This is a genomic window from Chryseobacterium sp. GQ58, from assembly GCF_059758895.1.
The window spans coordinates 57,672-115,342 of the sequence record NZ_JCAXEH010000006.1 but is presented as its reverse complement, the minus strand read 5'-3'; the positions used below and the strand labels follow the sequence as shown (position 1 = coordinate 115,342).

Below are 57,671 nucleotides of genomic sequence, written 5' to 3'. Positions count from 1 at the left end.
AAACAGAATCAATTTGCCGTGCAACCACCTTTGGATATTCTTGAAAATGTTTATACAATAAGAATTCATTTAGATGAAACCGATGAAAATAACGGAGCTTTGAAAGTAATTCCAAAATCTCATGCAAAAGGAATTTACAGACCTGAAACTATCGATGGGAATGTTGAAAAGGAAGTAATTTGTAATGTTGAAAAAGGCGGAATTATGATCATGAAGCCTTTACTTTTGCACGGCTCAAATAGAACTACAAATGGTAAAAAAAGAAGAGTGATTCACATAGAATTTTCTGATACAAAATTGCCGGAAGAATTGAGTTGGTCAGAAAGAATGAGTTAAACGCTCCAGATTGTCATTCTGAACGAAACAAAGTGCAGTGAAGAATCTCCATTGCTGTTGGAGATCCTTCGACTCCGCGCAGGATGATATCACTAATATTAAATGTTTCATTAAAGCAGATTAATTTTCCAGTGTCATGCTGAGCGGAGCCGAAGCATCTCAAAACAATAAAACAAAAACCTCTTCCAGTCGAAAGAGGTTTATTTATTTAAAAAAAGTCAAACTTATTTCACAGAAATCTCATCCACAAAAATATAAGCATCGCCGCCAGTACCTTGATGCCAATCCGGAAGCTTACCAAAATGATAAGCTTTTACTTTTAAATAACGAGCTTCGGTAGGCAGAATTTCTGTCGAGAAATCTTTCACCTGAACGGTGGTATCTTTTGGATCAATATTATTTTCTAAAGTTTTCATTAAAATGTATGTTTTACCATCCATTGAAGCATAATATTCCACTTTTTTAGGCATCAAAATCCACGCTCTGCTGTCCTGAAGATAGGTTGATGAAATATAATTGATCTGTTGAGGTGATTTAAAATCAATAATTGCTTCAAAGGTTTGCCCTTGATAGCCTTGCCATTCGCCTTTTCGCCAGTTGGTATCGCCGTTGATTCCGTCAATTACTGCAAATTTACTTCCGGCTGTATATTGCGGATTTACATTAGAATTAATGGCAATATCCCAATGATTTGGTCTTCTGTTGAATGTCGCCGTGGTAATTCCACTTTTTTCACCATTCCTTTCTGCATAAGTCGAAACCTGTGTGGTTTTACTGATTATAAAAGGTTCTTTATAAGCTTTAAATGTTTTTCTTACGTTTTTATCATCTTCATCCATTGTCATGTAATACACTTTGTCTTTTTCGTTTAAAGGCATGATTTCTACCTTTGTTGTAAAATCAAAAAGACGATCTGCAGCAATTACCGGAGAAGCGGTTTGTTCGGAATATTTAAAATCTTTTGCAGTTTTTACATTTTCAAAACCAAGCGTTCTTAATTCGGATTTAGGAGTGTTTTTAGTAATGATTTTTGTCGTTCCGTCTTCAAGATGCAGTTTAATTTCATCAAAATAAGGCGTTACGGTTTCCCATTCAGGTTTTCCGGGAGTTACGGAATAAATTCCCATCGAGCTCAAAATAAACCATGCGCTCATTTGTCCGCAATCTTCGTTACCGATCAGTCCGTCTGGAGAATTTTTATAAAAATTGTCAAGAATAAATTTAATTTTTTCTTCCGTTTTTTGAGGTTTATCAACAAAATTATACAAATAAGCAATGTGATGACTTGGCTCGTTTCCTTGTGCATATTGACCGATCAATCCTGTAATATCCACCTGTTCTCTTCCTGTTGTAGAATCCGGAGCGGAGAAAATGGCATCAATAAACTGTTCAAATTTTTCTTTTCCGCCATGCGCTTGAATTAATCCCGGAATATCTTGCGGAACAAAGTATGAATAATGCCACGAGTTTCCTTCCGTGTAATTATTATTCACTTCTCTCGGGTCGAAAGGTTCATACCAGTTTCCATTCTTTCTTGCCTGCATAAAGCCGTTTTTAGGATTATAAAGATTTTTCCAGTTTTGCGAACGTTTCATGAAATATTGATAATCATCTTTTTTACCTAAAATTTTAGCCATTTGAGCAATACACCAGTCATCATAAGCGTATTCCAATGTTTTTGAAACACTTTCGTGCTCATCATCAATGCTGATGTAATTGTTTTGTTTGTAAGCATTTAATCCAAAAATATCAAGCATTGCAGAGTTTTTAGAAGCTTCAAAAGCTTTTTCATAATCAAAACCTGTAATTCCTTTAGCCATCGCATCAGCAATTACAGAAACCGAATGATAACCGATCATACATTCAGTTTCATTAGAAGCAAATTCCCAAACCGGAAGCTTTCCGCCTTGTTCATATTGTTTAATGAAAGTATTGATAAAATCTGCCGTTCTTTTTTTGTCAATTAAAGCCATCAAAGGATGTGCTCCTCTGAAAGTGTCCCAAAGCGAGAAAACCGTGTAATAATCAAAATCTTTGGCCATGTAAAATTTATTGTCGCGACCTCTGTATTTTCCGTCAACATCCATATTGATATTGGGCTGCGTGAAAACATGATACATTGCGGTATAAAAAACCGTCAACTTATCTTTGTCGTCGGACTTTACTTCAATTTTTGAAAGCTCTTTGTTCCAGTCGGTTTCGGCTTGTTTTTTTATGGTTTCAAAATCATTTGAATTTCCTTCGGCCAGCATGTTTTTGGCTGCACCTTTATAACCGGTTGGTGAAATGGCAACTTTTACAAGAATTTTTTCACCTTTTTTAACCTGAGTTGAAAAGGCTAAAGCTAGTTTATTTCCATTGAATGAAATTTTCTTTTTGCCTTCACTAATGCCTTCAATTTTTTCACCATTTAAATATTCTTTCGAAAGTTTCATTGGTTTTGAAAATTCAATTCTTGCATAAATATATTGATTGGTTGCCCAAGCTTCACTTCTTCGGAAAACTTCGATCGTTTTGCTGTCGATGATTCTTACTTCACCTTCAAGCAATTTATCTCTGTGATTTAAATCTAAAATAATATTTGCGTTTCCGGCTGTGTTGAATTGATATTCGTGATAACCGACTCTTTTTGTCGTTGTTAATTTTACATCAATATTATTTTTATCTAATTTTACGGAATAAAAGCCTGCAGTCGCTTTCTCGTTTTTATGAGAGAATTTTGAAGAATAATCTTTATTATCCAAGCTAGGATTTCCCATGGTTGGCATCAGCATAATATCTCCGTAATCCGAAACCCCCGTTCCGTTCAGATGCGTGTGAGAAAACCCGTAAATTACAGAATCTGAATAATGGTAGCCGCTGCATCCGTCCCAACTTCCGTCAATTCTTGTGTCCGGAGACAATTGTACCATCCCAAACGGAACGATTGCTCCCGGAAAAGTGTGACCGTGGCCTCCTGTTCCGATGAAAGGATTTACATATTGCGAATAATTTTGTGAAAATAAATTATGAGCTATGATTCCTAAAAGAACAAAAATTATTTTTTTCATGTTTAAAAATTACAATTCGCCTAAAATACTATAAAATTTGGTATCACAAAAGAATTTATCTATCAGAGAGTTTATTGATTCTAAATAGCTAAAAATTCCGTAAATTTGTAGACAATTTATATTTTTATGTTGACTAAAGAAAAGGTACAAAGTTTCCTTAAAGAAATAGAAGTAGATGACTTGGTGAATAACTTTCAGGTGATGGGTCATGATGTATATATCGATATGACCGCTCATTCGCCTGCAATGCACGAAAAAAAGAAGCTTGAAGCAGCAATGAAGCAGGCTTTTGCAAGCGAATTTGGAGAAGAAATCAATTTAAAACTTAAAATAGTTTCACCTGAGCCAAGCGAAATTCAGCAAAGCCAGATCAAAGGAAAACAAATCCCGGGAATCCAAAATATTATTGCCATCGCATCCGGAAAAGGAGGTGTTGGTAAGTCTACCGTTGCTGCCAATCTTGCGGTAACTTTAGCGAAAATGGGCTTTAAAGTTGGTATATTGGATGCCGATATTTACGGACCGTCTGTTCCGACAATGTTTGATACGGAAGGTCAAAAGCCGATTTCTGTAGATGTTAACGGAAAAAGCTTAATGAAACCTATCGAAAATTACGGCGTGAAAATGCTTTCAATAGGATATTTTTCAGGAGCAAACCAAGCCGTTGTCTGGAGAGGCCCGATGGCTTCAAAAGCATTGAATCAGATGATCCGAGATGCACATTGGGGAGAATTGGACTTTTTATTGATCGACCTTCCTCCGGGAACGGGTGATATTCATTTATCGATCATTCAGGAAGTTCCTGTGACTGGTGCAGTAATTGTAAGCACACCTCAACACGTCGCTTTGGCAGATGTAAGAAAAGGTATCGCGATGTTCCAAATGGAAAGTATTAATATTCCGGTACTTGGATTGATAGAAAATATGGCGTATTTTACACCTGAAGAATTGCCTGAAAATAAATATTATATTTTTGGAAATCAGGGAGCGCAATATTTGGCTGAAGATCTTGGAATCCCAGTTTTAGGAGAAATTCCTTTAATTCAAAGTATAAGAGAAGCGGGAGATGTGGGAAGACCTGCGGCGTTACAGAAAGATTCTAAAATTGCAGGAATTTATACGGAAACTGCCAGAAAAATGGTGGAAAGCCTGGTTGAAAGAAACAAATTTCTTCCTCCGACCGAAGCAGTGAAAATCACTACAATGGCCGGTTGCTCACCAAAAAATAAATAAATTTTTATTTCAAATACATTTTTGAAAACCAAACCCAAATATGGAGACAAATATTAAACACGAAGAAACTGTAACTAAAGTAATGGAAGCTTTGGAAAGCATTCGCCCGTTTCTTAATAAAGACGGCGGAGATATCGAGCTTATTGATGTGAAAGAAAGTACAGTTTTTGTAAAACTTTTAGGGAACTGCTCCGACTGCTCTCTGAATTTTTCGACCCTGAAATTAGGCGTAGAAAATACCATCAAGCAACACGCTCCTGAAATTGAAAAGGTAGTAAGTGTAGAGTAAAAAAGAAAAAGATATTTTTTTCAAGGCAGGCTTTTTGAGTCTGTCTTTTTTGTTGTTTTATACGATAAATTATGAAAGTTTTAACTATATTTGTGAAAACACTCACTTATGTTTGAATTTTTAGAAAATTTACCGCCGTTTCATCAGGGTTTCTGGTATATTGCATTAGCTGCAAGTTTGGTCTTTTTAATTCAGACAGTTTTAACGTTTATAGGCGGAGATTCGGATGGTTTGGATATGGATTCTGATGGCGACATGCACGCAGATTCTCCTTTTCAGCTTTTTTCTTTGCGGAATATGATCAACTTTCTTTTAGGTTTTGGATGGAGCGGTGTTGCTTTTTACAATTCTATTGGAAGTAAAGCTTTATTGATTATTATTTCAATTTTGATAGGTTTAGGTTTTGTTATTTTATTCTTTATCCTGATTGCTCAAATCATGAAACTGACGGAAGACAATACTTTTAAAATTAATGATTTAATAGGAAAAACCGGTGAAGTTTATATTCCGATTCCTGCAAACCTGGAAGGGAAGGGCAAAATTTTAATTTCGGTAAACGGAACCAATCACGAGCTTCACGCCATGACAGAATCTGAGGAAAGCCTTCCTTCAGGTTACGCTGTGAGGGTTATTTATATCAGTGATAAAACACTTATCGTTTCAAAAATCTAATTTATTATAAATCTTTATACATTATTTATGGCAATACCAGGAAGTCTTATTCTAATCGTTGTAATTGTATTTGTCTTATTCATCACATTTCTGGCGCTTATTTCGCGTTACAAAAGATGTCCTTCAGATAAAATCTTAGTCATTTACGGTAAAACGGGCGGAAGCTCGGCAAAATGTATTCACGGTGGTGGTGCTTTTGTATGGCCTGTCATTCAGGATTATGCGTATTTAGATTTAAAGCCTATTTCTATTGAGGCCAATCTCACCAATGCTTTATCCAGACAGAATATCCGTGTAGATGTGCCTTGTCGTTTTACGATTGCGATTTCTACAGAGCCCGATACGATGGGGAATGCTGCAGAACGTTTGTTGGGGCTTACACAGGAGCAGATTCAGGAGCTTTCTAAAGACATCTTGTTCGGACAGCTTCGTTTGGTAATCGCAACCATGACCATTGAGGAAATCAATACAGACAGAGACAAATTCTTAGATAATATTTCTAAAAACGTTGATACCGAACTAAAGAAAATTGGTTTAAAGCTCATCAACGTAAACGTTACCGACATCAGAGACGAATCCGGTTATATTGAAGCTTTAGGAAAAGAAGCTGCTGCGAAAGCAATCAATGAGGCAATCATCAGCGTTGCCGAACAAACTAAAATTGGGGAGACCGGTAAAGCGATTGCCGACAGAGAAAAAGATACTCAGATTGCAGAAACGCAGAGAGATCGTGACGTAAAAATAGCGATTACCCAAAAAGACAGAGAAGTAAGTATTGCAGCAGCCGGAAAAGACGAAGCAATCGGAAAAGCTGAAGCCGCAAAAGAAGCCAGAATTGCCACTTCATTAGCCAACTCTATCGCTGTAAAAGGAGAAAACGAAGCCAAAATCACGATCGCCAATTCAGATGCAGAAAGAAGAGAAAAAGAAGCCGAAGCATTAAGAATTGCAACTGCCGCTGAAAAAGTACAGTCTGCAAGATCTTTGGAAGAATCTTACGTTGCCGAGCAAAAAGCAGAAACTGCAAGAGCGGAAAGAGAACGTTCTACGCAGCTTGCAAATATTGTAGTTCCTGCAGAAATTGCCAAACAAAAAGCAATCATCGATGCACAGGCTGAAGCTGAAAAAATCAGGTTGCAGGCAAAAGGTGAAGCAGACGCTATTTTCGCCAAAATGGATGCCGAAGCAAAAGGTTTATATGAAATCTTGACGAAACAGGCTCAGGGTTACGACCAAATCGTGAAGGCTGCTGGTGGAGACACAAATAGCGCGTTCCAGTTATTGTTGATCGAAAAGCTTCCGGAATTGGTTAGAACGCAGGTTGAAGCCGTTAAAAATATTAAAATTGATAAAATTACCGTTTGGGACGGAGGGAATAATCAGGACGGAAGTACTTCTACCGCCAATTTCGTTTCAGGGATGATGAAGTCTGTGCCGCCTTTGAATGACTTGTTTAATATGGCAGGATTGAATCTGCCCGATTATCTAAAAGGTAAGCCTGAAGACGTGCAGAAAAAGCTTGTAAAAATCATTGAAAAAAAGGAAAATGAAAAACCTGATGACAACGAATTTCCCGAGAATATTCCGGTGTCTTAATTTTCTTGATTGATATCATTAAATTCCGCCGAAAGCAAAGCTTTCGGCGGAATTTTTCTTTTTAGCCTAAACAATTTTATGGTTCTAAAAACGAATCAATTGTACAACGATGCAATTTGTTCCGTTACTATTTGAAAATATACATTTAGTATTACAAATTTTTCGGTTGGTAAGCTAATCATTTACGTTCGCAAACGAATTATTACGGTTCTGAACCGAATCATTACGGTTTTTTATCGCATCGTTTCGGTTATTTAGGCGGTCGTTTCGGTTGTGCACCGGAAAATATACGTTCCGAACCACAAATTTTCGGTCTGGAACCGAATCGTTTGCGTCTGGAACGGAATCATTTAGGTAAACAACCGGAAATTTTATATAAAGAACCGAATCGGAAGGGTAAATAACCGAAACGTTTATATTCGAAACCGAATATGATGGTTAAATAACCACATCGGCTGATAAAGACGATATCTTCATACATTGAGATCATTTCTTGTAAATTTTCATGTTTTTAGTTTTTCCTTCTTAAATGAAATGCCTTTGTTTGTCTTAATAAATGCATGTTAATGATACAGAACCTTGCGAACTTTGCGATTAATAACAATGCAATACAAGAATTATTTGACAGACAGGTTCATAATGTACAAAAGGTAATTTACTTTAAACCTTTAGAAGACTGTTCTCACCACGAAATTTGTTTCCACAAAAAAAGCCCCGGAAAATCCGAGGCTACATTAAAATCAAAATATCATAAATTTACTTTACAATCACTCTTTTTACAAGACCTTCAGAGGTTTTAACTAAATAAACTCCTGTTGACAATTTTGAAGTATCGATTGTCAAGGCATTTTTCTCTTTTCCAAGTAATTTCCCAGACATATCATACAATTCATATCCTTGCGCTCTGTTGAAATACAAAGTGTTTCCTTGCTTCACAGGGTTCGGAAAGATGTTGAATGTTGCTTTTTCAGTTTTTACTTCTCCTGTGGACAAAGTCGGTGAGGCTGCAACTTCATACATTGACAATGTTCCGCTGATTTCGTTGGCCACGATTACATATCCTTTTCCTGTTGTTGTATTTTGCGGCTCGATATAAGTGATGCCTTCCGGTCCATTGTCACCACCAAATGCAGAAGTCATTCTAGAATGTTTGTAATCTGTAAAAGTAACGTTGTTCGGATCAGTGATGTTATAAACCATTACGCCTCCTGTTCTTTCTAAAGTGATGAAAGCAAAAGTCTGCCCGTTGATCGTACCCAACGTTACACCTTCCGGCTCCGGACCTTTTGCACGGCTGCGACTTTTGGCTCCGTTTTCTTCGTTATCTGCATTAAAGATCAATGGATGATTGGCTGCGATATATCTTTCAAACTTATCTCCGCTGTCATAAACGATTTGCTTTGTATCTGCATTAAAGATCGAGAAAGAGCGTGCTCCCAAAGCATGAATTTCTTCAAACTCAGCATCACCGTCTGTATTTCCGTTCACATTCGTCACTCTGAATCTTCCTAAGTTGTGCGAAGCTTTTAAAACAGAAGCATTTGGATAAACACTAGGATCCAAAGCATAGCCATTTGCTCCCACGGTCGTTCTTTCACTAAAACCGTTAAGATCTTTTTCGTCACCTTCATTCGCCGTTACAATATAATTTGTAGATCCCACTTTGTAAGACTGCATTGCATCCGGAAGGTAATACGCTTTCACAGGCCAGTTGGCGATTAAAACCTCTCCGTTGTTGTCGGAAGCATCAAAACCGTTCCCTGGTAAGCTCATATCTTTCTTGCCCAATCCCCAAATACTGGTGATGGCTTTTGTTGCTAAATTAACCTCAATAACTGCATTGTTTTCCTGGCATGAAACCCATGCTTTCTGGCTGTCTGCGCTTATTGCAATATATTCTGGTTCAAGATCCTGAGCCAAAGTACTTGTCGATTTCACTTTTCTTACGCCCGATGCTGCTAATGTAGCTTCCTGTCCGTTGAATTGTGTGAATGAAAGTGTTGTGACATTAGATTGTGCCAATCCCGAAATTCCTCCTGAAATATCTATAATGCTGATCGAGCCTTCAGGGTCTACCGTATAATCGTCATTCGGCTCACCTTCATTCGCCGTCATTACTTTAGTTCCGTCCGGACTGAATGTGATCATATCCGGTAAAACTCCTACAGAAACCTGCTTCAGGAAGTTTCCGTTGATGTCGAAGAAAACCACAGAACCATTTTGTTGTGCATTGGTCGAGTTTGGCGAAGAAACAGCAATGATCCCGTTTTTTACGGCGATGCTTGTGATTCCTCCGTAAGGCGTCATATTGACTGTGCTGATGACAGTTGGCGTATTTGGATTGCTGAAATTGATAATATCAAAAACATCCGTTAAAGAACTTATTGTGAAAAGTCTCTGACTCGTCGGATCATGAACAACAATTTCTGTAGAGCTGTTGTTGGTGCCTGAAGGATCAAAGCTACCGATGTAATTTAATTGAATCTGATTGGATGGCACCGGAGCCGGTTTGTCATTATCAACAATATAAATCGTAGAAGAATTGTCACCTGATATTGTTGCACCAACCGGATTTTCTAAGCTTAAGACAAAGTATTCTGCCTGCTGCTCTTCCAAAGTATCGTCAATAATCGGAATATTCACCGTATAGCTTGTTGTAGATGGCGTAATGTTGATCGTCTGATTCGTTAAAGTAAAATCGCTGCTGTTTGCCGTGCTGAAAGGTGCTGCTTTTACCACAAGATTTACCGTAGCGTTTGCAGGATTATTCACATTGATTTTAAATGCTAAGCTTCCTGTATTTTCATTTACTTTTATGAAATTTTTATCTAAAGAGATGCTGGTTCCTGCAGTAGTAAATGTTGAAGAAGTAGCCGTTGCCAATGCATTATCGCTTGTGTCTTCAATCATATTTGGCTTTAAAGCTAAATAATAGGCCTGGTTCGGAATCAATCCTCCGGTTGGGATTACCGTGATCTGATTATTGCTGAAAGTAGCCGCAAATGGAACCAAAGCTCCTGTTGAATTCCCAAGACGAAGTTCTACAAGGTTTTGAGCATTTGCGTTGGTTATTGCTGTATTGTCAATCAATCTTACATTCTCATTGAACGAAATTGTAGGATTTACAGTTGTGGAAGCGTTGTTTACATTATTCGCAGGCAAATAGGTGATTGCCGGCGGAGTAGTATCTACACCTCCGATTGAAGTGGCATCAACGGTAAAGTTGTCGAAACGGTTGTTCCCGACATTTCCGCCGGATCCTGTAGAAAATTCAACTTTTAATTTGAAATTCGGATTATCGGATACTCCTGCAACCGCCGAAAAGTCGAAAGTAATCAATTGCGGATTGGCCTCCTGCGGAGCAACGGTTTGATATTGTGTGAAAGTAGTTCCGTCCAAAGAGTACGACCAAGTCTGCGTTCCCGCTCCTGATCCGGATCTTCTTGTTGTGAATTTTACCATTACATTGTTGTAACCTGTCGTTGGCAAAGAAAACTGCAATGCTCCGCCGATAGGATTGTTGAATCTTAAATGCGTCCCTGAAGGATCACCATTTCTGGTATTTAAGTTTTCAACATTAAAATTCTGATTTACTCCTCCTACCGGATCTATTACGCTGGTTCCGCCGGCAATTGCGGCAAGAGAACCGTTCAGTAATGTTGATGACGGAGTTGTGATAGACGCAATGCTGGCATTATTATTAAAATTCCAGTAATGAACCAGTGACTGCGAATAAACAGAACTCTGAAACAAAACTGCGATAGGCAACAAACCTCTGAAAAGGTATTTGTTCTTCATTTTTACTTAGTTTTAGATTATGCAAAAATGAAGATTAATCTTCCTGGCAGCTTTAATTAAACTTTAACAAATTTTTAATAATCCGTATTGTCTTTTACGATTTCATAGCCCGGATTGCAACGACATCCTTTTTTGTGATGGAAATTGTGGCGGGAAATAGCTCCAAATAAAAGCCGGCTAAAGATGCAGCCGGCTTGTGATTATGATTCTTTATGCTCCAAATTGCTGTAAATATTATGGATCAAACCATCAGCAACGGAGATTTTCGGAACAAATATTTTATTAATATTCGCCCAAGTCATCACGAAATTATAGATTTTCAGGGCATGCACCAAAACATCGGCACGGTCTTCTCGGAAGCCGTATTTTGTCATTGTTTCCTCGACGCTGAGATTATCAAACTCTTTGTAAGCTTTTTTAAGATAAGCCGACGACATAGGCTGTCCGTCTTTGGTTTTGCTCATCGAAAATATTTTGTTGATATTTCCGCCGGAACCAATGGCTACAACAGGCTTTTTGCTGATAATATTTGTCTTTATTTCTTCTTTCATCTCTTTCCAGTTATCTTCTGTTACGAGATTGTTGAGCAGGCGTATTGTCCCGATATTGAAAGATTTTTCGTAAACCATCTTGTCATTTTCATAGAAAGTAAGCTCGGTGGAGCCACCGCCAACATCTACATACAGGTAAGCGAAATCTTTGTCCAGGCCTTCTGCGACATGGTTTTCGAAGACTAAAGAAGCTTCTTCGTCACCGGAAATAATTTCAATATCAATATCTGAAGTTTTTTTCACTTCTTCAATGATGTGTTTTCCATTCGCAGCGTCACGCATGGCGCTTGTGGCGCAAGCTTTGTAATGCTCAACCTTATAAATCTTCATCAGATCGCTGAATATCTTCATCGCGTCCAGCACCATTTTTTCTCTTTCTTCGCCGATTTTTCCTAAAGTGAAAACATCCATTCCCAATCGTAAAGGGATTCTCAGAAGATTAAGTTTAATAAATTCAGGTTGATTGTTTTTTATTTTTACTTCGTTTATTAAAAGTCTGGCCGCATTACTTCCTATATCTATCGCTGCAATGATCATTTTTTAGATACTATTTTATTTCAGTTATTTTATTGAAAATATTTGTTTTTAAAAGTGGAATTTACAAAAATAAATTGTTTTTCTTACTTTTTAAATATTGATGGGTTCGCTATTTTTTTGAAGTTTTGGCTTTCAGATATTTATAGGTTTCTATTTGCGAGCGACAGTCCTTTTCTTCATTTCTGATGTATTCGTTGCTCAGCTTTTTATCTAAAATTCTGGACTTTACATTGTCTCTAAGCTGAATATCAAGAATATCTTTCAGTTCTTTTTTCAAATTTTTGTCGGTGATCTTGGCGGCGGCCTCAATCCGGTAATCCAAATTTCGCGTCATCCAGTCTGCGGAAGAAATATACAGATCTTCTGCGCCTTTATTGTAAAAATACATGACTCTTGCGTGCTCCAGATATTCGTCGACAATGCTTATTGCTTTTATTTTTTGTTTAAATTCTTTTTGGTTGATTGCGCAATAGATTCCTCTTACGATCATTCTTACGACAACTCCGGCTTTTGCTGCTTCATACATTTTTGTGATCAGATCGCGGTCGCTTACAGAATTTGCTTTAATGATCATTTCAGCTTTTCGCCCTGCTTTTGCCTCTTCAATTTCCTTATCAATATGATGCATTATTTTTTCACGCATGAATTGCGGACAAACCAAAAGATTTTTGCAGGTTTTTAAAACAGGTAAATAATCTTCCTTATGCTTTTTTATGACACTGAAAACTTTATTAATGTCTGCCATGATACCGCGGTCGGATGTCATTATCAAATGATCGCCGTAGATTTTGGCTGTTTTTTCGTTGAAATTTCCTGTGCTTACAAAGCCATATTGTACGGTTTTGTTGTGAACCCTTTTTTTAATGACGCAAAGCTTGGCGTGAACTTTCTTATCCGGGATTCCGACTAAAACGGTAATTCCTTCAGGCTCAAGCATTTCTTTCCACTTCAAGTTGGATTCTTCATCGAATCTTGCCTGAAGCTCAAGCATTACGGTCACATCTTTTCCATTTCTGGCAGCATAAATCAAGGCATTAATAATCTTTGAATTGCTTGCCAAACGATATGCAGTGATCTGAATCGACTTCACATCAGGATCCATTGCAGCCTCACGCAGAAGGTCAATCACGGGTGTATAAGTATGATACGGAAAGCTTAATAAAACATCGTTTTTCAGGATGACATCGGTCACTCTTTCACCATTTTCAAAAGCTGGATGTGTGAAAGAAGTTCTTTCGGCAGGTTTTGCATAAGATTCAAACACGTCCGGGAAATCCATAAAATGTTTAAAATTATGAATTTTTCCTCCCGGAATAATACTGTCTTTTTTGCTTAAATTTAATTTTCGGATAAGAAGCTCAAGCAAAGCTTTGTCCATATCTTTATCAAAAACAAAACGTGTAGGTTTTCCTTTTCGTCTGTTTTTCAGTCCTTTTTCTATTTTTTCGGCAAAATTGGTTCTGATGTCATTGTCAATATCCATTTCTGCATCTTTCGTTACTTTAAAGGCATTGGCAGAAAACTCATCATATCCGAAATAAGAGAAAATATGCGGAAGGTTGAACGTAATGACGTCTTCCAGAAGCATGACATTTTTTTCTTCAGGATCTTCTGTCGGCAACAGAACAAATCGGCCCACAAAACGGGAAGGGATTTCAATAATGGCATAATTGCTATGGTATTGCCAGTCTTTTTTTCGCATCGCAACACCAAGATACAAGCTTTTATCGCGCAGATAAGGCATTGGTGTGTTTTCGTGAAGAAGAATAGGAATGACATTTGATTCTACAATTTCATCAAAATATTCTCGCACAAATTCTTTTTGCTTTGCAGTCAGATTTTTTGAAGTTTTAATCGAAACTTTCTGCTCTGCCATTTCAACCTGAATTTTTTTCCAGGTTTTGTCAAAGTCTAGCTGCTGCTTGATCACGATGTCATTTATTCTCTGCAGAATTTTCGAAGGCGGCTGGTAAAAAGATTCGGCAATTACTTTTTCTTTAAAATCCATGGCACGTTTTAGTCCTGCAACGCGCACCCTGAAAAACTCATCAAGATTATTTGAAAAAATCCCTAAAAACCTGATTCTAAGATGCAGCGGTACATTTTCATCCATTGCTTCCTGTAAAACTCTTTCATTGAAAGCCAACCATGTAATATCTCTGGGATTAAAATGTAATGACATATTTGTGTATAAAATTTCTCAAAAATACTAATTCATTAGATTGTAAGGAACATTTCTAAATTAAACTTTAATTAATTTTTTCTAGAATTGATGCTTTAAAGCACGTTTATTATAATGATATAAAAGTATGTGACAATTTGTCGCAATTTTTTCAATGGTACAAATATTGAGAAATTGAGTTTATAAAATCAAATTTAAAAATTAGAAAAAATATAAAATATTATGAGTAAAATAATCGGAATAGATTTAGGTACAACCAACTCTTGTGTTGCTGTAATGGAGGGTAAAGACCCTGTTGTAATTCCTAATGCTGAAGGAAAAAGAACGACTCCTTCTATTGTAGCGTTTACAGAAGATGGCGAAAGAAAAGTAGGAGATCCTGCAAAAAGACAGGCTGTAACGAATCCAAAGAAAACCGTATACTCTATCAAAAGATTTATTGGTACACATTTTAAAGAAGATGCAAAAGAGATTTCGAGAGTTCCTTATGAAGTAGTGGCGGGACCAAATGATACCGTAAAAGTAAAAATCGACGACAGAGAATATACTCCACAAGAGATTTCAGCAATGACGCTTCAGAAAATGAAGAAAACAGCTGAAGATTATCTTGGCCAGGAAGTGACGAGAGCGGTAATTACCGTTCCTGCGTACTTCAACGATGCACAAAGACAAGCTACAAAAGAAGCAGGTGAAATTGCCGGTCTTATCGTAGAAAGAATTATCAACGAACCAACTGCAGCAGCTTTAGCTTACGGTTTGGATAAGAGCCATAAAGACCAAAAAATCGCTGTATATGACCTTGGTGGTGGTACTTTCGATATTTCTATCCTGGATTTGGGAGACGGTGTATTTGAAGTATTGTCTACAAACGGAGATACGCATTTGGGAGGTGATGACTTTGATGATGTAATTATCAACTGGATGGCGGATGAATTTAAAGCTGAAGAAGGTGTAGAATTAAAATCTGATGCAATCGCATTACAAAGATTGAAAGAAGCTGCTGAAAAAGCAAAAATCGAATTATCTTCTTCTCCACAAACTGAAATCAACCTTCCATATATTACAGCTACAGCTACAGGTCCTAAACACTTAGTGAAAACTTTGACGAAAGCTAAATTCGAGCAATTGGCTGCAGACTTAGTGAAAAGATCAATGGATCCTGTTGCAAAAGCATTAAAAGATGCAGGTTTGTCAACTTCTGATATCGACGAAGTAATCTTGGTAGGTGGATCTACAAGAATCCCAATCATTCAGGAAGAAGTAGAAAAATTCTTTGGTAAGAAGCCATCTAAAGGAGTAAATCCGGATGAGGTTGTAGCAATTGGTGCAGCTATTCAGGGAGGTGTATTGACAGGTGATGTAAAGGATGTTTTACTTCTTGACGTTACGCCACTTTCTTTAGGTATCGAAACAATGGGTTCTGTATTTACTAAATTAATCGAAGCAAATACAACGATTCCAACTAAAAAATCTGAAGTTTTCTCAACAGCTTCTGACAACCAACCGGCTGTAAGCATCAGAGTTGGACAAGGAGAAAGACCAATGTTTAATGATAACAAAGAAATCGGTAGATTTGACCTTACGGATATTCCACCGGCGCCAAGAGGAGTTCCTCAAATTGAAGTAACTTTTGACATTGACGCAAACGGTATCTTAAATGTTTCTGCTAAAGATAAAGGAACAGGAAAAGAGCAGACGATCAAAATTCAGGCTTCTTCAGGACTTTCTGACGAAGAAATCGAAAGAATGAAAAAAGAAGCTCAGGAAAACTCTGCAGCGGATGCAAAAAGAAAAGAAGAAGTTGAAATCTTCAACAAAGCTGACGGATTGATCTTCCAGACTGAAAAGCAATTGAAAGAGTTCGGTGATAAATTATCTGCTGACAAAAAAGCAGCAATCGAATCTGCTCATGCAGAATTGAAAACAGCTTTCGAAGCGAAAAACGGAGACGATGTAAAAGCTAAAACGGAAGCTTTGGATGCAGCTTGGATGGCAGCTTCAGAAGAATTGTATGCAGCAGGTCAACAGGCTCAAGGTGCAGATGCAGGAGCTCAAAATCAAGGAAATGCAGGTGGTGCAGAAGATGTACAGGATGCAGATTTCGAAGAAGTGAAATAAGCAGTCACTGACTGATTGTATATGAAATCCCCGAGCGTAAGCTCGGGGATTTTTTTGTTAAAAGCTTAAGCGTTTTAAAGTTTCTCATGACTCCAAATCTTTTAGTTAAAAAATATTAGAAAAAAGTTTATCGATTGTATTTCTTCCTAAAAAGATATTACAGGTAACTACAGGATAGCAGAATTTTTCTATAAGTATACTTTTATATAAATAAAAATATGAGAAATATCATATCATTGATAATTTCTTAGAAAGAATAAGAGTATTTTTTTTAAATCACCAAATCATCTAATGAAGAAATCTATAATAACGCTTGGTATTTTACTGAGCACTACAGGTTTGGTCTTCGCTCAAGAGGAACAAGCAACCGGGACGGTCAAGGATCAGGATACTATCAAACCAAATCCTAATAATAAAACCAAAGATATTGAGGAAGTTGTTATCATTGCTTACGGTACACAAACCAGAGGCGAAGTCACCGGTGCGGTCGGAAGAGTAGATGCCGAAAGCTTTAAGAACAGACCTATTGCGCGAGCAGATCAGGCTTTGACCGGTCAGATTGCCGGAGTTAAAACACGTGCTACTTCAGGAAAACCAGGAGAACCATTGGAAGTGAGAGTACGTGGTACGGCCTCAATATCTGCAAACAATTCTCCTGTTTATGTTGTGGACGGAATGGTAGTTGATGACATGGGAAATATTTCACCTGACGATATTCAATCAATTGAAGTATTGAAAGATGCCGCATCAACTGCAATGTATGGTTCCAGAGGTTCTAACGGTGTGGTAATCGTAACAACAAAAAAAGGTACATCAGGGAAGCCTTCATTTAGTTTCTCACAATATTATGGTGTTCAGACAATTGAAAAAAAGTTGGATATCATGAATAGTGCAGAATGGATAGATTATGCTACTGAAGCAATAAATAAAAATTGGGTTGCTTTGGCTCCCGGTAATTCGGCATCAGATAGTTATGCAGTTAGAGCAAATTATTTCAATTTAGCAAATACCACCGATTATAATCTTGCCAATATCAATTATATGGTTGATCCAAGATGGGGAACCAATCAGGTTGCAAATATCGATTGGCAAGATGCATTTTATCGTCCGGCAGCCATTCAAAGTTATCAGTTGTCGGTACGAGGCGGAAATAAGAATGTAAAGTACATGATTTCGGGAGCGTACTTTGATCAGGAAGGTTTGGCAATCAATACAGGGTTCAACAGATTCAATCTGAGTGCAGTTATTGATGTTAATATTTCAGATAAATGGAAAGCCGGAATTGCTTTGCGACCAAGCTTATCTCAAAGTTACGGAGACACCGTTGACGGAAAAGACAATCAGGCTCACAAAATGCTTTCAATGGTTCCTGTCGCAGAATTGAACGCCGGTCTCTACACCAATTTCTGGAAAAATACGAGATACAGATGGGCGGGATCTACCCAAAGTCCGATCGGCGTTATGGAAAATACCGTAAATGATACCAATGAATTTCGATTATTATCCAGTATGTATATGTCTTACGATATTTTGCCGGAATTAAATTTAAAAATTTCCGGAGGAGCAACCAATAATTTTAATCTTAACAACGGTTATATACCAACTTTTGATTTAATAACAAATATCCCCGGACAGGTAAGTATTGCCAATCGCAGAACGGTAAACTATAATAGATATCTAGGCGAACTTTTATTCAGCTATAAAAAATCTTTTGGAGAACATGATATCAACGCCATTGCCGGTTACAGCGCAGAGAATTACAGATCAACATCTCAATATAACCGAAACAAAGGTTTTCCCAATGATGATTTAAGAACATTTAATTTTACACAATCTGCATCTGTGCTCAATTCAGAATTTACGGCTACAGAATGGATGTTGCTTTCTACTTTTGGTCGTGTCAATTATGATTATAAAGAAAAATATATGTTATCGGCAAGTATTCGTCGGGACGGTTCTTCAAGATTTGGATGGAATAATCTTTGGGGAACATTTGCAGCATTCGGAGCAGGCTGGAAAGTAGATGAAGAGGAGTTCTTAAAAGATCAAAATTGGTTGAGTAACCTTAAATTCAGATACAGCTGGGGAGAAAACGGGAACAATTCAATTGGTGATTACAGAGCATTTGGAACCCTTTCGGGAGGAAATTATTCATTTGGAGGAAATTTATCGAATGGTTTAATTCCAAATACGATTCCCAATCCTGATCTGACTTGGGAAAAAACACAATCGTCTGATTTTGGTTTTGAATTAGGGTTATTTAACAGAATTGATTTTACGGCAGATTATTACATCAAAAAAACCAAAGATTTACTTCTACAACAGCCGATACCGTACGTAACCGGATATAATGTAATGTGGAAAAATGTTGGTTCAGTTCAGAACAGAGGTCTGGAGCTAGATTTAGGTACAAAAAACTTAGTAGGAGAATTCAAATGGAATACATCAGCTAATATTGCATTCAATAATAACAAAGTTTTACAATTAGGTACAGATAATGCGCCAATCTACACAGGTTTCAGCAGTAGTACCAATATTATAAAAGTAGGCGAAGAACTCAATTCATTTTATCTTTATGAAGCTATAGGCGTACTTTCCACGGCAGACATCAACAATGCATCAATTGCAAAAACTAATGGAGCAATTGCAGGAGATGTTAAATATAAAGATGTCAACGGCGATGGTGTTATCAACGAAAACGACCGTCATATCATCGGCGGGCCAACTCCTGATTATTATTGGGGTTTGACCAATACATTTTCATATAAGAATTTTGATCTTTCTGTATTCTTTCAAGGTCAGAAAGGAGGTTACAGCTATGCTTTGTTAGGTCGTGCAATCGATCGCACAGGAATGGGAACCACAAACAATGTAATGGGAAATTGGGTAAATCGTTGGCGTTCAGATGAGAATCCTGGTGATGGCAAAACTCCGAGATTAGATGGTACCACCGGAAGTTTATTAGATACAAGATGGTTGTATGATGCGACTTATATTCAGCTGAAAAACGTGACATTGGGTTATAATTTCGACCAGGATTTGGCAAGTAAATTAAAAATTTCTAATCTGAGAGTTTACGTCAGTCTAGAAAATGTTTGGAGAAAAGACAAATATTATGGCGGTTACAACCCCGAATCCGTACAATCAGACGGTACTGATTATGGCGCATATCCCAACGCAAAGATTTATATGATGGGCTTAAACTTTAATTTCTAAATTTTATTAAAATGAAAACAACTTACAAAAAAAATATATTTAAACTAAATATTAAAACTTTCAGAAATACGTTCCTTGTCGGAACATTACTGTTTGGAATGATCAGCTGCGAAGACGATTTGATGCTGGAACCTGAAAATAATATTACCCAAAATTCTTTTTACACGACTGAATTGCAAATTCAGCAAGCGGTGTCGGGAGTTTATTCCGGAATGGTGAATGCCTCGTCCAGAGGAGGTTTTGATGTTAATTTTTATCTATTGGCATCTGAGGTTCGATCCAACAATTTTAATGCAATTTCGCAAAACGGAAATAGAGATTATTATGCGATCAATCGTTTTCAGGACACTTCTTCAACAGATGAAATGGAGGTTCTTTGGGAAGATGCCTATCAAATGATTTCTTATGCTAATAATATCTTAACAAGAATTGATGCTGTACCATTTTCAGATCCTGCAATTAAAGAACAATACCGTTCAGAAACCCGATTTTTAAGAGCTTATGCTTATTTCGAGTTGATGCGTAATTTCGGAAAAGTACCTTTAATAGACCATCCGGTAAGTCCCGAAGAAGCGGCAACTATACCAAGAACAGACTTGGCGACCCTTTACAACTTCATCACTTTGGAGATCGAAGCATCAGTGGCGGGTTTAAAAAATGTATATGATGCAAAAAATAAAGGCAGGATCACAAAATCTGCGGCTCATGCGATGTTGGGCAGAATTTATCTTACAGGTTCTGGTTATCCGCTTAATAATAGCTCTTACTTAGCAAAAGCAAAAGATCATTTGTTTGCTGTCATTCAGGGAGAAGGTCAGTTTGTTACATTTGCGCCTAATTATGCAGATTTGTTTAAAAGTGCTAATGATAACAAATACCATATTTTCGAAATCCAGCATATAAGCGGTGGTTTGTCGCAAGGTTCTTACTTGCCAAGTTATGTTTCGCCGGTTTTTGGAGTCAATGATCCTTTATACAACCCGCAAAGCAGTTTGTATAGTGCTGCTGAATTAGGTGTTTCCCAATCGTTGATTAATTCATATGAAGCCGGAGATTTAAGACGTGCTTTAACTGTTAAAACCCAATTCATATCTCAAAACGGACAACCGGATAATGCAAATTATTTCATCAAATTTCGTGAACCGGGAATGGTTTTGACCAACCGTTACGACTGGCCGATCAACTTTCCGGTTATTCGATATGCAGATGTTCTTTTAATGTATGCCGAAGTTTTAAATACTCAAGGCAGTACGAGCACTGCTGTTCCTTATTTAAACAGAATCCGTCAGAGAGCAGGTTTGGCGCCGCTTTCTACTTCTATTTCGGCCGCAGACTTTACTACTGCGCTTCGAAAAGAAAGAAGAGTAGAGTTTGCCGGCGAAGGTGTTTATTGGCATGATTTAGTACGTTGGAATACGGGAGTTGCTGTCATCAATCAGGCTGCTGCAGATCTTAACTACAATTTTACGATTACGACGAATGATTATCTGTATCAAATTCCTTTATCGCAAATTCAGGTTGCGGGATATGAGCAGAATCCTTAAGGCTTTTAAAACATTTAAATATGAAATCCCCGAGCGTAAGCGAGGGGATTTTTTGTTATCAATTTAAACATTGTAATGTTTTTCAAAATTAATATTAAAAAGCTTGGCCCGAACTGAAAGTTCGGGCCAAGCTATATAAAAAATTTAATCCTTTTTAAACATAATTTCATCCAGTCGTGTCTGGCTGAGATAAATTTGCTGAAAATCGATCGGCATATATTGATAAACAAGGTTCCACAAATGATCGTCTGTATGCTTTCTGAAGCTTCCGAATGATCTTATGAAAATGTTTTCAATCATATTCTTCACGGTAAAATTTCCGTTTTTGTACAGCCAATCCATCATTTTGATGTTTCGGTTGACAAGATTGATCTTAGATTCCTGCAGCAGAACCTTTAAGTGGTTTACTGTTGATTGGATGATTCCTGCAAAATTGTTTTGTGCTGATAATTGTGCAATTTCATTCTGAATAGAAGGATAGAATATTTTTAAGTGTTCAGTAGCTACGTTTTCATTAATAGCTTTTGCCTCTTCATTTATCATAATTAATATATTTCAAAACAGGTTTTAGGCAACGAAAAATGTACCAAAGCAAGGTTTCAACATCGAATAATTACAATATTAATGATACCTGTTTGATTTTCAGGTGATTTAATTTTTTCGCTTGTGACAACGCTTTTTATTGTCTTCGTTTTCAGTGTTTAATATCTTGACGAATGCAATGTTACCTTCTTATCTTCAATATTTATGTGAAAAAGATTGGAATAATCGTCTTCAGAAATTGTTTCAAATGGTTTTGTAGCTCCAAAAGCTTCCAATATTTCGAGAACTGTATTGGAATGTCCTGCAATAATGACATTTTTCCCGGAATATTGCTTGAGAATTTCTTCCGCAAGTTTTTTATTATCGGAAGGATTATAATTTGTGATTTCGATTGTATTAAATTTTGCTATCGGCTGTAAAGTCTGCTGCGTCCTGTTGTAAGGCGTGGAATATGCCGCCGAAATTTTGACTTTTTTTAATTCTTCAGACAACTTTTCTGCTCTTTGTTTACCGATGTCACTAAGATTCGGATTTGGGTTGGTTTTATTGGAAATGTCTTTTTCAGCATGTCTTACAATATAAATATTGGTTTGCTGCGAATGTAAAAGACTGCAGGAAAAAAACAGCAGAAACGCGAATAATAAATTTTTCATTGAAGATTTGAATTTTATTTAAAACTAAAATACTAATTATTCAAACATCAAATAGATTTATTTGTTTCTTGTTGCCTTTGAAGTTTAAAACTATATTTGTGCCTTCAAAAAAAGAGCAAAAAATGTTTTCAAAAATTGTAGTACACAGAGTAGGAAATAAAATCAACGGAGAATCTTTAATACTTTCTCAGGAAGAACTTGAATTGGATGAAGGAACTGTAGAAATGCTTGAAAATTATTTTTTAGGTTCTTTTAAAACTGAAGAAACGTATCAGTTTTACAGCGATTCTTATTTGGTAAACAATCCTGTTTTCAGCTCGGTTTCTGAGATTTTTGATGATAAAGCCAAGTTTCTTTGGGAATCTGAAAATATCGCCAAACATCTTTTTGAAGCCGCCGAAAACCCAAGAGTTCAGGGCGGAGAATTGTTTGTTGTTTATTTTGAAGACGACAGAGAAGGTGACGAAAAAGTAGATAAAATTGGAATCTTTAAAACCGAAAAAAGAGATTCATTCTTAAAAATATTTCCAAAAAACGAAACTTTTGAGATCGAAAAAGATCAGGGAATCAGCCTTTCAAAAATTGATAAAGCCGCTTTGATCTACAACAATCATAAAGAAAACGGATATGTACTTTCTGCAGTCGACAACAACAAAAACGGAGACATGTATTATTGGTTTGAAGATTTTCTGAAGATTAAGCAACGTGACGACGAATATTTTCATACGCAGGAAGCTTTAATGGTTTACAAAGATTATATCACAAAGCAGCTTCCGCAGGAGTTTGAAGTTTCAAAAGCAGATCAGGCAGATTTTTTGAATCAGTCGATTAATTTTTTCAAGGAAAAAGAAGAATTTAAGTTAGATGATTTTACGGCTGAGGTTTTAAAAGACGAGCATGTGATTGAAAGTTTTAATAATTACAAAACCGATTACGAGCAGGAAATGCAGATCAATATTGCAGAAGAATTTCCGATCAGCGCAGCGGCTGTCAAGAAAACACAGCGTCATTTTAAAAGCATTATCAAGCTTGATAAAAACTTCCATATTTACATACATGGTGACCGAAAAATGCTTGAACAAGGACAAGACGAAAAAGGAAAATATTATATGTTGTATTTTGATAAAGAAGTCTAAAATAATGTAATATTCATAATGAACAGTTTATTATTGCATTTTATCCCAAAAATACTGTCATTCTTTGAATTTAATGTTTTATCTGTAATTGTGTTAACTAGTTATTAAAGAAAGCACAAATTTTATTAATAATTGTTATTAAATCTCTATAACCTACCACAAAGTGAATTATCATATGAAAAATGATTAACTTTGCTCACTTTAATAGTTATTATGAATTTTGTAGAATGTCATGAAGAGCCCATTCATATCCCGGGTTATATACAAAGTTTTGGTTATCTGATTGGCATCGATGCAGAATCTCATTCCATTACTTTTTTCAGTGAAAATATTACAGATATATTTGATATTGAAGCTTATGATGTTTTGTTTGGTAAGAAAATTACAGATTTTCCGGAGCTTTTTCAAAGTATTATCAGTTCCGATATTTTTGAATCTGTCGAGCATTTGACGCGCAGGGAAAATGAAACTTATTTTGATAAAATTTCTATTGGTGACAGAAAGTTTCACTTTTCCATATTCAAAAACAACAATCGTATTTTTCTGGAGTTTGAAGAAGTTTTAGAAAATCCTCATAAAAGAATAACCAATAAATACGATAATTTTTATATTATAGATAACGAGCAGGAAATCTGGAATCAGCTTCTTACAACACTTTGCAGTATTATAAGATACGATCGTATCATGGTTTATAAATTCATGAGCGACGGTTCCGGTAAAGTAATTGCAGAAAAAACCAACGAAAATCTGGAAAGTTATCTTGGTCTTCATTATCCGGAATCTGATATTCCCAGACAAGCCCGCGAACTGTACAGGAAAAAAAGAAAAAGACTTTTCAGCAATGTACATGCGGAGCCGGTAAGATTAATCAGCAGATCCAAAGAAGATATCGACCTTACTTTTGTGGCTTCGCGTGCGATGTCGCCTATTCATGGGCAATATATTAAAAATTCGGGTGCCTCGTCCAGCTTCAGCATATCCATCATTATTGATGATGCGCTTTGGGGTTTGGTGACGTGCCAGCACTCCGAACCCAAGCATATTGATCTGGAAGATCGTGTGCAATCGGGGATTTTTACCGTTTTGGCTGCCAATGCATATTCTTCTTTTAAGTCTAAAAAAGAGCTGAAATACCGCGTTGATCTAAGCGTGAAAGCTTCACAATTAAAATCTGAATTCTTAAAGCATAATACATTATTTGAATCTCTTGTAGAAAACAAATCTGAAATCAGGAATCTCCCTGAAGCAGACGGTTTGGCGGTTGTTTCAGAAAATTATATTGTGACAGACGGTATTACTCCGGATCATGGGATTATACAAAAAATCGCAAGCTGGGCAAAAAACAATACGGATGAAAATATATTCATAAGCCGAAGTTTTCTTAAAGATCACGGAGCAGAATTAGGGCTTAATGAAAAAAGTGCCGGCGTCATTATTTATTTTGTGGAAAGAGGGAAGAATGAAGTTTTGATCTGGTTCCGAAAAGAATTTGACGAACACATCAACTGGGCAGGAAATCCTGAAAAGAAAATTGGTGTATTTTCGCAGAACGGCGAAGAAAAAAAGATAGTTTCTCCCAGAACTTCTTTTGAAGTGTTTAAGGAAGAAATAAAAGGAATTTCAAAAAAATGGAACTCAAGAAGTGAGATTGCAGTACAAGCGATCCGCGATGTGATCCTGGAAACATCTCATAAGCAATATATTACAATCAAAAAGCTGAATGAGCAGCTGAAGAAAGTAAACGAAGAGCTCGACAGTTTTTCTTACACTATTTCGCATGATTTGGGAACTCCGCTTACCGTCATGAAACTGAATGCGCAGATGCTGATGAAGGGACTTGCCGAAACTTCAGAAAAAAATAAATATAAGATTAATTCCATCATTGAAGAAATTGACGGAATGGCAGAAATGATGCACGATGTTTTACAGCTGAGCCGCGCAAAACACAGCGAAATTCAGCTCGAAAATATCGAAACGCATCACACGATCCGAAAAATTACAGAAAATGCCAAATTAACTTTTGAATGCCCTAATTGTGAGGTCGGTATTAAAGAATGTCCTGCTGTTTTGGCGGATAAAACAATGCTGCACCAGGTTTTTCTTAACGTCATTAATAATGCTATAAAATATTCGTCAAATCAGGAGCATCCGAAAGTCGAAATAGAAGGCTCGGAAGAAGGTGATGCTATTGTTTACAGGATTACAGACAACGGAATCGGAATTCCTGAAGAAGAAAAGCACAGAATGTTTAAGATTTTTAACAGAATGGATAATGCCAGACAATTCAAAGGAAACGGGATCGGTCTTTCTATTGTTTACAGGATTATGAACAGGATCGGCGGAAGTGTAGATTATGAAAGCAGTAAAGAGGGAACTTGTTTTATTTTGACCTTTCAAAAACCTTAAATTTGTAAAAAATTAAGTATAAAAATGGTATCTGAATATTTAAAAAAAAACACAGCCGAATTTCATGATGCAGCTGAAAAGCTATTCAATTCTGATAAAATTTTCAACAAAACCTTCACTTTAGAAGATTATAAAAAGATTATCAATACCAATTATCTGATGTTGCTGCATTCGGAAGACAAAATTTTCAGCAGCCTTTCAGAGAATTTTTCAGATAAGCTTCAATTAGACCAAAGAGTAAAGTTTCCTTTGATTGAAAAAGATCTGGAAAGCCTGGCTTTAGAAAACCAAACTGCCACACATAATATTGAATTTGCCAACGAATTTGAAGCTTTGGGAGCAATGTATGTGATTGAAGGTTCTACTTTGGGTGGTAATGTGATCGCAAAACAGCTTTCAAAAACGGAAGGTTTTGATGATGTCTCATTCAACTTTTTTGGCTGTTACGGGGAAAGCACAGGCTCAATGTGGAAAAGCTTTAAAGAAGTTCTCGATACGGAAGTAAAAGAAGACCATTACGACGAAGTATTATCAGGCGCTAAAAAGCTGTATACGTTTTTACTCAATGTCAATTAATTTCTTTAAAAACTAAATATTTCTTTTTTAAATAATAAATTCCTGAAAGATTGCCTAATTTTTCAGGAATTCTTAAATTTGGGAGTTAATAATTTTAAATTTAAATAAAAAATAAATAATTAAAAAGTAACATTATGAAAGTAACTGTAGTAGGTGCAGGCGCTGTAGGAGCAAGCTGTGCAGAATACATCGCAATGAAAAACTTCTGTTCGGAAGTAGTTTTAGTAGATATTAAAGAAGGTTTTGCAGAAGGTAAAGCGATGGATCTGATGCAGACTGCATCCCTAAACGGATTTGATACAAAAATTACCGGAACAACAGGAGATTACAGCAAAACTGCAGGCTCTCATGTAGCAGTAATTACTTCAGGAATTCCAAGAAAACCGGGAATGACAAGAGAAGAATTGATCGGTATCAATGCAGGAATCGTAAAAGAAGTTACTGAAAACTTAGTAAAGCATTCTCCGGAAGTAATCATCATCGTGGTTTCCAACCCAATGGATACAATGGCTTATCTGGTACACAAAACTTCAGGTCTTCCTAAGCACAAGATCATCGGTATGGGTGGTGCTTTAGATTCTGCAAGATTCAAATACAGATTGGCTGAAGCTTTAGAAAGCCCTATTTCAGATGTAGACGGAATGGTAATCGCTGCACACAGTGATACAGGAATGCTTCCATTATTAAGCAAAGCAACAAGAAACGGAGTTCCGGTAACTGAGTTCTTAGACGAAGAGAAACAAAAATATGTAATCGAAGAAACTAAAGTTGGAGGTGCTACATTAACTAAATTATTAGGTACTTCAGCTTGGTATGCGCCGGGTGCAGCAGTTTCTGTAATGGTGCAGGCGATTGCTTGTGACCAAAAGAAAATGATCCCTTGTTCATTGATGCTTGATGGAGAATACGGCGAAAGTGATATTTGTCTTGGTGTTCCTGCAATCATTGGGAAAAACGGTGTTGAAAGCATCGTAAACATTACTCTAACTGAAGAAGAAAAAGCAAAGTTTGCTGAAGCTGCACAAGCGGTAAGAGAAGTAAATGGTGACTTGAAGTTTTAATCTCAAAACATTATAAATTAAAGCCGCGCCCTTCAGGGCGCGGCTTTTTAGTATATATATTTCCATATATACTAAAATATATCCATTACCTGATAACTAAGTAGTCACACCCGCTTCGTAAGACCCGATAGGGGGTTGGGCAAGGGGGTATAGCCCCTTGATTAAGGGGTTGTACCCTGTTAAGAACTACCTAAAGGTTGTTTTATAATGGCTTCAGGTACTTAGGTAACGGGTGTAGGCCTTTCATAAGAACCCGCAGCCGCTTCATAAGACCCCATAGGGGGCTAGGCAAGGGGTGTAACCCCTGATTAAGAGATTGCACCATGTTTAATAACTACCTAAAGGTTGTTTTATAATGGCTTCAGGCGCTTAGGTAACGGGGTGTAGACTCTTTGATAAGACCCTGCAGACCGTTCAGTAGGGTAAATAGGGACTTTGTTAATAGGTTCAGGCCTTAACTGACCACCAAAAGGGCTTTAATAGTGGCTAAGATTACAAGTTTTAAAACCAATCTGTTACCAATTCCATATTCACCATTATGCCCGGTCAGGTTTCTATCAGTTTTGATTTTCGACGACTTGTTCAGGAGCGGGAATTTGATTTCGCATTTCTTTAATCTCCGATTTACAGGAAAAATTAATCTCCACCACATCCACCGCAACTACTGCCACCACAAGAGGAATCTGATGGTGAGGTTCCACAACCGCCACCCGAACTGTCATTTGTTGGTCGGTTGGTTAAAGGAACAAAAGAAGTTCCCAAAACAGCTGTTCCCAAAAGAAAATAGCTCCATTGCCAATCGTTGTTGGCATCTTTTTTCGGCAATATAACGGTTTTGTATAAGTCCGGTAAAATTTTAGAACTAAATAAATTGGTTAATCTGAGCAAGTATCCTGTCATCATAAAAATGAAAATAACAACAGCAAAACTTATGAGAAAAACGGGCTTGTCACGTAAAATTCCTGTCACAATTCTGAGAAATCCAAACATGATTAATGATAGAAAAACAATAAAATTCAGAACAAATAAATGGGAGAAAATCTTTGAACGGATAAAATATTTTTTAACCTCATCCATCGATTTAATGATATTCGAAAATACAGGTTTTGTAATAATCTGTATTAAAAAGTTAGAATAAGGAGCTTTTCCAAGATCTTTTAATAAATCAATAACCTGTTGATGTTCTCGTGATTTTATAAACGTTAAATCGCTTGTACTAATCGTTTTGTCCGGGTTTATTTTTATTGAACCATTATCAATCAATTCATTCACGGTTCCGTTGATTACAGAAGAAATATTTCTGTCTTTAAGGTAAATTAATTCATAAGGCTGAAGATCAAATACAAAAGAATCTTTATTAAATAAATGAACAGCCTGTACAAATTTTCTTCGGTTATACCATTCCAGTCCTACAAAAGAAATTACAATTAATCCCAAGAATAAAATGATAAAATCTGGATTTTTAATGCTGAGATATAAAGGTTTTAGCAAAAAATAAAGTGGAAAACTTAGAATGATGAATGCAACTATTCCTACAACTAATGAAGTTCTCAGTTTAAACTTTGATTTTTCCAGATTCAGACTTTCATACGGATTAGCATGATTCCAAATACTAGCAGGCTGTGTCCCAAAATAGGTTCCATACAATTTTGTCGTACGTTCCTTGGCGAGTTTAAATTTTTGAAAATCTTCTTTATTGTGCGTGGAAGGAATATGCTGAATCTGTTTTCCTAAAATCGTGCAAAATTCTGAATAAGATTTGGTGAAAATAAGATGTTGATGCCAAACCGTATCTACAATCTCTGATGGCGAAACCATCATGTCTGAAACAGCAGCCAGATACATGAATTTTTTGTATTCTAAAATTGCTTGTTTCGTGAAATTTTGAGTCCAATAATTTTCACGAGACAACCGCAATGTAAAATCATATTCGCTTAGAGGTTGATCAAAATCAAACTGTTCAATTTTTCCCCACAGATCTTTATTCATCATGCTTTTTGAGTGTTGAACTTAAAGATAAGTAATTTTATTTGTAGAAAGTATTAATTATTTATACAAATCAAGATCAAGAAAATTATTGTTTCTTGCTAGATTTTTCTTTGCCTTTTCTCTTCCTGCTTTTTTAAAAGCATTTGCATCTATTTCATTTCCGTTTTCGTCATAGGATCTAAAATTAGTAATCTGTGGATTCATCAATAAAAACTGTTCATTTGAACTCATCGGATTTTTCCTGAAGTCATTCCATTTTTTATTAAACTGTTTCCTGTTTACCTCATAACTTTTCAATAAATGGGATGGTTTGCTAACGGAAGTTCCATCAACGGTTTTATAATTGGCAATGAGCTGAAAAGAATGATGCTTTCTGGAATCTTCAATAGCCACAATTAAACCCGGAAGTTTCCTGAACAAATGCGGACCGTCCTGAAATGGCAATTCTGTTGTAAACCAAGCCGTCCATTCTCTGTTGCCAAATTTTACAATTGCTTTCTGACAACTATAATTCTGAATCTTTTTTGTTTCATTGATTAGTTCCCAGTTCAAATCTGTCTCATCAATTACTTTGTAAGATTCCATTCCGATGAATTCTGTTGAATAGTTTTTGATATTATTTTTATTTTTCCAAACCAGAGAACGTATATTCCCTGGCAAAAGATCAGTTCCGATTTTTCCATTACCTTTTTGTGAAGATTTTAAAATTGCTGAGTCTCTTTTCGCTTTCATTTCGCTCAGAAACTCGGAATGATCTTTAAAAATAGTAAGACGCATATTTTCTGTTAAAACACTGTCAACTTTTGTAGAATCGGGAACGTATTTGTATTCATAAATAAATCTGTGATTCTGCGCACTAAATTTTGAAACAATAACGAAAAACAGGATTGTGAAAAATTTATTCATTTACATTTGATATATCAATCAAATCTACAAAATTGATTGAATAACTCTGTTTTTTTCTAAAACCAATCTGTTACCAATTCCATATTCACCATTGCGCCGGTAAGGTTTCCGGTCATTACGGCATTCGCAACGGAGCGCATCATAGAAGAATTATCCCCGCAGACGAACAATCCGGGAATATTTGTCTTCTGGAAATGATCCATTTTGATGTGACCTGTTTCAATAAATTCGCAACCCAATTTTTCAGGAATATCAGAATGTTGCTTAAAAGGCAACGCCGCATACACCGCATCAAAATCTATTTTCTGTCCATCCGCCAATAAGAGGTTTTTGATATATCCGTTGTCGTGATTTAATTCCGTAATTTCTGTTTCTATGATTTCAATGTTATGATTTTTAAGCTTTTCCAGCTGCTCTTCATTGAAATTGGCTTTCCCTCTCGTAAATATGGTGACGTCATTGGTGAGATTTTTGACTAGCGATGCAATATGGAAGGCCTTATCTTCATTGGCAATAATTCCTGTTTTTTTATTTCGATATTCATAGCCGTGACAATACGGGCAGTGAATTAAAGAAATTCCCCAACATTCTGCAAAACCTTTGATTGGTGGGATTTCATCTACAACTCCGGTAGCGAAGATCAGCTTTTTGCTTTCAAATGTTTCACCATCTTCGGTTGTAATTTCAAATCCTGTATCTGTTTTTTTTCCTTTTATGGCTTTTCCTTCATAAAAGCTTATGGTTTCATATTTCGCAACCTGCTCTTTTGCAACTGTCGAAATTTCTTTTGGGCTTTTTCCGTCCTGCGTCAGGAAATTATGCGAATGCGGTGTTGTAAGGTTACAGGGTTTTCCGCTGTCTATCACAAGAGTTTTTCGTAATGATCTTCCTAAAGCCATTGCAGCCGAAAGCCCGGCGTAACTACCTCCGACAATGATTACTTCAAATTTATTTTCAGTCATGATTATATATTGATATTTGATTATGAATAAATTAAATTCAATTATTGCAAAATTTACAGCTAATTGTTTGCCAAATTTAATACATTTTTTTATTATTGCAAATAAGTCGCATTAAATAAAATGAAAAGAAGAAGCACATCAACACAGCAAGCAGTTTTATCATTGTTGACCGACTCCGGAAAAGCAATGAGCCGAGACGCCATAGAAAAGAAAATTGACATCAATATCGACAGAGCAACTATATACCGCGTACTCAACCGATTCTGTGAAGATGGGATTCTTCATAAAATTGTCGCTGAAAATGGCAAACAGTATTTTGCTGTCTGTATCAATTGTGAAGAAAAAAGTATAGCTGCTCATCATTTTCATTTTCAATGTACGAGCTGCGAAACGATAGAATGTTTGTCTACGCCGGTTCAGTTTTCACTGCCGAAAGGTTATGATGTACAAAGTATGAATTGTGTTTTGACGGGCGTTTGTAAGGATTGTAGTTAATCTTATTAATTTAAATAAAACTTCACATACCAAAACTTTTAAAACCCGTAAATTTGTAGTCATTTAAAAAAAAATTATTCAAATGCTAAGGAAAATTACGGTTGCTGCGGTTACTTTTATGTCTTTAATGACTGTCAATGCTCAGAAAAACAAAAAATCACAGGTAGAAAGACCAAAATTGGTTGTCGGTTTGGTGATCGATCAGATGAGGTGGGATTATCTTTACCGTTTTTACGATAAATACGAAAATGACGGTTTCAAGAGACTGCTGAATACAGGTTTTTCTTTTAATAATGTATTGATTCCTTATGTTCCGACGGTAACTGCAATAGGACATACGACTATTTATACAGGTTCTGTGCCTTCGATTCACGGGATTGCAGGAAATGACTGGACAGATAAAAAAACAGGTAAAAATGTATACTGCACCGAAGATGCGGAAGTAAAAGGTGTCGGAGCAAGTACCGATAAAATAGGAGGGCATTCTCCTAAAAACCTTTGGAGCACAACGATAACAGATCAATTGAGAATAGCGAGTAATTTTGAATCTAAAGTGGTTGGTGTTTCTTTGAAAGACAGAGCTTCTATTTTGCCGGCCGGTCACAATCCGACAGGTGCATTCTGGTTCGATGAAAACACAGGAAATTTTGTGACAAGTTCTTATTATATGAAAAGTTTGCCAAACTGGGTAAACAAATTCAATGACCAAAAGCTAGCTGAAAAATTAGTAGCCAATGGCTGGAATACTCTACTTCCCATCCAAGAATATACCGAAAGTACAAGAGATGATGTGCCTTGGGAAAAGCTTCTGGGAACCGCTACAAAACCTACATTTCCTTATAATAATCTTGCTGCCGATTATGCTATAAACAAAAGTGTTTTGAGAACAACACCTTTCGGAAATACATATACTTTAAAGTTTGCCGAAGCAGCAATCGACGGTTACCAACTGGGCGAAGACCAAATCACAGATTTTCTTGCGATCAATGTAGCATCTACAGATTATGTTGGGCATGCTTTTGGCCCCAATGCGATCGAAGTTGAAGATACTTACCTTCGACTTGATCTTGAATTGGCAGATTTTTTCAAGATGCTTGATAAAAAAATAGGCAAAGACAATTATCTTGTTTTTCTTTCTGCAGACCACGGTGGCGCGCATGCTGAAGGTTATATGAAAGAAAATAAAATGATGACAGGCTTTTTTGATGACGGTTTAGAAAAAAATTTGGGCGCTGAACTTGAAACCAGATATGCTGCAAGCAAACTGATCTTGGGAATTGATAATTATCAGATTTATCTTAATCATCAGCTTATTGACGAGAAAAAGCTTGATGAAGAAGATATCAAAAAAAATATTATTGCAAGCTTAAATAAAGATCCTCGTGTTTTGTATGCGGTTGATTTAAAAGAAGTAGCTGAATCTCCAATTCCGGAGCCAATAAAATCAAGAATAATAAACGGATACAACTGGCAGAGAAGTGGTGATATTCAGATCATTTCTCACGACGGAATGCTTCCGAATTACGCTAAAAAAGGAACGACACACAGTGTTTGGAATTCGTACGACGCTCATATTCCGTTAATTTTTATGGGCTGGAAAGTGCCAAAAGGTGAAAGCAATGCTCCACATTTTCTGACGGACATAGCTCCAACGCTCGCTCAATTTTTAAGAATTGAAAACCCAAGCGGAAACGTCGGACAACCTTTGATGGAAGTTTTAGGAAAATAATTTGAAATATCAAAAACCCCGCAAATCAGTTTGCGGGGTTTATTTTGTAATTAAATTTCTTCTTCTTCGCTGTTTTCTTCGGTTTCATCACCATATTGTTCAAGATAATAAGTGAAAGTGAAATCTTCCACATTGTCTTCTGCATCTTCCAAAGTCGTCAATAAATCTTCAAAAATTTCCAGCTGATCGACGCTCATATTTACAAATTCGATGTGAAGTGGCATTTCAAGTTCGCCGGAGATCACATCATAGAGTGCATCCAGATTATCTCCAAAATGATCAGGAAGCGTCAATTTTTCTTTTAGCTGAGCATAAAAATCTTCATAATCTCCGAGATCTGTAAAATCGATGTATATTGTTTTCATATTTATTTAATAGTTATTTTGTCATTGCGAGAAGCGTAGCGACGAAGCAATCTCAATAAGGACTCATTATATCTTCCGTTAAATCTTTCCATTCAGGTTCATTGATAAAATTAAATCTAATTTCTTTTGTCTCGAACCTGCTTTTATTTGTTTTTCTCTAAAAATAGCATCTCCTATTTCCTGAAAAGCTTCCCAATACACTAATTTATTGACGTTATATCTTGATGTAAAACTTCTCTCGTAATATTTATCTCTGTGTTGTTGAATTCTTTTAGGTAAGTTTGAAGTTACTCCTGTGTAAAGGACGGCGTTGTTTTTATTAGTCATTATATAAACAAAACCTACTTTCATGAACATTATTTTTATAGATTGCTTCGTCGCTTTCGCTCCTCGCAATGACAAATTTACTGCTTTTCAAAGCTTTTATAATGGTTTTTGGTTAAATAAACCTCACCATCTTCTGTAAAAACAATTCGGTCTGCAGTTCTGTTTCCGCAATTGTAATTTACATCGGCTTCAAAATATTTTTTATTTGTGGGAAGTTTCTTTTCGCGATTGCTGAAGTGATCTCCGCCAATTGCTTTTCCGGGCAAAATTTCGCATAGATTTCCTTTGGAAGGATTCCAGCCTTGTTTTTTAGCTTCATTTTTTGTGATGTAAAAATCGGGAAGATGATGATTCTGTTTTACAAAAGAAATGATTTTTGCCTCTTCTGTAATCGAATAGATTTCGCTGCTGTTTTCAGCTGTATTTCCTTTTTTTGTTTCAAGATTATTCTGAGGTTTTTCTTCTTTATCAGCGATAAAATGATTGTAAGTATACATCACGGTAATTCCAAAAAGAAGCCCGAAGCAACCGAAAAAAAACAGTCGTATTTTATTATTCATAAATTTTAGGTAATAGGATATAGGTTTTTAGGTTGTTGAAATTACAGATTTAAAAATAAATTTAAAACATTCAACTCATAATTTATAACTCGAAACTTATAACTAATTTCTCCATTCTTCAGGAATATCACAAACAGGAATAGGATTTATTTTGTGTTGAGCAGCTTTATGCATTCTGTCGAAAATTAAAAATACTTCTTTATCGCGTCCTTCATATTCTTCGACGGCTTTTGTTCCGTATTCTTTCTGAATTTTTTCAAGTTCAGGATAAGTCGCCCCGATTTGCTGTTCATCGGTTCTGTCAACATCCCAAAGTCCGTCTGTAGGAATCGCTTCCTGAATGCTTTTAACTAAATTTAAACCTTTTGCAAGCGCATAAACTTCTGTTTTATAAAGATCGGCAATAGGCGAAACATCTACACCGCCATCGCCATATTTTGTATAAAAACCGATGCCGAAATCTTCCACTTTATTTCCTGTTCCGCAAACCAGAAGTCCGTTGATTTGGCCGTAATAATATAATGTAAGCATTCTCAAACGGGCTCTTGTATTGGCAAAAGCTAGCTTTTCGTTTGGATAAAGATCATCATGTACATCAAATGTTTTATGCAGTTCTTCGAAAGCCGGAGTCAGATTCACAGACATTGTTTCCACATTCGGAAATCTTGATTTCAGATCATTCATATGTTCCCAAGCGCGGTTTACCTGATCTTCTTTTTGGCGTATAGGCATTTCGATCAGTAAAGTTTTTAAGCCCGTCATTGCTGCCAAAGTAGAAACAACTCCCGAATCTACGCCTCCCGAAACTCCGACTACATAACCGTTTACTTTTGCTTTTTCGGCATATTCTTTTAGCCAGTTTACAATATGATCTATTATTTTTTGTGTTTGCATTATTGATGTTTTTTTAATTTATTTAAAATCTTCTTTTTTTAATTCATACCAAAAACAAATTCCGTCCGGTTCGGTAAATTCACTTGTTTTTTCAAATCGGAGTTTTGTTAAGATATGATTTGATGCTAAATTTTCAGAATGAGCATACGCATAAATTATTTCGGTTTTCAAATCATTAAAACCATAATCTAAAGACGCTTTTCCTGATTCTGTAGCGTAACCTTTTCCCCATGTTTCAGGCAAAAAACGGTAACCTAGTTCATAGAAATTTTGGTGTCCGTTTACTTCTGAAGTATTTAGTTTTAGTCCGCTCCATCCGATAAGAAGTTCGCTTTCTTTTTCAATAACGGCAAGTCTTCCTAAGCCATTGTCTTCATATTGCTGCATAATCATTTTTACCACTTCTTTCGATTCTTCAATTTTAGAAAGTGTAGGCATTCCGACATATTTCATGACATCCGGATCAGAATCGAGCAGAAAAAGACGCTTGTAATCTTCCTCCACAAAATTTCGGAGAATGAGCCTTTCGGTTTCAAGATAAATATTCATTATTGGTTTGGTATTGTTTTAAAGATTTTTATATAAATCTAATAGCTACAAAAAAATCCTTTTTCAGCAAGAGTTTATATTTATATCCTTATTTTTGTATCCTTAAATTTGATGTAAAAATAATGAAGATTTTTAGAATTGCAGCACTTTCATGTCTTTTAGTTTTGAGTTTAAATTCTTGCAAGAAAGATCAGGAAACTCGATGGAAAGTTGAAATAAAAAATCCTGCCCAAAAGGTAGAAATTACTGATATATCTAAAGAATTTTACGATCAGAATCTTCCTTTAGAGCAATTCACACAAAAATTTCCATGGTTTCAGGGCACAGTTCCGGACGAAGATTTTGCTAAAAGAAGAGCCGATGCGGATGAAATAAAAATTTATAAAGAAGCTGCAGCAAAAATCGATCAGAAAAAACTGCAGAATGAGCTTCAGGATCTGTTTTCTCACATCAAATATTATTTTCCGCAATTCAAAACTCCGAAGGTGTATTTGTTTTCATCAGCTTTACAGATGATTCAGGAACCCCTTCTTTATAACGAAGAAACAAATTTTTTGTTTATAGATATTTCAGGTTTTATGGGTGATAAAAATCCGAATTATAAAGGTTTGGAACTTTATTTTCAGAAATCCATGAATCCGAATAATATTGTTCCTAAAGTATCCAGAATGTTTGCTGAAAACATTGTTCCTTACACAGGAAACAGCCAGAAATTTATCGATCTGATGATTTATAATGGTAAAATTATGATTTTGCAGGATGCATTTTTGCCAGAAACTCCTGATTATCTAAAAATGGATTACACCAAACAGCAATATGATTGGGCTTTAGCTAATGAAGCTAATATTTACAATTATTTTGTTGAAAATAATCTGATTTTCGGTGATGATCACAGATTGGCGGAGCGTTTTCTTGCACCGGGACCGTTTTCAAAATTCTACACGGAAATCGACAATAGCTCGTCACCAATGGTTGGTGTTTTTACGGGATGGCAGATTTGCAGAGAATATTTTAAAGAAAAACCTGAAACAAAATTAACTGATTTCCTGAAAAAGGATGCCACAGAAATATTTAATCAGGCTGGTTACAAACCAAAATTAGAAGAATAATAAAGTTTAGAAAAATAGAAAAATGAGAAAGACTCAAATAACGATAGATGTAGAGCTGGATGAAAATCACATCCCGGAAATGATCACCTGGAATGCAGAAGATGGCGGAATCGAAAAAGAAGAAACCAAAGCAACCATGATTTCTGTTTGGGATGATAAAACAATGGAAGCTTTAAGGATTGATCTTTGGACGAAAGAAATGCCTGTTGATCAGATGAAAATGTTTATTCATCAGATTTTGGTTTCTCTTGGAAATACTTATCAGAGAGCAACAGGTGAAGAAGACGTAGCTCAATGGATGGAGCAGATCGCAGAAGAATTTGCAGTAAAATCTGCTATAAAAATGTAAAATCAATTTGAGAATTGAACATTTCGTAAAAATTTCAAGTTTTCAAATTACTTAATTTATATAGATTATGAATTTTAATACAAAAGTAATACACGGAGGTCAACATCACGAATCTGCAACGGGTTCTGTAAATGTGCCTGTATTTTTGACATCAACATTCGCACAAAAAAGCCCGGGAGTACATTCCGGTTATGAATATTCAAGAGCAGCAAATCCTACAAGACAGGCTTTGGAAGACTCTTTGGCAAGCATTGAAAACGGAGCAAAAGGCTTGGCTTTCGGTTCCGGATTGGCTGCAATCGATTGTGTTTTAAAATTATTAAATCCCGGCGATGAAGTAGTTGCTGTTGACGATTTGTATGGCGGAACGTACAGAATGTTTACAAGACTTTTTGAGAAATATCAGCTGAAATTTACGTTTGTTAATTTTGATGATGTTTCAAAAATTGCAGACGTTATTACCGACAAAACTAAATTAATCTGGGTTGAAACACCAACCAATCCGTTGATGAAACTGGTTGATATCAAGGCTGTTGTGGAAATTGCAAAAGGAAAAGATATTTTGGTTGCGGTTGATAATACTTTTGCAACGCCTTATCTTCAAAGACCGATTGATTTAGGAGCAGATATTGTAATGCATTCTGCAACGAAATATTTAGGTGGTCACTCTGACGTTATCGCCGGAGCTTTGATTGCAAAAGATGCTGAATTGGGAGAAAAACTTCACTTCATTCAATTTGCAAGTGGTGGAATTTTAGGCCCTCACGATTCTTATTTGGTTTTGAGAGGAATTAAAACTTTAGCTTTAAGAGTTCAAAGACATTCTGAAAACGGAATGGCGGTTGCAAAATATCTTGAAGCCCATCCTGCAGTTGCACAAGTAATCTATCCGGGATTAGAATCTCATCCACAATATGAATTGGCAAAGTCCCAAATGAAAGATTTTGGTGGAATGGTTTCTTTTACCTTCAAATCAGGTAAAAAAGAAGATGCCATTAAGTTTTTAGAAAAAGTAAAAGTTTTCACTTTGGCTGAATCTCTTGGTGGCGTAGAATCTTTGGCCAATCATCCAGCTTTGATGACTCACGCTTCGATTCCTGCTGAAAAACGTGCAGAATTGGGTATTACCGACGATTTAGTTCGTTTAAGTGTCGGAATCGAAGATGCGGAAGACCTAATCGCAGATTTGGAAAGAGCATTTTCTTAAAAATTAAATTCTGAATATTATATTTTGTCATTCCGAATGAAGCGAAGCGTAATGAAGAATCTACATATTTAAAAGAGATTTTTTCTCCGTCAGAATGACAAAATGTTAGAAAATAATTATTAAAATAAATCATAATGAGAAAGATTCAGATTTTTATTGTTTTAATTTTAAGCCAATTTGCCTATTCTCAGGTTAAAGAAACTGATGAATTGTATAAAACGGCAAAGAAATTAGACAGTTTGATATTTGATATCGGATTCAATAAATGTGATCATTCTCATTATGATTCTATTATAAGCGAAGATCTTGAATTTTATCATGACGTTGGAGGAGCTACTTTAGGTAAGCAAGCATTTATTACATCTGCTAAAAATAATATTTGCGGTTCTCCGAATAAGTTGAAACGTGAGTTGGTTGCAAACAGCATGAAAGTGTATCCTTTATATAAAGATAAAACTCTTTATGGATTGATACAGGAAGGGAATCACGATTTCTTTTTCTTTGAAGATAAAGTATGGAAAAAAGGAGGAAGAGCCAAATTCACACATCTCTGGATTCTTGAAAATAAGCAATGGAAGCTTAAACGTGTTTTAAGTTATGATCATCAATAATTAATATGAAATGACAAGAAAAGCAACAATTCAGGATTTACCCCAATTGGCTGAATTATTTGATCAATACAGAATTTTTTATCATAAAGATTCCGATATTCCTGCTGCTGAAAATTTTCTAAAAGAAAGAATTGAAAACAAAGATTCCGAAATTTTTGTTGCAGAAAGTGAAAGCAAATTAATCGGTTTTGTTCAATTGTATCCATTGTTTTCCTCAACAAGAATGAAGCGTTATTGGTTGTTGAATGATCTTTATGTCAACGAAAAGTACAGAGGAAAAGACTTTTCAAAAAAATTAATTGAAGAAGCGAAAGAATTGGCAAGATCTTCGAAAGCCAGCGGAATTTTATTAGAAACAGGAAAATCCAACGACATTGGAAATCAATTATATCCATCTTGCGGTTTTGAATTGTACGATTCTGTCAATTTCTACGAATGGACGAATAAAAAATCTTGATTTCAGTAACTTATAACTCATAATTAATAATTTATAACTAAAAAGCATGACTGATTTTCAAAAATATATCCAAAGGTATTTAGACAATATTCCATCCGAAAAATGGTTGGAAGAATTAAAGAAATCAGGAGAAAAAACGATCGAAATCTATTCAAATCTTTCGGAAAGTCAATCTCATTTTGCTTATGATGAAGGAAAATGGACTTTAAAAGAATTACTTCTACATTTATCGGACACGGAAAGGGTTTTTCAGTATCGTATTTTGGCTTTTTCAAGAGGCGAAAAGAACGAATTGCCTGGCTTTGATGAAGAATTGTATGCTCAAAATTCTTTTGCCAACGAAAGAAGTTTAGAATCATTGTTGGAAGAATATAAACTGGTCAGAAAGTCTTCTGAGATTTTATTGGAAACATTAAATTCATCAGTTTTAAATAATATCGGAACAGCCAACGGAAATCAAATTTCTGTTGAAACAATTGGAAAGCTGATCGTTGGTCACAATTATCATCATTTGAATATTATTGAGGAAAGATATTTGCCGAAGTTGTAGAATTTTTTAATTTTATTGTCATTGCGAGGAGCGAAAGCAACGAAGCAATCTTTAGAATTATTATTTAAATTTACACAAATGAAACCCGGCTTTGTATACATCATGACCAATAAAAATAATACTGTTCTTTACACCGGTGTTACATCGAACTTACCTACAAGAGTTCAACAGCATAAAGAAAAATTCTATGAATTGAGTTTTACCTCAAAATATAATATCAATAAATTAGTTTATTGGGAAACATTTCAGGAAATAGGAGATGCAATTTTTAGAAAAAAACAAATTAAAGCAGGTTCGAGACTGAAAAAACTAAATTTAATAAATTTACTTAATCCCGAATGGAGAGATTTGGCTGAAGATATCAAGGATATTATGAATCCTTTTTGAGATTTCTTCGTCGCTACGCTCCTCGCAATGACAAACAATGGAAAACATCATACAAATACTAAAATCCGGCGGAACGATTCTTTACCCAACAGACACAATTTGGGGAATCGGCTGTGACGCGACAAATATTGAAGCAATCAACAAAATTTTCGATATCAAAAAGCGTGAGAAAAACAAATCCATGATTATTTTGGTGGAAAATGAAAAAAGATTGCAAGATTTGGTTGATGTTCCGGAAATGGCGTGGGAAATTATGGATTTAAGCGAAAAACCTGTCACATTGGTTTATCAGAATCCGAAAGGTTTACCGAAAGAACTTCTTGCAGAAGATGGAAGCATCGGAATCCGTTTGGTGAAAAATGATTTCTGCAAAAAATTAATCACGAAATTAAATAAACCTTTGGTTTCAACTTCAGCCAATTTCAGCGGTGATAAAAGTCCGTTAAAATTTTCTGATATTTCAAAAGAAATTATTGATTTGGTAGATTTTGCAGTGGAAGAAGACAGAGAAAAAGTTTCAAAATATTCAGGTTCTTCAGTGATAAAAATATGGAATGACAACAGAATAAAAGTTCTGAGAGAATAAAAGTTCAGAATTAATTATCTTTGTAAAATCATTTAACCATTAAAAAGTCGGAAATCTAGTTTTTAAAACTGAAAATCTGATTTTTTAGTGGTTTTACGTTAGATAAAGATTAATATTTTTAATTAATTATAAGTCTAATTCTAACTTCTAATATCTAACATCTATTTAAAAAATGTTCATCAATCTTAATCAAAATAAAAATCTAAAGCTTTTCAAAATCATTTCTGAAGTCGCTTCTCAAAGCAATCAGTCCGTTTATATTGTTGGCGGCTATGTTCGCGATTTATTGATGAAAAGAAAAGCGTCAACAGATATTGATTTTGTGACCGAACAAAGCGGAATCGAGCTTGCCGAAAATGTAGGTAAAGAAATTGATCCGAAAATGAAAGTTTCTGTTTTCAAAACGTATGGAACAGCAATGATCAGGTATAAAGATCTTGAGCTTGAGTTTGTAGGAGCCAGAAAAGAAAGCTATACCGAAAACAGCCGCAAACCTGAAGTAGAAGGCGGAACAATTGAAGACGATCAAAAAAGAAGAGATTTTACCATCAATGCGATGGCAATTTCTTTAAATAAAGATAATTTCGGGGAATTAATTGATCCTTTTAATGGAATTGACGACCTGGAAAAAGGAATTCTGAAAACACCTTTAGAACCTGCTCAAACCTATTCCGACGATCCGTTGAGAATGATGAGAGCGGTACGTTTTGCTTCGACTTTAAATTTTAAAATTGAAGAAAAATCATTAAATGCTATTAAAAAGGAAGCAGAAAGAATCAAAATTGTTTCGATGGAAAGAATTATGGTTGAATTTAATAAAATCATGCTTTCTGAAAAACCGTCAGTCGGATTGAGATTGATGGAAGAAACAGGTTTAATGAAATTGATTATTCCTGAATTGATCGAGCTGAAAGGAATAGAAGAAGTGGAAGGACAAACCCACAAAGATAATTTTTATCATACCTTGGAAGTTGTTGACAATATTTCTGAAAACACAGATAATCTTTGGCTTCGTTGGTCGGCTTTGCTTCATGATATCGGAAAAGCTCCGACAAAAAAGTTCGTTGAAGGAACGGGCTGGACTTTCCACGGACATGAGTTTTTAGGTTCAAAAATGACAAAAAATATTTTCCAGAAGCTGAAGTTGCCTTTAGGTCCGGATATGAAATATGTTCAGAAAATGGTAAAGCTTTCTTCACGTCCGATCGCTTTGATTACGGATGACGCTTCAGATTCTGCATTGAGAAGATTGTTATTTGACGCAGGCGAAGATCTGGAAGATTTGTTTACGCTTTGTAAAGCAGATATTACAACCAAAAACTCAAAAAAACAGGATAAATTCAAGAAAAATTTTGAATATGTTGCTGTTAAAATAAAAGAAGTTGAAGAAAAAGATCAGGTACGAAATTTTCAGCCACCAATTTCCGGAGAAGAAATCATGCAAATGTTTAACCTGAAACCCGGACGGGAAATTGGTGTTTTAAAAGAAAAAGTAAAGGAAGCTATTTTGGAAGGTGAAATTCCTAATGAAAAAGAAGAAGCAAGAAAATTTGTGATTGGCGAAGCTGAGAAATTGGGCTTGTCACTATAACTTAATAGATGCATAAAAAATCGGGCGGTTTCTACGAAACCGCCCGAAGTATTTAATGAAGTATTTTTTAGTTTTTATAAAAACCATTGGTTCCAATTCCCGCATTGAAAGTCGTTAAAAGCAAACCGCTTGCAGCATTGTAAATATTTACTTTGCTTGGTCCCGTAAAGCTGGCATCAGAAACAAAAATTCTACCGTCAATAACGTTGAATCCATATGCATTTCCTGTTGATGTCACAAGTGGAATTGTTGGTATCGTTGTAGAATTCAGGCTCATTGAATAAATTTTGTTGGTATTGTCATTAAAATAAAACTTATTCGAATCGATTCTCAGTTTTTGTGCCTTTGCAATTCCTGTAAGTGTAGTTGTTGTAAACGTTCCAGCTGAAGAATTGATCTTATAAATATATGAATCTGCACCTCCTGAAGCAAGCACATACGCATCACCATTGTAAGAAACCAGATCTCTGATAATTCCGTTATTTGGAAGTGTTACTGTATTTTCAATAACATTTGTTGAAGGATTTACAATTGTAATAGTATATCCTGTTGGTAATTCATTAAAGTTAGCGTCGTACTTTACACCGTCAGTTTGTACTACGATTCTTCCGTTAGCCTCTACTAGTTTTTCAGCTGCTCTTTGGAAATTGATGCTTGTTACAAATGAATTATTATCACTGTTATATACATTTAATTTCATCACATTTCCAAAGTTGTTATTTGTCACGAAATACTGACTTCCCGAAAATGCAATATATCTCGGATTTACAAGATTTGCGGTTACCGTAGCCTGCTTTTTAAAAGTTACACGATCTACAACCTGAATTGCATTTGAATTATTCAGCACAAGATAAGCTTTGCTTCCATTGAAAGCCATTGTCTGAAGCACGTCGCCTAAATTTTCATTATTGTTTGCTTTGTAAATGTCGTTCTGCAAAAAATTCAAATCTTGTGTTACAAAACTTACTTCTGCGTCAGGCTTATTAAAGCTTCCTTCATTGGTGATGAAGTATCCGTTTCCGTAAGTGATGGGTTCTAAAGTTTGTTCAAACTCAGAAGTACAAGAAACATTAAAAAGTAAAATGAATGCAAAAATAAGCTGCAAAAATCTAGTTATTTTCATAATATATTAAAGTTAAAAATTTATAGATGCTGTTATACTGTAATTTCTTTTTGGCAAAGGATAATAAGCTACCGTTTTATAAACAGTATCGGTGATATTGTTCACCTTTATGCCTACAATATATTTCTTTAAAAGTGTGGCAGAAACTCCTGCATTTAAAACAAAATAGGGATATAAAGCGTATTTCCTGCTTTCGTCAGAAGTCGTATAAGTCAATCCGTTGAACATTCCCTGTGCATAAACCTTCAAAAATTTATATTGATAATCTGCATTACCAAAAACTTTATGCAAAGGAACGTATGTCAGTTGCTTTTGTGTTTCTAAATCTGTTGATTTGGTATAAATATAACCTGCATTCAGCTTAATAAAATGTTGATTAAACTGTTTTTCGTAAGTCAATTGTGATTCCAGTCCGTAAGATTCAACTTTGTTGGTGTTGAATGGCGACCAATAACCCAAACCTGTATCCAGCCAACGGATCATGTCATTGATACGGATGTAATATGGACTTATCGTCAGTTTAAAATCTCCGGCTTTAAACTCATGATTCATATCTGATTGAACAGAATTTTCGGGCTTCAGATCAGGATTTCCGCCCGGCTGCCAATACAAATCGTTAAATGAAGGAAACCTGAAGTTTTTAGAAAAGTTTAAATTAAAATTATACCAATTGGTGGCTTGCCATTTTCCCGAAAAAGAATATAAAACCGGTGAGCTGAAACCTTCCACAAAATCTTTCTTTATTCCTGCTTCAAAACGTAGGTTTGACGTTGTAAAATATCGTAATAAACCCGCAACAGAACCTACATTTCTGCTTATATTTCCAATTCCGGAAGTTCCTACGCCTTCACCTTGATTTTGTTGAAATTCTCCAATAATATTCACATTCCATTTCGAATTGATAAAATAATTAAAGTCGTTTTTTATAATGTAATTTTTATTACTTCCGCCGCTGTTATAAGTTCCGAAATATTGAAAATTATCTTCTGTGTAAGCTGCTTTTAAGCTGTTTGAAAGTTTGCTTTTGTTGATGTCCCAAGAGATGAGGCTCCTTAAAGTCTGCGCTTCATATCTGCTTTTATTTCCGTTTTCTGTAAAAATAGGATAGTTTTGAGTCGCATCATAAAACTGGCTTTGCCACGAAATTGTCTGGTTTTTTGCAATCTTATAAGAAATCCCGACATTATAAGTTGTGTTGTGAAATTTTCCGTTTCTGTTAATGTAATTTTCCTCCGGAACTTCATAATCATTCTGGCTGATCAGATAATTTCCGGAAACTTTAAAGCTGAATTTATCATTGCTAAAAGAAGCTTTCAGAAAATTATTAAATGTACCGAAAGAAGCAATTTCAGAATTAAAAGTTCCGCTGAAACCTTTATTAAAGCTTAAATCATTATTTAAATGAATACTTCCTCCAATCGCGCCGCTTCCGTAAATTACACTTCCGCCGCCCGATTTTATTTCCATCTGGTCATATCCGAAAAGAGCAATATTGTTCACATCGCCTTGTCCCAAAAACTGGGAATTGATATTGATACCGTTCCACACAAATGCCGTTTGCTGAGCCGTTGTTCCCCGAAATGAAGGCGAAGAAACAGCGCCACGACCATTTTCTTTAATATAAACAGGAGATTGAAATCGTAAAACTTCAGAAAGATTAGATGAATTTTTTTGAATATCAGCTGGAGCCAGCGTAGTGATCTTATGAAAAAGTTTTACCTTATTCATTTGATTATCAAAAACATATACAGTGTCAATAGTTTTCTCCTGTCCAAAGCACAAAGAAAAATTGAATGACACAAAAAGCAAAGCAGAAAATCTTTTTATACCCATATTATTTTTTACTTTTCCTCCGAAAGCAATCATTAATTAAGTTTAAATTCTGGCAGGTCTCCTGACTTTCGTTTTTTCTACACCTTCCCGTGTTGACAGTGGTTTCTGTAGAAAATCTTACATACGATTTACAGTTGCGGGGACAGCTTGGGATTTTCGCCCAATTCCCTATTATTTCCAATAGCTTGGAAACCAAAATTTTTGCAAATATAGTTTTTTAAAAAGAAATAGAAGTTTATATTGAATTTAAACCATTAAGAATTTTTTTAGACTTTATGAATATTAAGTTTCACAATGAATTCGCTTAATAAATTAGAATAATTTAATCTTAATTTATCTAAAACTCTTATCGAATCTTAATGGTTAAATAATTAAAGTTTTGATCGTTACAAAAAAGTAGAATCAAAATAAAATGGCAAAAGATCTTTAATGGAACCTACTTTAAAGACTTCTTCATTCAGATTGGAGAAGTAAAGGTCGATATTTTCATTCTGTTTTGTTTCGTATTCCATCAAGCTTTGTCGGCATGCTCCACATGGTGGAATTGGCGGATTTTTTTCTGAAAATTCTCGCGGTCCGCCGATAACGAAGATCTTCTTGATCTTTTCATTTGGGAAATTAGCACCAATCCAGAATAAAGCCGTTCTTTCGGCACAAAGCCCTGAAGGAAACGCCGCATTTTCCTGATTATTCCCGGAATAGATTTCGCCGTTTTCCAGCAATATTGCGCATCCCACCAGAAAATTTGAATAAGGTGCATAAGCTTTTTCGCGTGCTGATTTTGCTCTTTCAAAAAGAGTTTTTTCTGTTGCATTAAGCTCGCTGCTGCTTTTGAAATGTTCGTAAACGATCTGTATATTTTTTTTCATTTTGTTTCTGTAGAAAGGGCGATAAATGTAACCCTTTTTCGTGAAGCTGACAATATAATTTACTGAGACTAATTTCGTAATTTTAAACTTTTAAAAAATAAAAATCAATGTTATATTCTCCAATAAAATTTAGAAATGTAGAGCTGAAAAACCGATGGGTAATGTCACCGATGTGTATGTATTCATGCGAAAATGGTGTGGCAAACGATTTTCACTTTGTACATTACGGAAGCCGTGCTCAAGGCGGAACAGGTTTGATAATTGTTGAAGCAACCGGAGTGGAGCCACGCGGCAGGATCACCAATCATTGCATGGGAATCTGGAATGACGAACAGGCGGAAAAACTTAAAAAAATTGTTGATTTTGTTCATTCAAATTCTGAAAGTAAAATTGGGATTCAGATTGCACACGCCGGAAGAAAAGGCTCAACATGGAATAACGTCCAAATTCCTGTAGAAGAAGGCTGGGAAACGATTGCTCCAAGTGCGATTCCTTATCATCCGAATGAAAGGATTCCGCATGTATTGTCATTGGAAGAGATTAAAGAATTAATTCAGAATTTTAAAGATGCGGCGAAAAGAGCGGTAAATGCAGGATTTGATGTGATTGAAATTCATGGTGCGCACGGATATCTGATTCATCAGTTTTTGTCGCCTTTATCTAATGTAAGAACAGACGAATATGGCGGAAGCTTTGAAAACAGAACCCGTTTTTTATTGGAAATTGTAGATGCCGTAAATGAAGAACTGAATGAAAATGTAGCACTTTTCGTGAGAATTTCAGGAACGGAATATGCCGAAAGCGGGTGGGATATTAATGACAGTGTTCAACTGGCAAAAGTTTTAAAAAACCATTCGGTTGATTTGATCGATGTTTCGAGTGGCGGAAATATTCATGGTGCAAAAATTTCTGTTTTTGACGGTTATCAGGTTCCATTTTCATCACAGGTGAAAAATATAGCAGATGTAAAAACCGGGGCAGTTGGATTGATCACCAATACTGAACAAGCAGAAGAAATCCTTCAAAAACGTGATGCCGACCTGGTTTTTGTTGCAAGAGAAATCTTAAGAAACCCTTATCTGGCAGTGCAGGGCTCATTTGAAACGAATAATGAATGCTTTTTTCCACATCAGTACTTGAGAGCCAAAATTTCTTCTTAATTTTAGCAGCAATAAATCAAAAAACCAGATTATGAAGATAGAAGACTTTATGCTGTCGTGTCCCAGTAAAAAATTTTTAGGAATAGAATGTTTTGGCTGTGGGACGCAAAGAGCCATTCTTTTGGTTTTTCAGGGAAAGTTTTCCGAAGCCCTTCAGATGTTTCCTGCAGTATATACTTTATTGTTGTTTTTTTTCTTTGTAGCAGTGAGTTTTATTGATAAAAAAAGAAATTATGGACAAATCTTGATTTTTTTAGCAATTATTAACTCACTAATCATGGTATTTTCTTATTTTTATAAACATTTTTTACATATATAAACTTAAAACTAAACATTAAAAAATTAAATTATGAATCAACAAAAATTACCCAACGCTACAGCAGTACTTGTACTTGGAATCGTATCTATTGTCGCTTGTTGTTGCTATGGTATTCCGGGATTGATCACGGGAATCATCGGCCTTGTGCTTTACAAAAAAGACAACGCGTTGTATCAGCAAAACCCAGGCTTGTATTCGGATTATAACAACTTGAAAACAGGTAGAATTTTAAGTATTATCGGTATTGCTTTGAGTACTTTGTATATAATTTCAATAATTATTTCGGGTATTGTTTTCGGATGGGAAGCAATAACTGATCAGGAATTGATGCAGGAAAGAATAAGAGAATTGCAAGGACAATAATCTTAAAATAATTATAAAACTGTAGAAATGCAGTTTTATGTTTGACTAAAATTATCTTAACTAAAAAAAGCCAGCACAAATTTGTGCTGGCTTTTATATATTTTAAAACTTTTATAAATTATCTTTTCATTCCCGGAGGATATTTGGCCATAATTTCAGCCATAATTTGTGGGATTTGCTTCTGTTTTGATTTTGGAGAATCTACGGAAATTCCGCTTCCGATCCCTTGCCAAACCAATTTATTGGTTTTAGAATCGACCATATCAACGATAATTGCGCCTTCGTTATAATTGCTCGTCCAGGTTCTGTTCATGCCGATTCCCCAGCCAAAACCGCCGCCCCAGCCCCACATTCCGTAAGGATTTGTTGAGTTGATGTCTGTGATTTTTTTGTGATTGGCTTTTACATTGATGATAAGATCAGGATTTTCACCTGAGGAAAGACCTTTCATTTGCAATTGCTTAGACAATTCATTCAAAACTCTGTCTTTATCAATATCATTCAGTTTCAGGTCATCAATTCTTATTTTATAGGTTTTATAAGAAGTGAAATTAGCAGTTTCCGCATAATCAGAACGCACTTTGAAAGGGCTGCAAGAGCTAAGTCCTAATGTCGCTGCCAGCAAAATAAAAATATATTTTCTCATTTTATTTATTTTTTTTGGTTTTTATGAATGTATTTGTCTTTTTATCATATCCGTACGGGCAATGTCTACATCCGCTTTTACAGCAATATCCTCTTTTGAGATGAAATTTTTCCGTAAAAACCTTGTAACCCTGCTCGTTGTAGTAAAAGTCTTCATGTTCTTTGATGTCAAAATTTGCCATAAGTTAAATCAAAACTTTATATTTGTTATATGATAATTGTGTGCCAAAAGTTTCTCAAAAATACAAAAATAAACGGCATTACGTTGTACCCTTTTATTTTCATTAAAAATCCTGAAGATAAAAGGAATAAAGTTTTCATCAACCACGAAAAGATCCATTTGAGACAACAATTGGAATTATTGATTATTTTCTTTTATATTGCTTATGTGGCAGAATATTATTATCATTTTTTCAGCTTGAGAAATGCGTATCAGGCGTATTGTGCGATTTCTTTTGAAAGGGAAGCGTATGCCATGGAACATGATTTAAATTATCTCAGAAAAAGAAAATTATGGGCATTCAGAAAATATTTTAGCTCATGAATCCTTTCTTTTAGAAATCAAAACACGGTAGTTAAGATCAAAAAACTAACTTTGTTAAAACAAATATCATTTAATAAAAATGTTATTAAAACTTCCGACAGAAACTATCCCAATTCAGGAAATTTCAATTAATAAAAAAGTCAGACTTTTCATCAAAAGAGAAGACTTGATTCATCCACAGATTTCGGGAAATAAATATTGGAAACTCTTTTATAATATCAATAATTATCTTGAAAGACAACCCGAAAACCCATTAATTATAACTTTTGGCGGAGCTTTCTCCAATCATATTTCTGCCGTTTCTGCGGTTGGAAAGCTTTCAGATATTAAAACTTTAGGCATTATAAGAGGAGAGGAGCTGGAAAATAAATGGCGTGATAATCCGACTTTGGTTTTTGCAAAAAGAAACGGAATGAATCTGAAATTTGTCACCCGCCAAGAATATCGACATAAAGAAAAACTGACCGAATTTTTGCAGCAGGAATTTCCGGATTCATTAATAATTCCTGAAGGCGGAACGAACCAAAATGCTGTTCAGGGCATTAAAATGATGCTGAATAATGAAACAAAAGATTTTGATTATCTTTGCACAGCAGTTGGAACCGGAGGTACAGTTGCCGGAATTTCACAATTTTGTGAAGATAATCAGAAGGTTGTAGGTTTTAAAGTAGTTGAAGATTCATCTTTGGAAAATAGAATTTCGGAATTAACTTCCAAGAGGAATTTCCATCTAAAGGACGCAGCTTTTGGCGGTTACGGTAAAATAAATGACGAAAACATTCGTTTTATCAATGATTTTAAAAGCCAGTTTAAACTTCCTTTAGATCCTGTATATACAGGGAAAATGATGCAGAAAGTTTTTGAACTGATTGATGAAGGATATTTTTCTGAAGGAAGCAAAATTCTGTGTTTTCATACAGGAGGATTGCAGGGAATCGAAGGCGCCAATATGCTTTTAGACAAACAAAACAGAAACTTAATTATATAAAAATTGAAAAACATGAAACACTCATGTCAAAATTTTAATTTACAAATCAATAAATCTATGAGTGTTCCATCTGACGTTGAAAACAATAAATATAAACAGATGAAAAGACTTTTCTTACTTGTAAGCCTTTTAGTTTTATCAAAATTCTCAGCTCAGACCTGGGCCAATGACGACCAATACATTCAGAAATTTGCGCAATATGCTGTCGAAGAAATGGAAAAATATAAAATTCCGGCTTCAATTACGCTTGCACAGGGACTTTTGGAAACGGGCGGCGGACAAAGCAGATTGGCACTTCAAGGGAAAAATCATTTTGGAATTAAATGTAAGGAAGATTGGACGGGTAAAACCATGAAACATACCGATGACGCTCCCAATGAGTGTTTCCGTGTATATGATGATCCGAAGCAGTCGTATGAAGATCATTCGATATTTTTAGCAACCAGAAAATATTACACCAATCTTTTCAGGCTTGATATGAAAGATTATAAAGCGTGGGCGCATGGTCTTAAAAAGGCCGGTTATGCTACAAATCCGCGATATGCTTCTATTCTTATCAGTAAAATTGAAAAATATAAGCTTTATGAATTTGACGATACCAATTCTAAAGAAGTTCTATATGCTGTTCTCAAAAAATATCCTGATCTGAAAGACGACAGAACTTTTATGGCAAGATTGGACCCTCCAAAAGTGGTGAAAAAAGAGCCGGTTACCGTTAAAGTTCCTTACAAACCGACTTCTTATGCGCAGCAGAAGCAAAGAGTTGAAAAAATAAAGACAAAAGCTGAAATTTTAAATTCAATTTTAATAAAAAGCCATCCGAACGAAGGCCTGAAATACATTGTAATTCCTGAAGATACCAACGTGCAGCTCATTGCAAATAAATTTAAAATAAGCGAAAGTAAACTCCTGAAATGGAATGAGCTTGAAAGTGATATTTTAAAGAAAAACGATATCATTTTCCTGGAATCTAAAAACTCTGACGGAAATACGGCAACTTACAAAGCAGAATGGGGCGAAGATATGCACGATATTGCCCAAAAATTCGGAATCAAGCTAAATAAACTTTACGCAAAAAACAGAATGAACGAAGGTCAAAAACCTTCTGCCGGACAATTGATTTATCTGATCGATAAAAAGCCGAGAAACTAAATAGTTATTAGTTGCTAGTTTTCAGTTGACAGTTATGGTTGCTGATGAAACTATCAATTATCAACCATCAACTATCAATAATAAAATGAAATACCAAAGAAGTTCAGCTTTATTCGATGAAGCTTACAAATACATTCCGGGCGGAGTAAATTCTCCTGTCCGTGCATTCAAATCAGTGGGCGGAGTTCCGGTTTTTATGAAATCCGCAAAAGGTGCTTACCTTACCGATGCCGATGACAACACGTATATTGATTACATTAATTCTTGGGGTCCTGCAATTTTAGGACATACACATCCTGAAGTTTTGGAAGAACTGAAAACTCAGGCTGAAAAAGGATTTTCTTTCGGTACACCAACAGAATTGGAAACTGAAATCGCAAAATTTATCACAGAAAATGTTCCGAATATCGATCAGATCAGAATGGTTTCTTCGGGAACTGAAGCTTGTATGAGTGCGATCAGATTGGCAAGAGGTTTTACAGGAAGAGATAAGTTTATAAAATTTGAAGGCTGTTATCACGGTCATTCAGATTCATTTTTGATCAAAGCGGGAAGCGGCGCTGCTACTTTTGGTAACCCGAATTCTCCGGGTGTAACTCAGGGAACAGCAAAAGATACTTTATTAGCCAGATACAATGATTTTGAGCAGGTTGAAGATTTATTCAGACATAATCAGGGTGAAATTGCTGCGGTAATTATCGAACCGGTTGCTGGAAACATGGGTTGTGTGCTTCCTGAAAATGATTTTCTACAAAAACTAAGAAAAATCTGTGACGAGAACGGAGCTTTGTTGATTTTTGACGAAGTAATGACAGGTTTCAGACTGGCTTTTGGTGGAGCTCAGGAATTGTATAATGTGAAAGCCGATTTGGTAACTTACGGAAAAGTAATCGGAGGCGGACTTCCGGTTGGTGCTTTCGCCGGACGTAACGAAATTATGGATCATCTTGCCCCAAAAGGCGGGGTTTATCAGGCGGGAACTTTGAGCGGAAATCCTTTGGCGATGAGAGCTGGATTAAAGACTTTGCAATTGATTAAAAACGATCCGGAATTTTTCAACAGATTAAATAAAACAACGGAAACTCTAGATTTTGGAATCGGAAAAATTTTAAGCGAAAAAGGAATCGAGCACAGAATCAACAGAAAAGGATCGATGATGTCTGTCTTTTTCCATATCAATGCGGTTTCCAATTTTGATGAAGCGCAGAATGCCAATCATTCATTGTTTAATAATTTCTTTCATCAAATGCTGACCAACGGAATTTATCTTCCGCCAAGCGGCTACGAAACGTATTTTATAAGCGATGCAATAAAAGATAAAGAAATTGAAATGACCTTGGAAGCTGTGAGAAAATTTCAGTATTCTTAAATCATAAGACATACAATTTTTAAAGGATGAGGTTTTTTAAGCTTCATCCTTTTTTGTTTAAAAGTAAAATAATTCATACAAGGAAAGTAATAAACCATACAATCGCAAGATTTTACTTCTTTCTAAATTTGTACCATAGAAATTGAATATGGAAAGATCAAATAATATTTCGCGAAAAGATTTTCTTAAAAATTCAGCTTTAGCAATGGCTGGAATTACTTTAACATCTACAGTTATGAGCGCAAATACATTTTCTGATGATAAAATTTTATCAACAAATGGAAAATTAACTTTTAAAAATGTACGTTTAGAAACTGGTTTTGAATATGAAGAAGGTGAAGTGATTTCCACGAAAACAGATTTGTTTTTAGTCGAGACAGAAAACGGTAAAATCACGAAAATAGCTCCGAATAATGCTAACGCAAAAGCTGTAGATGCGAAAGGTTTTTTGATGCTTCCGGCTTTTAAAGATATGCACATTCACCTTGACAAAACTTTTTATGGCGACAAATGGCAGGCTGTAAGAAAAAGAAAAGGCGGCGTAAAAGGAATGATTGCTTTGGAAGAACAAATCATGCCCGAAATTCTGAAAAATTCTACTTTCAAAGCAGAAAAAATGATCGAACTGATCCAGTCGAAAGGAACTGCTTTTGCGAGAAGTCATGTGAATATTGAGCCTACTTCCAAGCTCGATTCTTTGAAAAATTTACAGAAAGCTTTAGACAATAAAAAGAAAAGTTTCGGTGCCGAAATCGTTGCATTTCCGCAGCATGGTGTGTTTTACAAAAATTCTGTTCCTTATTTGAAAGAGGCTGCTCAGATGAATATCGATTTCATCGGTGGAGTAGATCCTTACACGATTGACGGCGCGATTGAAAAGACGATTGATTTTACGGTTCAATTAGCTTTAGACCATCAAAAAGGAATTGATATTCATCTTCATGAAACAGGAGAATCCGGTTTGAAAACGGTTGAATATCTTATTGATAAAGTGAATGAAAACCCTTCTCTGAAAGGAAAAACGTTCTTAAGTCATTGTTTTATTTTAGGAAAATTAGATAAATCAAAACAGGAAGAGATTGCCGAAAAATTAGGCAACGCTCAAGTGGGAATTGCTTCAACGATTCCTATCGGAAATCTTATCATGCCACTTCCTACTTTACAAAAACATCATGTTACCGTCTACACAGGAAATGACAGCATTGTCGATCACTGGAATACGTACGGAACCGGAAGTGTGCTGGAAAAAGCCAATCTTTATGCTCAACTTTACGGTCAGTCGACTGAATTTTTATTGTCAAGAAGCTTAAAAATGGCAACGGCAAATCTGCTTCCTTTAGATGATAAAGGCATTCAGCAATGGCCGAAAAAAGGTGATGATGCAGATTTTGTTTTGCTAAATGCCAGCTGTTCTGCCGAAGCGGTTTCAAGAATTTCAAATGTGGAATCTCTTATTTATAAAGGAAATATGGTATTCTAATTAAAAAAAGGATAAAAATTTTAATTTTCCTGTTGTTTTATCAGATAAAATGTGATTGAAACTAATTGATAAAAGTTGAAAATGATTTCTTTGTTAAATTTGATTAATTTTAGAAGAAAATCAGCGATGAATTATCAGTCAGATCATTTTCAGGTTTTGGGAATTCATGACTTTCGTGAAGACCGGTCTTTAGATAGTAATCTTCTGTTTAATGAGCTTCATGGTGAGCGCACGATTGATCAACCGCACAAGCACGATTTTTTTATCATTAATATTTTCGAACAGGGAAAAGGCAATCATACCATCGATTTTGTAGATTATGAAGTGAAAAATCATCAGATTCATTTGGTTTTTCCTGATCAGGTTCATCAATGGGATATTCAGAAAGGAACTTTAGGATATCAATTAATGATTAGCAGAAATTGGTTTGAAAGTCTCGTTCCAACTTTAAAATTTTCTCAATCATTATATCAAAACCATCCGGTTATAGATCTTCCGGAAACTAATTTTCCTTCTGTTTTATATGAATTTATATCAATAAAGGAGTTGTTGAAAGAAGAAAATATATTTTGGGAAATGATTAAAAAACGAATTGAGATTATCGCATTATTAATCAGTAAAGCAGTTGAATTTATATTTAATAATGATGAGCAGTATAATTCTAATCCTGTTTTTTCAAAATTTTTAAATTTAATTGATAAGCATTTTAAAGAACAGCGATCGGTTTCTTTTTATGCTGAGAAACTTAGTATTTCTGCTAATTATTTAAATATAATTTGTAAAAAAAGTATCAATTCATCAGCCTCTTCATTAATTCAAAACAGAATATTACTCGAAGCAAAGCGTCTATTAAAAGTTTCCGAAATGTCTGTGAAAGATATTGTTTTTGATTTAGGTTTTTATGATCAGGCGAGCTTTTCAAAATTCTTCAAATCTCAAACGGGAATGACGCCTTCGCAATTCAAGGAATAGATTTTAAATAAAAAGTTCCTGAGAAATTTTCAAAGGAACAATATTATAATTTAATTTATTATAATCCGGACCATCCTGTAGCCCAAGCAGGAGTTAGAATGCCGTTTCCTGCGCCGGCAGCATCAGATTTTATGGTATAAGTGGTGTCAATAATTGGGACATCTGCGCCCAAACTGGATTTTAAAGAAACTTCTGTAGTTGTATTTTGAAATAAGACATTGGTAATTCTTTTTTTACCGTTAAAGCGGGCTACGGTAGAATCGCTTTCAATATTAATTCCGGTTTCCCAATCGGACAAAACGATATTATCTAAAACAGCGTAAGTCCCTTGGCTTAAATTTATTCCGTCGGATTCACCTGTGCTTCCGCCAATGAAAGTAACATTTTGGATGGTCGGATTAGATCTTGGAGAAGCATTGTTATTATTTGCATTGTTAATACCTTTTATTCCGTTGTTTCCTGTTCCGTCATCTTTTCTTTTTGTATAAATATTGCTTGCTGCACCAACCCAGCCGTCTGTATAGCTGAAAGCATGATTGGCATTTCCGATAGAAACAAGATTAGAAACATTTACATTTCCGCCATAAATTTGAATACCATCATCTGCAGAATGTATCAATGCTACGTTTTCCACTTTGGTTCCGTTTCCGATACCAAACAAAGAAAGCCCGTTGAATTTTTTATTGGGAGCAAAATCTGCGCCTGCAAATTCTATTCTTACAAAACTTAAAGACCCTGAATTGTCGGTAATTTCAGTGCCGCCATAAGCTGAGTTTCCTATTTCTGATGAGCCGGAGTTTCCTGTATTTAAAGGAGCTTTTCCGCAGATAACCAAGCCGCCCCAACTTCCTGCAGTTTCAGTTTCGGAAGTGAATAAAACCGGAGAACCGGCTGTTCCGTTGGCATAGATTTGCCCGCCTTGCTCAACAAGAATGTAAGATTCTGCGCCTGCAGTTGCTACAATCCTGGTTCCCGCAGGAATTACGAGTTTACCACCGTTTTTTATTTTCACCGTTCCGCTGAGCGTGTAGGTTTTCATAGGATCAAGCGTTACGACCTGTCCATTGGTAACCTCACCTTTAAAATTGTCAGGATCCTGCGCTATTCCTATCAAAGCGATCGTAGCGATTGTATCGTCATCTTTACTGCAAGAATGAATGGTAAATGATAAAATTATAATAAAAGAGGTTATTATTGATTTAAGGTGATTTTTCTTCATATTATTTTGATTTTACTTCTAAACGATATTTTTTAGAAGTTGTTTTATTTTGCGAAGACCAAATTACCATTTTTCTACTTATTTTCAATATACTAAAAAAATGAATTATTTTTTATGTTTCGAATTCAATTGGTATTAAGCTAATAATAGTAAACCCGCTTGGAAAGATACTTTCCGAGCGGGTTTTAATTTAATATAAAGAAACTAATTACTTAATTATTGGATACCAGCCCATCCTGCAGCCCAAGCCGGCATTGCAGTACCGTTTCCAGCACCATTTGCACTTGCATCTTCAGTGAATGTATTAGCCAATAAAGTTGCTGAAGGACTTCCTGTTGTAGCTTTTACAGAAGCTTTTGTTCCTACGTTATCGAATCTCACTTTAGTGATTTTATTAGCACCATTAAAATAAGCTACAGATTGATCATGCTCTACATTAATACCAGTAGTCCAGTTTGATAAAACTACATTGTCAATAGTAGCATAAGTACCTTCTCTCAATTTCATTCCGTCTG

General features: G+C 35.5%; 53 protein-coding genes and 1 riboswitch (2 of these 54 cut by a window edge). Of the genes, 32 read left to right on the top strand and 21 right to left on the bottom strand.

The annotated features are described in order from the left end of the window. Positions 1–336, top strand: the 3' portion of a protein-coding gene (locus tag AC6CHK_RS14485) for a phytanoyl-CoA dioxygenase family protein (protein ID WP_498097318.1). 381 nt of this gene lie to the left of the window's left edge; only the last 336 of its 717 coding nucleotides appear in the window; its start codon lies beyond the left edge, outside the window; the stop codon is at positions 334–336. 224 nt (positions 337–560) lie between these two features. On the opposite strand, the gene AC6CHK_RS14480 is transcribed toward AC6CHK_RS14485, so the two are convergent. Beyond that, the gene (locus AC6CHK_RS14480; protein ID WP_498097317.1) at positions 561–3,386 is read right to left on the bottom strand and encodes a GH92 family glycosyl hydrolase; all 2,826 of its coding nucleotides are present in this window, start codon (positions 3,384–3,386) and stop codon (positions 561–563) included. A 126-nt stretch (positions 3,387–3,512) separates the two neighbouring features. On the opposite strand from AC6CHK_RS14480, the gene AC6CHK_RS14475 reads away from it, so the two are divergent. The 4 genes from AC6CHK_RS14475 (at position 3,513) to AC6CHK_RS14460 (ending at position 7,176) form a co-directional block, all read left to right on the top strand. After that, a complete protein-coding gene (locus tag AC6CHK_RS14475; protein ID WP_498097316.1) occupies positions 3,513–4,619 on the top strand; it encodes an Mrp/NBP35 family ATP-binding protein in 1,107 nt (368 codons plus the stop codon). Between the two features lie 40 nt (positions 4,620–4,659). Continuing rightward, positions 4,660–4,908, top strand: coding sequence for a NifU family protein (locus AC6CHK_RS14470; protein WP_498097315.1), 249 nt, complete (start codon positions 4,660–4,662; stop codon positions 4,906–4,908). Positions 4,909–5,016: 108 nt separating this feature from the next. Continuing rightward, positions 5,017–5,580 carry an NfeD family protein gene (locus AC6CHK_RS14465; RefSeq protein WP_498097314.1) on the top strand — a complete coding sequence of 188 codons (564 nt, stop codon included), beginning with the start codon at positions 5,017–5,019 and terminating at the stop codon, positions 5,578–5,580. Between the two features lie 27 nt (positions 5,581–5,607). Continuing rightward, positions 5,608–7,176 carry a flotillin family protein gene (locus tag AC6CHK_RS14460; RefSeq protein ID WP_498097313.1) on the top strand — a complete coding sequence of 523 codons (1,569 nt, stop codon included), beginning with the start codon at positions 5,608–5,610 and terminating at the stop codon, positions 7,174–7,176. A gap of 756 nt (positions 7,177–7,932) precedes the next feature. Here the strand turns inward: AC6CHK_RS14460 and AC6CHK_RS14455 are convergent. The 3 genes from AC6CHK_RS14455 to ppk1 form a co-directional block, all read right to left on the bottom strand. Next, positions 7,933–10,974 carry a choice-of-anchor I family protein gene (locus tag AC6CHK_RS14455; protein WP_498097312.1) on the bottom strand — a complete coding sequence of 1,014 codons (3,042 nt, stop codon included), beginning with the start codon at positions 10,972–10,974 and terminating at the stop codon, positions 7,933–7,935. Between the two features lie 200 nt (positions 10,975–11,174). Further along, positions 11,175–12,062, bottom strand: coding sequence for a Ppx/GppA phosphatase family protein (locus tag AC6CHK_RS14450; protein WP_498097311.1), 888 nt, complete (start codon positions 12,060–12,062; stop codon positions 11,175–11,177). Between the two features lie 109 nt (positions 12,063–12,171). Next, complete coding sequence (gene ppk1 / locus AC6CHK_RS14445) at positions 12,172–14,244, bottom strand: polyphosphate kinase 1 (RefSeq protein WP_498097310.1); 2,073 nt, start codon at positions 14,242–14,244, stop codon at positions 12,172–12,174. Positions 14,245–14,466: 222 nt separating this feature from the next. Between ppk1 and dnaK the strand changes: the two genes are divergently transcribed. The 3 genes from dnaK to AC6CHK_RS14430 all read left to right on the top strand — a co-directional run bounded on the left by dnaK (position 14,467) and on the right by AC6CHK_RS14430 (position 21,122). Beyond that, positions 14,467–16,362, top strand: coding sequence for a molecular chaperone DnaK (gene dnaK, locus AC6CHK_RS14440; protein WP_498097309.1), 1,896 nt, complete (start codon positions 14,467–14,469; stop codon positions 16,360–16,362). Between the two features lie 291 nt (positions 16,363–16,653). Next, on the top strand, positions 16,654–19,578 hold the full coding sequence (locus AC6CHK_RS14435; RefSeq protein ID WP_498097308.1) for a SusC/RagA family TonB-linked outer membrane protein: 2,925 nt from the start codon (positions 16,654–16,656) through the stop codon (positions 19,576–19,578). Positions 19,579–19,589: 11 nt separating this feature from the next. Next, positions 19,590–21,122, top strand: coding sequence for a RagB/SusD family nutrient uptake outer membrane protein (locus tag AC6CHK_RS14430; RefSeq protein ID WP_498097307.1), 1,533 nt, complete (start codon positions 19,590–19,592; stop codon positions 21,120–21,122). A gap of 144 nt (positions 21,123–21,266) precedes the next feature. On the opposite strand, the gene AC6CHK_RS14425 is transcribed toward AC6CHK_RS14430, so the two are convergent. Together AC6CHK_RS14425 and AC6CHK_RS14420 are read right to left on the bottom strand one after the other, a co-directional pair. After that, positions 21,267–21,665 (bottom strand): DUF7674 family protein, encoded by a 399-nt coding sequence (locus AC6CHK_RS14425; protein ID WP_498097306.1) that lies wholly within the window; start codon positions 21,663–21,665, stop codon positions 21,267–21,269. Between the two features lie 158 nt (positions 21,666–21,823). Beyond that, positions 21,824–22,318, bottom strand: coding sequence for a phosphoglycerate mutase family protein (locus tag AC6CHK_RS14420; RefSeq protein ID WP_498097305.1), 495 nt, complete (start codon positions 22,316–22,318; stop codon positions 21,824–21,826). A gap of 122 nt (positions 22,319–22,440) precedes the next feature. On the opposite strand from AC6CHK_RS14420, the gene AC6CHK_RS14415 reads away from it, so the two are divergent. From AC6CHK_RS14415 to AC6CHK_RS14400, 4 genes are all read left to right on the top strand, one after another. Beyond that, on the top strand, positions 22,441–23,454 hold the full coding sequence (locus tag AC6CHK_RS14415) for a nucleoid-associated protein (RefSeq protein WP_498097304.1): 1,014 nt from the start codon (positions 22,441–22,443) through the stop codon (positions 23,452–23,454). Positions 23,455–23,667: 213 nt separating this feature from the next. Further along, positions 23,668–25,860, top strand: a complete 2,193-nt coding sequence (locus AC6CHK_RS14410; RefSeq protein ID WP_498097303.1) for an ATP-binding protein — start codon at positions 23,668–23,670, stop codon at positions 25,858–25,860. Positions 25,861–25,884: 24 nt separating this feature from the next. Beyond that, complete coding sequence (locus AC6CHK_RS14405) at positions 25,885–26,436, top strand: biliverdin-producing heme oxygenase (protein ID WP_498097302.1); 552 nt, start codon at positions 25,885–25,887, stop codon at positions 26,434–26,436. 134 nt (positions 26,437–26,570) lie between these two features. Further along, positions 26,571–27,497, top strand: coding sequence for a malate dehydrogenase (locus AC6CHK_RS14400; RefSeq protein WP_498097301.1), 927 nt, complete (start codon positions 26,571–26,573; stop codon positions 27,495–27,497). 636 nt (positions 27,498–28,133) lie between these two features. On the opposite strand, the gene AC6CHK_RS14395 is transcribed toward AC6CHK_RS14400, so the two are convergent. Genes AC6CHK_RS14395 through AC6CHK_RS14385 form a run of 3 tightly spaced genes read right to left on the bottom strand, consistent with a single transcriptional unit; the run spans position 28,134 to position 31,354 of the window. Next, positions 28,134–29,489 (bottom strand): glycine-rich domain-containing protein, encoded by a 1,356-nt coding sequence (locus tag AC6CHK_RS14395; protein WP_498097300.1) that lies wholly within the window; start codon positions 29,487–29,489, stop codon positions 28,134–28,136. A 54-nt stretch (positions 29,490–29,543) separates the two neighbouring features. After that, the gene (locus AC6CHK_RS14390) at positions 29,544–30,392 is read right to left on the bottom strand and encodes a GLPGLI family protein (protein ID WP_498097299.1); all 849 of its coding nucleotides are present in this window, start codon (positions 30,390–30,392) and stop codon (positions 29,544–29,546) included. A gap of 56 nt (positions 30,393–30,448) precedes the next feature. Continuing rightward, a complete protein-coding gene (locus tag AC6CHK_RS14385) occupies positions 30,449–31,354 on the bottom strand; it encodes an NAD(P)/FAD-dependent oxidoreductase (RefSeq protein WP_498097298.1) in 906 nt (301 codons plus the stop codon). A gap of 120 nt (positions 31,355–31,474) precedes the next feature. Here AC6CHK_RS14385 and AC6CHK_RS14380 point away from each other — a divergent pair, with 120 nt between their 5' ends. Further along, positions 31,475–31,849, top strand: coding sequence for a Fur family transcriptional regulator (locus AC6CHK_RS14380; protein WP_498097297.1), 375 nt, complete (start codon positions 31,475–31,477; stop codon positions 31,847–31,849). Between the two features lie 82 nt (positions 31,850–31,931). After that, positions 31,932–33,578, top strand: a complete 1,647-nt coding sequence (pafA, locus tag AC6CHK_RS14375; protein ID WP_498097296.1) for an alkaline phosphatase PafA — start codon at positions 31,932–31,934, stop codon at positions 33,576–33,578. 50 nt (positions 33,579–33,628) lie between these two features. Here the strand turns inward: pafA and AC6CHK_RS14370 are convergent, their stop codons facing one another. From AC6CHK_RS14370 to AC6CHK_RS14350, 5 genes are all read right to left on the bottom strand, one after another. Further along, positions 33,629–33,943, bottom strand: a complete 315-nt coding sequence (locus AC6CHK_RS14370) for a barstar family protein (protein WP_498097295.1) — start codon at positions 33,941–33,943, stop codon at positions 33,629–33,631. A 78-nt stretch (positions 33,944–34,021) separates the two neighbouring features. Then, entirely contained in the window at positions 34,022–34,294 is a 273-nt protein-coding gene (locus AC6CHK_RS14365; RefSeq protein ID WP_498097294.1) for a GIY-YIG nuclease family protein, read from the bottom strand. Between the two features lie 53 nt (positions 34,295–34,347). Then, positions 34,348–34,830, bottom strand: coding sequence for a ribonuclease domain-containing protein (locus AC6CHK_RS14360; RefSeq protein WP_498097293.1), 483 nt, complete (start codon positions 34,828–34,830; stop codon positions 34,348–34,350). Positions 34,831–34,932: 102 nt separating this feature from the next. After that, entirely contained in the window at positions 34,933–35,724 is a 792-nt protein-coding gene (gene nadE / locus AC6CHK_RS14355; RefSeq protein WP_498097292.1) for an NAD(+) synthase, read from the bottom strand. Between the two features lie 18 nt (positions 35,725–35,742). Further along, positions 35,743–36,273 (bottom strand): GNAT family N-acetyltransferase, encoded by a 531-nt coding sequence (locus tag AC6CHK_RS14350; protein ID WP_498097291.1) that lies wholly within the window; start codon positions 36,271–36,273, stop codon positions 35,743–35,745. A gap of 122 nt (positions 36,274–36,395) precedes the next feature. On the opposite strand from AC6CHK_RS14350, the gene gldB reads away from it, so the two are divergent. From gldB to AC6CHK_RS14305, 9 genes are all read left to right on the top strand, one after another. Then, a complete protein-coding gene (gene gldB, locus AC6CHK_RS14345; RefSeq protein ID WP_498097290.1) occupies positions 36,396–37,382 on the top strand; it encodes a gliding motility lipoprotein GldB in 987 nt (328 codons plus the stop codon). Between the two features lie 22 nt (positions 37,383–37,404). After that, positions 37,405–37,731 carry a gliding motility protein GldC gene (gldC, locus tag AC6CHK_RS14340; protein WP_498097289.1) on the top strand — a complete coding sequence of 109 codons (327 nt, stop codon included), beginning with the start codon at positions 37,405–37,407 and terminating at the stop codon, positions 37,729–37,731. 67 nt (positions 37,732–37,798) lie between these two features. Continuing rightward, positions 37,799–38,938 (top strand): cystathionine gamma-synthase, encoded by a 1,140-nt coding sequence (locus tag AC6CHK_RS14335; protein WP_498097288.1) that lies wholly within the window; start codon positions 37,799–37,801, stop codon positions 38,936–38,938. A gap of 134 nt (positions 38,939–39,072) precedes the next feature. After that, positions 39,073–39,549, top strand: coding sequence for a nuclear transport factor 2 family protein (locus tag AC6CHK_RS14330; protein WP_498097287.1), 477 nt, complete (start codon positions 39,073–39,075; stop codon positions 39,547–39,549). A 10-nt stretch (positions 39,550–39,559) separates the two neighbouring features. Beyond that, positions 39,560–40,006, top strand: a complete 447-nt coding sequence (locus AC6CHK_RS14325; RefSeq protein ID WP_498097286.1) for a GNAT family N-acetyltransferase — start codon at positions 39,560–39,562, stop codon at positions 40,004–40,006. Positions 40,007–40,052: 46 nt separating this feature from the next. Then, positions 40,053–40,556, top strand: a complete 504-nt coding sequence (locus AC6CHK_RS14320; protein WP_498097285.1) for a DinB family protein — start codon at positions 40,053–40,055, stop codon at positions 40,554–40,556. A gap of 78 nt (positions 40,557–40,634) precedes the next feature. After that, positions 40,635–40,943, top strand: a complete 309-nt coding sequence (locus AC6CHK_RS14315) for a GIY-YIG nuclease family protein (RefSeq protein WP_498097284.1) — start codon at positions 40,635–40,637, stop codon at positions 40,941–40,943. A 37-nt stretch (positions 40,944–40,980) separates the two neighbouring features. Beyond that, entirely contained in the window at positions 40,981–41,529 is a 549-nt protein-coding gene (locus AC6CHK_RS14310; RefSeq protein ID WP_498097283.1) for an L-threonylcarbamoyladenylate synthase, read from the top strand. 172 nt (positions 41,530–41,701) lie between these two features. Then, positions 41,702–43,120: a CCA tRNA nucleotidyltransferase gene (locus AC6CHK_RS14305; RefSeq protein WP_498097282.1), complete on the top strand. Its 1,419-nt coding sequence runs from the start codon at positions 41,702–41,704 to the stop codon at positions 43,118–43,120. A gap of 67 nt (positions 43,121–43,187) precedes the next feature. Here the strand turns inward: AC6CHK_RS14305 and AC6CHK_RS14300 are convergent, their stop codons facing one another. The 3 genes from AC6CHK_RS14300 to AC6CHK_RS14290 form a co-directional block, all read right to left on the bottom strand. After that, on the bottom strand, positions 43,188–44,243 hold the full coding sequence (locus AC6CHK_RS14300) for a DUF5074 domain-containing protein (RefSeq protein WP_498097281.1): 1,056 nt from the start codon (positions 44,241–44,243) through the stop codon (positions 43,188–43,190). 12 nt (positions 44,244–44,255) lie between these two features. Further along, positions 44,256–46,109, bottom strand: a complete 1,854-nt coding sequence (locus AC6CHK_RS14295; RefSeq protein WP_498097280.1) for a TonB-dependent receptor plug domain-containing protein — start codon at positions 46,107–46,109, stop codon at positions 44,256–44,258. A gap of 1 nt (position 46,110) precedes the next feature. Next, positions 46,111–46,288, bottom strand: a riboswitch (cobalamin riboswitch). A gap of 174 nt (positions 46,289–46,462) precedes the next feature. Next, the gene (locus AC6CHK_RS14290) at positions 46,463–46,945 is read right to left on the bottom strand and encodes a cytidine deaminase (protein ID WP_498097279.1); all 483 of its coding nucleotides are present in this window, start codon (positions 46,943–46,945) and stop codon (positions 46,463–46,465) included. Between the two features lie 107 nt (positions 46,946–47,052). On the opposite strand from AC6CHK_RS14290, the gene namA reads away from it, so the two are divergent. The 3 genes from namA to AC6CHK_RS14275 are packed head-to-tail and all read left to right on the top strand — an operon-like array spanning position 47,053 to position 48,787. Further along, positions 47,053–48,105, top strand: coding sequence for an NADPH dehydrogenase NamA (namA, locus tag AC6CHK_RS14285; protein ID WP_498097278.1), 1,053 nt, complete (start codon positions 47,053–47,055; stop codon positions 48,103–48,105). Positions 48,106–48,136: 31 nt separating this feature from the next. Continuing rightward, a complete protein-coding gene (locus tag AC6CHK_RS14280; RefSeq protein ID WP_498097277.1) occupies positions 48,137–48,424 on the top strand; it encodes a DUF2752 domain-containing protein in 288 nt (95 codons plus the stop codon). Between the two features lie 30 nt (positions 48,425–48,454). After that, complete coding sequence (locus AC6CHK_RS14275) at positions 48,455–48,787, top strand: CCC motif membrane protein (RefSeq protein WP_498097275.1); 333 nt, start codon at positions 48,455–48,457, stop codon at positions 48,785–48,787. Between the two features lie 118 nt (positions 48,788–48,905). On the opposite strand, the gene AC6CHK_RS14270 is transcribed toward AC6CHK_RS14275, so the two are convergent. After that, positions 48,906–49,433 (bottom strand): DUF4136 domain-containing protein, encoded by a 528-nt coding sequence (locus AC6CHK_RS14270; RefSeq protein ID WP_498097273.1) that lies wholly within the window; start codon positions 49,431–49,433, stop codon positions 48,906–48,908. 1 nt (position 49,434) lies between these two features. Beyond that, positions 49,435–49,614, bottom strand: a complete 180-nt coding sequence (locus tag AC6CHK_RS14265; RefSeq protein WP_498097271.1) for a C1orf53 family protein — start codon at positions 49,612–49,614, stop codon at positions 49,435–49,437. Between the two features lie 29 nt (positions 49,615–49,643). Between AC6CHK_RS14265 and AC6CHK_RS14260 the strand changes: the two genes are divergently transcribed. From AC6CHK_RS14260 to AC6CHK_RS14235, 6 genes are all read left to right on the top strand, one after another. After that, on the top strand, positions 49,644–49,976 hold the full coding sequence (locus AC6CHK_RS14260) for a hypothetical protein (RefSeq protein WP_498097269.1): 333 nt from the start codon (positions 49,644–49,646) through the stop codon (positions 49,974–49,976). A gap of 79 nt (positions 49,977–50,055) precedes the next feature. Beyond that, positions 50,056–50,964, top strand: a complete 909-nt coding sequence (locus AC6CHK_RS14255; RefSeq protein ID WP_498097267.1) for a 1-aminocyclopropane-1-carboxylate deaminase/D-cysteine desulfhydrase — start codon at positions 50,056–50,058, stop codon at positions 50,962–50,964. 99 nt (positions 50,965–51,063) lie between these two features. Continuing rightward, complete coding sequence (locus AC6CHK_RS14250) at positions 51,064–52,116, top strand: glucosaminidase domain-containing protein (protein WP_498097335.1); 1,053 nt, start codon at positions 51,064–51,066, stop codon at positions 52,114–52,116. A gap of 85 nt (positions 52,117–52,201) precedes the next feature. Then, a complete protein-coding gene (hemL, locus tag AC6CHK_RS14245) occupies positions 52,202–53,485 on the top strand; it encodes a glutamate-1-semialdehyde 2,1-aminomutase (protein WP_498097265.1) in 1,284 nt (427 codons plus the stop codon). 148 nt (positions 53,486–53,633) lie between these two features. Continuing rightward, positions 53,634–54,965 (top strand): amidohydrolase, encoded by a 1,332-nt coding sequence (locus tag AC6CHK_RS14240; protein ID WP_498097263.1) that lies wholly within the window; start codon positions 53,634–53,636, stop codon positions 54,963–54,965. A 126-nt stretch (positions 54,966–55,091) separates the two neighbouring features. Then, on the top strand, positions 55,092–55,937 hold the full coding sequence (locus tag AC6CHK_RS14235) for a helix-turn-helix domain-containing protein (protein ID WP_498097261.1): 846 nt from the start codon (positions 55,092–55,094) through the stop codon (positions 55,935–55,937). A gap of 58 nt (positions 55,938–55,995) precedes the next feature. Here the strand turns inward: AC6CHK_RS14235 and AC6CHK_RS14230 are convergent, their stop codons facing one another. Further along, positions 55,996–57,156, bottom strand: coding sequence for a beta-helix domain-containing protein (locus AC6CHK_RS14230; RefSeq protein ID WP_498097259.1), 1,161 nt, complete (start codon positions 57,154–57,156; stop codon positions 55,996–55,998). Positions 57,157–57,372: 216 nt separating this feature from the next. After that, a protein-coding gene (locus AC6CHK_RS14225; RefSeq protein ID WP_498097257.1) for a beta-helix domain-containing protein crosses the window boundary here: on the bottom strand, positions 57,373–57,671 show its 3' portion. 877 nt of this gene lie beyond the right edge of the window; 299 of the gene's 1,176 nt are visible here — the last part of the coding sequence; its start codon lies off the right edge, out of view; it ends in the stop codon at positions 57,373–57,375.

Coding starts and splice junctions, on each gene's coding strand:
- AC6CHK_RS14480 (WP_498097317.1), bottom strand. CDS start 3,386: ATGAAAAAAATAATTTTTGTTCTTTTAGGAATCATAGCTCATAATTTA.
- AC6CHK_RS14475 (WP_498097316.1), top strand. CDS start 3,513: ATGTTGACTAAAGAAAAGGTACAAAGTTTCCTTAAAGAAATAGAAGTA.
- AC6CHK_RS14470 (WP_498097315.1), top strand. CDS start 4,660: ATGGAGACAAATATTAAACACGAAGAAACTGTAACTAAAGTAATGGAA.
- AC6CHK_RS14465 (WP_498097314.1), top strand. CDS start 5,017: ATGTTTGAATTTTTAGAAAATTTACCGCCGTTTCATCAGGGTTTCTGG.
- AC6CHK_RS14460 (WP_498097313.1), top strand. CDS start 5,608: ATGGCAATACCAGGAAGTCTTATTCTAATCGTTGTAATTGTATTTGTC.
- AC6CHK_RS14455 (WP_498097312.1), bottom strand. CDS start 10,974: ATGAAGAACAAATACCTTTTCAGAGGTTTGTTGCCTATCGCAGTTTTG.
- AC6CHK_RS14450 (WP_498097311.1), bottom strand. CDS start 12,062: ATGATCATTGCAGCGATAGATATAGGAAGTAATGCGGCCAGACTTTTA.
- ppk1 (WP_498097310.1), bottom strand. CDS start 14,244: ATGTCATTACATTTTAATCCCAGAGATATTACATGGTTGGCTTTCAAT.
- dnaK (WP_498097309.1), top strand. CDS start 14,467: ATGAGTAAAATAATCGGAATAGATTTAGGTACAACCAACTCTTGTGTT.
- AC6CHK_RS14435 (WP_498097308.1), top strand. CDS start 16,654: ATGAAGAAATCTATAATAACGCTTGGTATTTTACTGAGCACTACAGGT.
- AC6CHK_RS14430 (WP_498097307.1), top strand. CDS start 19,590: ATGAAAACAACTTACAAAAAAAATATATTTAAACTAAATATTAAAACT.
- AC6CHK_RS14425 (WP_498097306.1), bottom strand. CDS start 21,665: ATGATAAATGAAGAGGCAAAAGCTATTAATGAAAACGTAGCTACTGAA.
- AC6CHK_RS14420 (WP_498097305.1), bottom strand. CDS start 22,318: ATGAAAAATTTATTATTCGCGTTTCTGCTGTTTTTTTCCTGCAGTCTT.
- AC6CHK_RS14415 (WP_498097304.1), top strand. CDS start 22,441: ATGTTTTCAAAAATTGTAGTACACAGAGTAGGAAATAAAATCAACGGA.
- AC6CHK_RS14410 (WP_498097303.1), top strand. CDS start 23,668: ATGAATTTTGTAGAATGTCATGAAGAGCCCATTCATATCCCGGGTTAT.
- AC6CHK_RS14405 (WP_498097302.1), top strand. CDS start 25,885: ATGGTATCTGAATATTTAAAAAAAAACACAGCCGAATTTCATGATGCA.
- AC6CHK_RS14400 (WP_498097301.1), top strand. CDS start 26,571: ATGAAAGTAACTGTAGTAGGTGCAGGCGCTGTAGGAGCAAGCTGTGCA.
- AC6CHK_RS14395 (WP_498097300.1), bottom strand. CDS start 29,489: ATGATGAATAAAGATCTGTGGGGAAAAATTGAACAGTTTGATTTTGAT.
- AC6CHK_RS14390 (WP_498097299.1), bottom strand. CDS start 30,392: ATGAATAAATTTTTCACAATCCTGTTTTTCGTTATTGTTTCAAAATTT.
- AC6CHK_RS14385 (WP_498097298.1), bottom strand. CDS start 31,354: ATGACTGAAAATAAATTTGAAGTAATCATTGTCGGAGGTAGTTACGCC.
- AC6CHK_RS14380 (WP_498097297.1), top strand. CDS start 31,475: ATGAAAAGAAGAAGCACATCAACACAGCAAGCAGTTTTATCATTGTTG.
- pafA (WP_498097296.1), top strand. CDS start 31,932: ATGCTAAGGAAAATTACGGTTGCTGCGGTTACTTTTATGTCTTTAATG.
- AC6CHK_RS14370 (WP_498097295.1), bottom strand. CDS start 33,943: ATGAAAACAATATACATCGATTTTACAGATCTCGGAGATTATGAAGAT.
- AC6CHK_RS14365 (WP_498097294.1), bottom strand. CDS start 34,294: ATGAAAGTAGGTTTTGTTTATATAATGACTAATAAAAACAACGCCGTC.
- AC6CHK_RS14360 (WP_498097293.1), bottom strand. CDS start 34,830: ATGAATAATAAAATACGACTGTTTTTTTTCGGTTGCTTCGGGCTTCTT.
- nadE (WP_498097292.1), bottom strand. CDS start 35,724: ATGCAAACACAAAAAATAATAGATCATATTGTAAACTGGCTAAAAGAA.
- AC6CHK_RS14350 (WP_498097291.1), bottom strand. CDS start 36,273: ATGAATATTTATCTTGAAACCGAAAGGCTCATTCTCCGAAATTTTGTG.
- gldB (WP_498097290.1), top strand. CDS start 36,396: ATGAAGATTTTTAGAATTGCAGCACTTTCATGTCTTTTAGTTTTGAGT.
- gldC (WP_498097289.1), top strand. CDS start 37,405: ATGAGAAAGACTCAAATAACGATAGATGTAGAGCTGGATGAAAATCAC.
- AC6CHK_RS14335 (WP_498097288.1), top strand. CDS start 37,799: ATGAATTTTAATACAAAAGTAATACACGGAGGTCAACATCACGAATCT.
- AC6CHK_RS14330 (WP_498097287.1), top strand. CDS start 39,073: ATGAGAAAGATTCAGATTTTTATTGTTTTAATTTTAAGCCAATTTGCC.
- AC6CHK_RS14325 (WP_498097286.1), top strand. CDS start 39,560: ATGACAAGAAAAGCAACAATTCAGGATTTACCCCAATTGGCTGAATTA.
- AC6CHK_RS14320 (WP_498097285.1), top strand. CDS start 40,053: ATGACTGATTTTCAAAAATATATCCAAAGGTATTTAGACAATATTCCA.
- AC6CHK_RS14315 (WP_498097284.1), top strand. CDS start 40,635: ATGAAACCCGGCTTTGTATACATCATGACCAATAAAAATAATACTGTT.
- AC6CHK_RS14310 (WP_498097283.1), top strand. CDS start 40,981: ATGGAAAACATCATACAAATACTAAAATCCGGCGGAACGATTCTTTAC.
- AC6CHK_RS14305 (WP_498097282.1), top strand. CDS start 41,702: ATGTTCATCAATCTTAATCAAAATAAAAATCTAAAGCTTTTCAAAATC.
- AC6CHK_RS14300 (WP_498097281.1), bottom strand. CDS start 44,243: ATGAAAATAACTAGATTTTTGCAGCTTATTTTTGCATTCATTTTACTT.
- AC6CHK_RS14295 (WP_498097280.1), bottom strand. CDS start 46,109: ATGATTGCTTTCGGAGGAAAAGTAAAAAATAATATGGGTATAAAAAGA.
- AC6CHK_RS14290 (WP_498097279.1), bottom strand. CDS start 46,945: ATGAAAAAAAATATACAGATCGTTTACGAACATTTCAAAAGCAGCAGC.
- namA (WP_498097278.1), top strand. CDS start 47,053: ATGTTATATTCTCCAATAAAATTTAGAAATGTAGAGCTGAAAAACCGA.
- AC6CHK_RS14280 (WP_498097277.1), top strand. CDS start 48,137: ATGAAGATAGAAGACTTTATGCTGTCGTGTCCCAGTAAAAAATTTTTA.
- AC6CHK_RS14275 (WP_498097275.1), top strand. CDS start 48,455: ATGAATCAACAAAAATTACCCAACGCTACAGCAGTACTTGTACTTGGA.
- AC6CHK_RS14270 (WP_498097273.1), bottom strand. CDS start 49,433: ATGAGAAAATATATTTTTATTTTGCTGGCAGCGACATTAGGACTTAGC.
- AC6CHK_RS14265 (WP_498097271.1), bottom strand. CDS start 49,614: ATGGCAAATTTTGACATCAAAGAACATGAAGACTTTTACTACAACGAG.
- AC6CHK_RS14260 (WP_498097269.1), top strand. CDS start 49,644: ATGATAATTGTGTGCCAAAAGTTTCTCAAAAATACAAAAATAAACGGC.
- AC6CHK_RS14255 (WP_498097267.1), top strand. CDS start 50,056: ATGTTATTAAAACTTCCGACAGAAACTATCCCAATTCAGGAAATTTCA.
- AC6CHK_RS14250 (WP_498097335.1), top strand. CDS start 51,064: ATGAAAAGACTTTTCTTACTTGTAAGCCTTTTAGTTTTATCAAAATTC.
- hemL (WP_498097265.1), top strand. CDS start 52,202: ATGAAATACCAAAGAAGTTCAGCTTTATTCGATGAAGCTTACAAATAC.
- AC6CHK_RS14240 (WP_498097263.1), top strand. CDS start 53,634: ATGGAAAGATCAAATAATATTTCGCGAAAAGATTTTCTTAAAAATTCA.
- AC6CHK_RS14235 (WP_498097261.1), top strand. CDS start 55,092: ATGAATTATCAGTCAGATCATTTTCAGGTTTTGGGAATTCATGACTTT.
- AC6CHK_RS14230 (WP_498097259.1), bottom strand. CDS start 57,156: ATGAAGAAAAATCACCTTAAATCAATAATAACCTCTTTTATTATAATT.